47 protein-coding genes, 3 pseudogenes and 1 riboswitch (2 of these 51 only partly in view) are annotated in these 57,671 nt (G+C 62.6%); of the genes and pseudogenes, 28 read left to right on the forward strand and 22 right to left on the reverse strand.

Features of this window, described 5'->3' with window-relative positions:
- Positions 1-438: the 5' portion of a serine O-acetyltransferase gene (locus NCS28_RS30505; protein ID WP_250517518.1), read on the reverse strand. The gene continues 126 nt to the left of window position 1, outside the view; 438 of the gene's 564 nt are visible here — the first part of the coding sequence; the start codon lies at positions 436-438; its stop codon lies off the left edge, out of view.
- Between the two features lie 1,131 nt (positions 439-1,569).
- Here NCS28_RS30505 and NCS28_RS30510 point away from each other — a divergent pair.
- The gene (locus tag NCS28_RS30510) at positions 1,570-2,787 is read left to right on the forward strand and encodes a hypothetical protein (RefSeq protein WP_250517519.1); all 1,218 of its coding nucleotides are present in this window, start codon (positions 1,570-1,572) and stop codon (positions 2,785-2,787) included.
- Positions 2,788-2,863: 76 nt separating this feature from the next.
- Here NCS28_RS30510 and NCS28_RS30515 read toward each other — a convergent pair whose 3' ends face one another.
- From NCS28_RS30515 to NCS28_RS30525, 3 genes are all read right to left on the reverse strand, one after another.
- Positions 2,864-4,039, reverse strand: a complete 1,176-nt coding sequence (locus tag NCS28_RS30515; RefSeq protein ID WP_250517520.1) for a GDSL-type esterase/lipase family protein — start codon at positions 4,037-4,039, stop codon at positions 2,864-2,866.
- A 274-nt stretch (positions 4,040-4,313) separates the two neighbouring features.
- Positions 4,314-6,680 (reverse strand): penicillin-binding protein 1A, encoded by a 2,367-nt coding sequence (locus NCS28_RS30520; RefSeq protein WP_502801257.1) that lies wholly within the window; start codon positions 6,678-6,680, stop codon positions 4,314-4,316.
- Between the two features lie 74 nt (positions 6,681-6,754).
- Positions 6,755-7,279: an Lrp/AsnC family transcriptional regulator gene (locus NCS28_RS30525; protein WP_250517521.1), complete on the reverse strand. Its 525-nt coding sequence runs from the start codon at positions 7,277-7,279 to the stop codon at positions 6,755-6,757.
- 145 nt (positions 7,280-7,424) lie between these two features.
- Between NCS28_RS30525 and NCS28_RS30530 the strand changes: the two genes are divergently transcribed.
- Positions 7,425-8,441: a 1-aminocyclopropane-1-carboxylate deaminase gene (locus tag NCS28_RS30530; RefSeq protein ID WP_250517522.1), complete on the forward strand. Its 1,017-nt coding sequence runs from the start codon at positions 7,425-7,427 to the stop codon at positions 8,439-8,441.
- Here the strand turns inward: NCS28_RS30530 and NCS28_RS30535 are convergent.
- The 3 genes from NCS28_RS30535 to ppnP form a co-directional block, all read right to left on the reverse strand.
- Positions 8,438-9,316, reverse strand: a complete 879-nt coding sequence (locus NCS28_RS30535) for a nucleotidyl transferase AbiEii/AbiGii toxin family protein (protein WP_250517523.1) — start codon at positions 9,314-9,316, stop codon at positions 8,438-8,440. The genes NCS28_RS30530 and NCS28_RS30535 overlap by 4 nt on opposite strands.
- Positions 9,294-10,310 (reverse strand): type IV toxin-antitoxin system AbiEi family antitoxin, encoded by a 1,017-nt coding sequence (locus tag NCS28_RS30540; RefSeq protein WP_250517524.1) that lies wholly within the window; start codon positions 10,308-10,310, stop codon positions 9,294-9,296. Before NCS28_RS30540 ends, NCS28_RS30535 begins: the two co-directional genes overlap by 23 nt.
- A gap of 75 nt (positions 10,311-10,385) precedes the next feature.
- The gene (gene ppnP, locus NCS28_RS30545) at positions 10,386-10,706 is read right to left on the reverse strand and encodes a pyrimidine/purine nucleoside phosphorylase (protein ID WP_250517525.1); all 321 of its coding nucleotides are present in this window, start codon (positions 10,704-10,706) and stop codon (positions 10,386-10,388) included.
- Positions 10,707-11,049: 343 nt separating this feature from the next.
- Between ppnP and NCS28_RS30550 the strand changes: the two genes are divergently transcribed.
- Positions 11,050-13,185 carry a type VI secretion system Vgr family protein gene (locus NCS28_RS30550; protein WP_250517526.1) on the forward strand — a complete coding sequence of 712 codons (2,136 nt, stop codon included), beginning with the start codon at positions 11,050-11,052 and terminating at the stop codon, positions 13,183-13,185.
- Positions 13,182-15,041, forward strand: coding sequence for a type VI secretion system baseplate subunit TssF (gene tssF, locus NCS28_RS30555; protein ID WP_250517527.1), 1,860 nt, complete (start codon positions 13,182-13,184; stop codon positions 15,039-15,041). Before NCS28_RS30550 ends, tssF begins: the two co-directional genes overlap by 4 nt.
- An 88-nt stretch (positions 15,042-15,129) precedes the next feature.
- On the opposite strand, the pseudogene NCS28_RS30560 reads toward tssF, so the two are convergent.
- Positions 15,130-15,927 (reverse strand): annotated as a pseudogene (locus NCS28_RS30560) (class II aldolase/adducin family protein).
- 812 nt (positions 15,928-16,739) lie between these two features.
- On the opposite strand from NCS28_RS30560, the gene NCS28_RS30565 reads away from it, so the two are divergent.
- A complete protein-coding gene (locus NCS28_RS30565) occupies positions 16,740-17,471 on the forward strand; it encodes a Crp/Fnr family transcriptional regulator (RefSeq protein WP_250517528.1) in 732 nt (243 codons plus the stop codon).
- A 40-nt stretch (positions 17,472-17,511) separates the two neighbouring features.
- Here the strand turns inward: NCS28_RS30565 and NCS28_RS30570 are convergent, their stop codons facing one another.
- The 6 genes from NCS28_RS30570 to NCS28_RS30595 all read right to left on the reverse strand — a co-directional run bounded on the left by NCS28_RS30570 (position 17,512) and on the right by NCS28_RS30595 (position 24,122).
- The gene (locus NCS28_RS30570; RefSeq protein WP_250517529.1) at positions 17,512-18,339 is read right to left on the reverse strand and encodes an ABC transporter permease; all 828 of its coding nucleotides are present in this window, start codon (positions 18,337-18,339) and stop codon (positions 17,512-17,514) included.
- A 14-nt stretch (positions 18,340-18,353) separates the two neighbouring features.
- Positions 18,354-19,607, reverse strand: a complete 1,254-nt coding sequence (locus NCS28_RS30575; protein WP_250517530.1) for an ABC transporter permease — start codon at positions 19,605-19,607, stop codon at positions 18,354-18,356.
- 25 nt (positions 19,608-19,632) lie between these two features.
- The gene (locus NCS28_RS30580) at positions 19,633-20,679 is read right to left on the reverse strand and encodes an ABC transporter substrate-binding protein (RefSeq protein WP_250517531.1); all 1,047 of its coding nucleotides are present in this window, start codon (positions 20,677-20,679) and stop codon (positions 19,633-19,635) included.
- Between the two features lies 1 nt (position 20,680).
- Complete coding sequence (locus tag NCS28_RS30585; protein WP_250517532.1) at positions 20,681-21,862, reverse strand: ABC transporter ATP-binding protein; 1,182 nt, start codon at positions 21,860-21,862, stop codon at positions 20,681-20,683.
- 19 nt (positions 21,863-21,881) lie between these two features.
- Positions 21,882-23,021, reverse strand: a complete 1,140-nt coding sequence (locus tag NCS28_RS30590) for an aromatic ring-hydroxylating oxygenase subunit alpha (protein WP_250517533.1) — start codon at positions 23,019-23,021, stop codon at positions 21,882-21,884.
- Positions 23,022-23,195: 174 nt separating this feature from the next.
- Positions 23,196-24,122, reverse strand: a complete 927-nt coding sequence (locus tag NCS28_RS30595; RefSeq protein ID WP_250517534.1) for a LysR family transcriptional regulator — start codon at positions 24,120-24,122, stop codon at positions 23,196-23,198.
- A 175-nt stretch (positions 24,123-24,297) separates the two neighbouring features.
- On the opposite strand from NCS28_RS30595, the gene NCS28_RS30600 reads away from it, so the two are divergent.
- The 5 genes from NCS28_RS30600 (at position 24,298) to NCS28_RS30620 (ending at position 29,469) form a co-directional block, all read left to right on the forward strand.
- On the forward strand, positions 24,298-25,647 hold the full coding sequence (locus tag NCS28_RS30600; protein ID WP_250517535.1) for a flavin-containing monooxygenase: 1,350 nt from the start codon (positions 24,298-24,300) through the stop codon (positions 25,645-25,647).
- A 32-nt stretch (positions 25,648-25,679) separates the two neighbouring features.
- The gene (locus NCS28_RS30605; RefSeq protein ID WP_250517536.1) at positions 25,680-26,117 is read left to right on the forward strand and encodes a RidA family protein; all 438 of its coding nucleotides are present in this window, start codon (positions 25,680-25,682) and stop codon (positions 26,115-26,117) included.
- Positions 26,118-26,136: 19 nt separating this feature from the next.
- Complete coding sequence (locus NCS28_RS30610) at positions 26,137-26,814, forward strand: DUF1028 domain-containing protein (RefSeq protein WP_250517537.1); 678 nt, start codon at positions 26,137-26,139, stop codon at positions 26,812-26,814.
- A complete protein-coding gene (gene argE, locus NCS28_RS30615; RefSeq protein ID WP_250517538.1) occupies positions 26,807-27,970 on the forward strand; it encodes an acetylornithine deacetylase in 1,164 nt (387 codons plus the stop codon). Before NCS28_RS30610 ends, argE begins: the two co-directional genes overlap by 8 nt.
- 77 nt (positions 27,971-28,047) lie before the next feature.
- On the forward strand, positions 28,048-29,469 hold the full coding sequence (locus NCS28_RS30620; RefSeq protein WP_250517539.1) for a purine-cytosine permease family protein: 1,422 nt from the start codon (positions 28,048-28,050) through the stop codon (positions 29,467-29,469).
- A 71-nt stretch (positions 29,470-29,540) separates the two neighbouring features.
- On the opposite strand, the gene NCS28_RS30625 is transcribed toward NCS28_RS30620, so the two are convergent.
- Positions 29,541-30,941 carry an MFS transporter gene (locus NCS28_RS30625; RefSeq protein WP_250517540.1) on the reverse strand — a complete coding sequence of 467 codons (1,401 nt, stop codon included), beginning with the start codon at positions 30,939-30,941 and terminating at the stop codon, positions 29,541-29,543.
- 330 nt (positions 30,942-31,271) lie between these two features.
- Between NCS28_RS30625 and NCS28_RS30630 the strand changes: the two genes are divergently transcribed.
- The 8 genes from NCS28_RS30630 to NCS28_RS30665 all read left to right on the forward strand — a co-directional run bounded on the left by NCS28_RS30630 (position 31,272) and on the right by NCS28_RS30665 (position 38,596).
- Positions 31,272-32,291, forward strand: coding sequence for an alcohol dehydrogenase (locus NCS28_RS30630; RefSeq protein WP_250517541.1), 1,020 nt, complete (start codon positions 31,272-31,274; stop codon positions 32,289-32,291).
- A gap of 193 nt (positions 32,292-32,484) precedes the next feature.
- Positions 32,485-33,264: a rhomboid family intramembrane serine protease gene (locus NCS28_RS30635; protein WP_284506391.1), complete on the forward strand. Its 780-nt coding sequence runs from the start codon at positions 32,485-32,487 to the stop codon at positions 33,262-33,264.
- A 110-nt stretch (positions 33,265-33,374) separates the two neighbouring features.
- On the forward strand, positions 33,375-34,433 hold the full coding sequence (locus NCS28_RS30640; protein WP_250517543.1) for a toxic anion resistance protein: 1,059 nt from the start codon (positions 33,375-33,377) through the stop codon (positions 34,431-34,433).
- Positions 34,434-34,453: 20 nt separating this feature from the next.
- Positions 34,454-35,236 (forward strand): VWA domain-containing protein, encoded by a 783-nt coding sequence (locus NCS28_RS30645; RefSeq protein WP_061119568.1) that lies wholly within the window; start codon positions 34,454-34,456, stop codon positions 35,234-35,236.
- Between the two features lie 51 nt (positions 35,237-35,287).
- Positions 35,288-36,298, forward strand: coding sequence for a DUF475 domain-containing protein (locus NCS28_RS30650; RefSeq protein ID WP_250517544.1), 1,011 nt, complete (start codon positions 35,288-35,290; stop codon positions 36,296-36,298).
- Positions 36,299-36,374: 76 nt separating this feature from the next.
- The gene (locus tag NCS28_RS30655) at positions 36,375-37,040 is read left to right on the forward strand and encodes a TerD family protein (protein WP_061121829.1); all 666 of its coding nucleotides are present in this window, start codon (positions 36,375-36,377) and stop codon (positions 37,038-37,040) included.
- Positions 37,041-37,301: 261 nt separating this feature from the next.
- Complete coding sequence (locus NCS28_RS30660; protein ID WP_250517545.1) at positions 37,302-37,973, forward strand: hypothetical protein; 672 nt, start codon at positions 37,302-37,304, stop codon at positions 37,971-37,973.
- Complete coding sequence (locus NCS28_RS30665; protein ID WP_250517546.1) at positions 37,970-38,596, forward strand: HAD family hydrolase; 627 nt, start codon at positions 37,970-37,972, stop codon at positions 38,594-38,596. Before NCS28_RS30660 ends, NCS28_RS30665 begins: the two co-directional genes overlap by 4 nt.
- A gap of 34 nt (positions 38,597-38,630) precedes the next feature.
- Here NCS28_RS30665 and NCS28_RS30670 read toward each other — a convergent pair whose 3' ends face one another.
- The 4 genes from NCS28_RS30670 to glyA all read right to left on the reverse strand — a co-directional run bounded on the left by NCS28_RS30670 (position 38,631) and on the right by glyA (position 42,508).
- On the reverse strand, positions 38,631-39,236 hold the full coding sequence (locus NCS28_RS30670; protein ID WP_250517547.1) for a dimethylsulfoniopropionate lyase: 606 nt from the start codon (positions 39,234-39,236) through the stop codon (positions 38,631-38,633).
- Between the two features lie 82 nt (positions 39,237-39,318).
- Positions 39,319-40,422, reverse strand: coding sequence for an FAD-binding oxidoreductase (locus tag NCS28_RS30675; RefSeq protein WP_250517548.1), 1,104 nt, complete (start codon positions 40,420-40,422; stop codon positions 39,319-39,321).
- 107 nt (positions 40,423-40,529) lie between these two features.
- On the reverse strand, positions 40,530-41,078 hold the full coding sequence (locus NCS28_RS30680; protein ID WP_250517549.1) for a GNAT family N-acetyltransferase: 549 nt from the start codon (positions 41,076-41,078) through the stop codon (positions 40,530-40,532).
- Between the two features lie 182 nt (positions 41,079-41,260).
- Positions 41,261-42,508 (reverse strand): serine hydroxymethyltransferase, encoded by a 1,248-nt coding sequence (glyA, locus tag NCS28_RS30685; protein ID WP_250517550.1) that lies wholly within the window; start codon positions 42,506-42,508, stop codon positions 41,261-41,263.
- A gap of 264 nt (positions 42,509-42,772) precedes the next feature.
- Positions 42,773-42,880, forward strand: a riboswitch (guanidine-I (ykkC/yxkD leader).
- 58 nt (positions 42,881-42,938) lie between these two features.
- Here glyA and NCS28_RS30690 point away from each other — a divergent pair.
- From NCS28_RS30690 to atzF, 7 genes are all read left to right on the forward strand, one after another.
- The gene (locus NCS28_RS30690) at positions 42,939-44,003 is read left to right on the forward strand and encodes a putative urea ABC transporter substrate-binding protein (protein WP_250517551.1); all 1,065 of its coding nucleotides are present in this window, start codon (positions 42,939-42,941) and stop codon (positions 44,001-44,003) included.
- Between the two features lie 30 nt (positions 44,004-44,033).
- Positions 44,034-44,858 carry an ABC transporter permease gene (locus tag NCS28_RS30695; protein WP_250517552.1) on the forward strand — a complete coding sequence of 275 codons (825 nt, stop codon included), beginning with the start codon at positions 44,034-44,036 and terminating at the stop codon, positions 44,856-44,858.
- A complete protein-coding gene (locus NCS28_RS30700; protein ID WP_250517553.1) occupies positions 44,855-45,628 on the forward strand; it encodes an ABC transporter ATP-binding protein in 774 nt (257 codons plus the stop codon). Before NCS28_RS30695 ends, NCS28_RS30700 begins: the two co-directional genes overlap by 4 nt.
- 17 nt (positions 45,629-45,645) lie before the next feature.
- The gene (locus NCS28_RS30705) at positions 45,646-46,353 is read left to right on the forward strand and encodes an urea amidolyase associated protein UAAP1 (RefSeq protein ID WP_250517554.1); all 708 of its coding nucleotides are present in this window, start codon (positions 45,646-45,648) and stop codon (positions 46,351-46,353) included.
- A gap of 13 nt (positions 46,354-46,366) precedes the next feature.
- Positions 46,367-47,011 (forward strand): urea amidolyase associated protein UAAP2, encoded by a 645-nt coding sequence (locus NCS28_RS30710; protein ID WP_250517555.1) that lies wholly within the window; start codon positions 46,367-46,369, stop codon positions 47,009-47,011.
- 170 nt (positions 47,012-47,181) lie between these two features.
- Positions 47,182-50,736, forward strand: a complete 3,555-nt coding sequence (gene uca / locus NCS28_RS30715; RefSeq protein ID WP_250517556.1) for an urea carboxylase — start codon at positions 47,182-47,184, stop codon at positions 50,734-50,736.
- A 31-nt stretch (positions 50,737-50,767) separates the two neighbouring features.
- Complete coding sequence (gene atzF / locus NCS28_RS30720; RefSeq protein ID WP_250517557.1) at positions 50,768-52,567, forward strand: allophanate hydrolase; 1,800 nt, start codon at positions 50,768-50,770, stop codon at positions 52,565-52,567.
- A 4-nt stretch (positions 52,568-52,571) separates the two neighbouring features.
- Here the strand turns inward: atzF and NCS28_RS30725 are convergent, their stop codons facing one another.
- Entirely contained in the window at positions 52,572-53,762 is a 1,191-nt protein-coding gene (locus NCS28_RS30725; RefSeq protein WP_250517558.1) for an MFS transporter, read from the reverse strand.
- 20 nt (positions 53,763-53,782) lie between these two features.
- Positions 53,783-54,892, reverse strand: coding sequence for an alkene reductase (locus NCS28_RS30730; RefSeq protein WP_250517559.1), 1,110 nt, complete (start codon positions 54,890-54,892; stop codon positions 53,783-53,785).
- A gap of 269 nt (positions 54,893-55,161) precedes the next feature.
- On the opposite strand from NCS28_RS30730, the gene NCS28_RS30735 reads away from it, so the two are divergent.
- Positions 55,162-56,280: a Gfo/Idh/MocA family protein gene (locus NCS28_RS30735; protein WP_250517560.1), complete on the forward strand. Its 1,119-nt coding sequence runs from the start codon at positions 55,162-55,164 to the stop codon at positions 56,278-56,280.
- Positions 56,281-56,294: 14 nt separating this feature from the next.
- Positions 56,295-57,248, forward strand: a complete 954-nt coding sequence (locus NCS28_RS30740) for a LysR family transcriptional regulator (protein WP_250517561.1) — start codon at positions 56,295-56,297, stop codon at positions 57,246-57,248.
- Here the strand turns inward: NCS28_RS30740 and NCS28_RS30745 are convergent.
- A pseudogene (locus NCS28_RS30745) lies at positions 57,221-57,589 on the reverse strand (GNAT family N-acetyltransferase); the annotation flags it as partial. The gene NCS28_RS30740 and the pseudogene NCS28_RS30745 sit on opposite strands and share 28 nt — an antisense overlap.
- On the opposite strand from NCS28_RS30745, the pseudogene NCS28_RS30750 reads away from it, so the two are divergent.
- A pseudogene (locus NCS28_RS30750) lies at positions 57,588-57,671 on the forward strand (helix-turn-helix domain-containing protein) (its annotated part continues 489 nt past the right edge of the window); the annotation flags it as partial. The pseudogenes NCS28_RS30745 and NCS28_RS30750 overlap by 2 nt on opposite strands.

Below are 57,671 nucleotides of genomic sequence, written 5' to 3' on the forward strand. Positions count from 1 at the left end.
GACGCTGCCTGCGCCGATCGTGACGTTATCGCCGATGGTCACGTCTTCGACGATGCAGACGTTCGGCCCGATATACACGTTGTTGCCGATCGTCGCGGCCTTGCCGTGGTTCGAACCGATCGTCACGCCCTGCGAGACGTTGCAGTTCGCGCCGATGACCGTGGTCGGATTCACCACGAGCGAGCCGACGTGACTGATATAGAAGCCCGGGCCGATCTTCGTGCGCGGGCTGATCACGAACCCGAACTTGCGCTGCTTCAGGCGGACGACATGGTTGAGCACGAGCTGCACCGGCCGCGACGACGCCGCGCTCGCGAGCCGCAGCCAGAACATGTAGTTGAACCCTTCGTTGAGCACCAGCTGCTCGAGGAGGAGCATGAAGCTGTACTCGCCGCAATAGCGGTAAAGGTCGCTCTTGATCAGATCGAAGGTTTTCATTGCCGCGTTTCTTTTTGTTGGCGTGGACACTTGCAGGACTTCGGCCCGGCGGTCCGGCTTCGTCACGAAGCACGGCGAACGGCACCGCGCTAAGACTAATGATTTCGTCTGGCGCAATCGGTGCGAAATGGAACATATGCCCGGTCGGCGAGCGTGAAAAGCTTTCCGGCGTCGCGCATTTTGTCTGCTGAATAAACGATTTTCTTTAATCAGATTATTAGCGATTTCTCTTGAGCCCAGACGGAGAAGGGACGTCGGGCGTTTCAGGCCGTCCGCGTATAAACCCGATAAGGGTATTCCCCGTAGGGTCTTTCGTCTTTCATTAGAAAAAAAGTTTGCGGGCTGCATTTACAAAATCTAAATGTTCAGTCGAAAAGCGCGAAAGGTCACTTTCATTTTGTAATTTTTGCTTGTACCGCGATATGCGCTTGGTAATTCAGAATCGCGCATTGAGCATTATCGGCAAAATGATCGGTCAATAAAGCGAAATAATCTGCGGATTAGTATTCATTTCGGCATACGAAAGGCGCTCCGTCAGGCCTTGCGGGGCCTTCGCGAAGGGTGCGTCGCGGACGCGTCGAGTGAACGTTCGTATTCTTAACACCGATTGTTCAGATGAATGTTAATCGTCGTATCGAATGCGGTTTAAAGTGGTGTTATTCGTCTACCGTATTAACAATTAAAAAGCCTTAGATTAATTCACTCTTCAAAGAATGAAACAGAAAATGTCCCGCATTAAAGCGCTGAAAAAGCAAAATAAAAAGTTACAAGCGTACATTCTGTAACAAGTCGCGGGTAGAAATGCCCCGTGACAATCTGTAGTATTAATAAAAGACGGTAATTACTTCCGTCAGATTTCAGTGCTTGGCTGGTGCGTCCGCGGGTCGGCCAAGCATGGGGTGAATGGGTTTTCCGGAATATCTGGTTCCTCAATCCCGAAGTCGCTCTGTTTTTCGCCGAGATGCCTTTCGGAGTCGCCATGTGCGGCTGTCGAGCGCTGAGCGGCGCAATCGTTTGCGCCTGCTTTATTCGCGTTGGTCATCTCACCGCCCATAAAGAAACGTTGCGTGCGGCCGATGTCGCAGGAACGGGATCGCCCGTCGATAACGCACGACCAAATTGGAAAGAACAATGCTTCCGAACACCACTCAGGCAGACACCCAGGCAGACAACACCGTCGTCGACACCCGTATTGCAACCCGTCGCAAGCTGCTGACCTCGCTCATCGCGGGCAGCGGCGCGTTCGTCCTCGCCGCATGCGGCGGCGGCGGCGATGGCGGCGCGGCCGATTCCGTCGCGGATCGCTGGAGAAGGAAGAACAACGGTGGCGCCTCCTCGGCGACGCCCGCGAGCTCGGCTTCGTCCTCGACGCCCGCCAGCGCGGCGGCTCCCGCCAGCGCGGCCACGCCGGCCAGCTCGACTTCGGCCGCGGCCGACAACACCGCCGGCACCATTGCCGCTTCGTCGTTCGGCGTGAAGGCCGACGGCAAGACCAACGACCGCGCCGCGCTGCAGGCCGCTATCGACGGTTCCGTCGGTCAGATCCTGCTGATCTCCGGCCAGGTCCGCATCGACACGACCGGTCTCAAGCTGCGCACGAACAGCCACATCCGCTTTGCGTCGGGCGCTTCGATCAAGCTGCTGCCGCACAACGCCGACATCTACCAGATGATGCTCATCGAAGACGTGAGCAACGTCATCGTCGAAAACGCGTATCTCGACGGCAGCAAGGAACTGAACTCGGCTTCGGGCGGCGAGCACGGCATGGGCTTCTCGATCCTCGGCGGCCAGAACGTGCACCTCATCGCGCCGACCACGATCAACACGTGGGGTGACGGCATCTACATCAACGATAGCCAGTCGAAGAAGAACACGCCGACGTACAACCTCACCGTCGACAACCACAAGGCGGACGGTTGCCGCCGCCAGGGCGTGTCGATCATCTCGGGCGACACGATCACGTTCAACAGCCCGATTTGGCAGAACATCAACGGCACGGCGCCGGCGTGCGGTCTCGATTTCGAACCGAACGACAACTCGGCCGTGTTCAAGAGCATCACGATCAACAGCCCGACGACGGCGAACTGCAAGGGCGGCGGCATCAACGTGTGGTTCGGCTCGCTGCCGGGTCCGATCAGCAAGACGGTCACCATCGCGATCAACAACCACGTCGACACGACGAGCCCGGGCGGTTCGTTCGCGGTGCAGGGTCTGTCGCTCGACGGCTACATCGTCAACGGCCAGATCAGCAGCTCGAATCCGAAGTGGAAGTACCCGCTGATCGTCGAGCAGTGGGACAACTCGGGTCCGCGCATCAACGTCACGAACCCGACGATCGTCAAGTCGTAATCGGCGACGAACGCAAAACGCCATGCGGAAGAGCATTTCCGCATGGCGTTTTTTGCGTTTTTGCCGCGCTTGCCGCTTACTTGAACCAGCCGGGATTCACCGAATTGGCGATGGCCTGCAGCCCCGCCTGATTCGGATGCAGATGATCGCCGCTGTCGTACGCGCCGAGCATGACGGGCGGATTGGCGGGATCGCCGAGCGCGGCGGCCTGATCGAGCACGGCGTCGCATCCGCTGTCGGCGGTGGCGACGAACGCGTTCACCGCCGCACGCGTCGCCTCGATGTCCGGCGTCCACGACGACACGCCTTCGAACGGCGTGAGCGTCGAGCAGATCACGCCGACGCCCGCCGCGTGCGCGCTCTGCGCCAGTTGGCTGAACGCGCCGTTCAGACGGGCCGCCGTCGGCGGCGCGCCACCGATGAGGTTGTTGACCGCGTCGTCGGAAATGATCACCCACTTCACGTTGTACTGGTCGAGCACGTCGCGCTGAAAGCGTGAAAGACCCGCCTCGCCCGAATCGTTCGTAAAGAAGTCGTTGCCGGAAATGCCCTGGTTCAGCACGCCGACCGTCATGCCGGCTTGCTGCAGGCGCGCGGCCAGCAGGTTGGGCCAGCGGCCGTTGGTGTTCGGCTGCGACGCGATGCCGTCGGTGATCGACGCGCCGAACGCGACCACGGCGCCTGTCGCGCTGGCGTTCTGCACGACGACGTCGGTGAGAAAGTAATAGGACTGCGCGCCCAGTGCGTTGACCACGCCGCCCTTGAAGTCCGGGTCGGCGCTGACATCGCCGGGCGCGACATATACGTCTTGCAGCCCTTCCGCATGACCGGTCGTTTCGCTGGGCGTTTGCTGCGGCAGATACGCACTGACGACGATGTCCGTGAGCGCCGGCACCTGGAACGCGAGCGGATCGCTCATCATCACGCGGCCCGGCGGGATCGTGACGAAGGGCTGACCCTCGAAGGTGACGGCCTTGTCGGTGCCGGGCACGGTGCGCTGCCCGCTCGCCCGGAGCGCGACGCGCACGTTGCCGATCACGAGCGGATCGCTCCCGTACAGGTTCGAAAACTGCACGCCGACAGCCGTCCCGCCGATGCTCGTGTGCACGATCTGCCGGATCGTCTGATTATTGAAGCCGCCGCTTCCGGTGATCATCGGCGCGGTGCTCCATGTGCCGGTCCACGGCAAGGTGGCGCTGATGCTCTGGGCAAAACTGGACGATGCAAGCGGGAGGGCGAGCGCACTGGCCACGAGGGCGCGCCTGACGCGAGGAAATTGCTTGTTCAACTTGTTCTCCGAAACCAGCCGTGCATGGAAGTGGACGTGTCGTATGACGTGGGGACGTCCGCGGAACGGAAAACCCGGAAAAAATCCGGTCTTCGTTCCGATTGGCTGGCGCGTGTGGCCACAGCGCGCCATTGTGCGCGGCGAAATCTCCGGTGGACTTGTTTCGCCTGGATGCATCGAAGCACCATTTGCGCGCACGCTGTGTGCGCGGGCGCGCATAGCGGCGCGGTCACTCTCGCTATGGCTGCGCGACGGAGGCAGCGTCGGGCGATGACGCCGCCGCCGGATCGCTCGTGCTATCGCCCGGCGACGGCAGAATCGGTGGCATTGTCGTAAACACGGGCGGTTGCGGCGGCTCTTCCGTCACTTCGGCCACCGGCTCGGAAGCGGCGCGCTTCGCGCGCACGGGAGGCTGCGACGCCGTCTGCGCGGTCTTCGGCTTACCCGGCTTCGGCGATGCCGAGAACGTTTCGTCGAACCAGGTCCGCACGCGCGTGGCGATCGTTTGCCACCAGCCCGGCGTTTCCTGCGTGTCGAAGCGCGCGCGTGCGTCGATCAGATGCGAGCGCAGCGAGCGCTGCATGAAGTCGCCGACGATCGGCAGTGCGCTATGCGCGCCTTGTCCCCAGTAGTCGCTGCGCAGCGTGACGCGGCTGTCGTTAAAGCCGACCCACGCGCCCGCCACGAGTTGCGGATGCATCAGGATGAACCAGCCGTCCGCGTTGTCCTGCGTCGTGCCGGTCTTGCCCGCCACGTCCGCGCGGATGCCGAAGCGCGTGCGGATCGCCGTGCCCGTGCCGCGGTTGATCACGTCGCGCATCACGTCGACGAGCTTGCGCGTCGCATCGACGGACAGCGCGCGCTCGGGCGTGCTCTCGAACTGCGCGAGCACGTCGCCGTCCTTGTTTTCGATGCGCGTGACGAGCAGCGGCTCTATATAGCTACCGTCGTTCGCGATGGTGCCGTACGCCGACACCATCTCCTTCAACGTGACCGGGCTCGTGCCGAGTGCGAGCGACGGCACCACGTCGAGATGACTGTCGCGCACGCCCATGTCGCGCGCGAGCCGCGCGACGCGTCCGGGCCCGACCTGTTCCATCAGCTGCGCGGTGATGCGGTTCTTCGAATACGCGATGCCGTCGCGCAGGCTCACCGGGCGGCCCGACGGCGGCGAGTCGTCGGTCGGGCGCCAGGTTTCGGCGCCGCGCACCGGAATCTCCACGGCCTGATCGATGAACGTGTCGGTCGGCTTTGCGCCGCGCTCGAACGCCGCGCCGTAGACGAAGGGCTTGAACGTCGAGCCGGGTTGGCGGTGCGCCTGCGCGACGTGATCGAACGGATCCTGCGTGAAATCGCGGCTGCCGACCCACGCCCTGATCTGGCCGTTGCGCGGATCGAGCGCCAGAAACGCGGCCTGCACGCGCGTCTTGTCCTCGCACAGCGCCTGCATGAACGCGCGGTCCGAGCCGAGTTTCTTGATGGCATCGGCATCGTTCGTGCCGCTCATGCGCAGCGCGCGATACTGATCCGTCTCGCGGATGAACGCATGCGCCAGATCCGCGTTCGTGTTCGCGCAGCCTCCGCGGCCACCCCAGGCCGCGTTCGCGATCGACTGCAACTGATTGCCCTGCAGCGCGAGCGCGTTCGTCGCCATCGTCTGCAGACGTGAGTCGATGGTCGTGCGCACGACGAGGCCATCGGAATAGATGTTGTAGTCGTTGTCGTCGGCCCAGCCGATCAGCCACTTGCGCAACTGCTGCGCGAAGTGCGGCGCGCGGCCCGGCTCTTCCGTCTGCCGCTCGAAGTCGATGCGCAACGGGCGCTTTCTGAGCGCGTCGAGCTTCGCGGCCGGCAGATGGCCGAACTTCACCATCTGCCCGAGCACGATGTTGCGCCGGTCGAGCGCGCGCTCCGGATTGATCACCGGGTTGTAATAGCTGTTGCCCTTCAACATGCCGATGAGCGTTGCGCTCTCGAGCACGTCGAGCTGGCCCGCGGATTTATCGAAATAAGTGCGCGCGGCCATTTCGATGCCGTAGGCGTTGTAGAGAAACGGCACCGTGTTCAGATAGGTTTCGAGGATCTCGTCTTTCGAATAGAGCGCTTCGATCTTGAACGCGGTGATCGCTTCCTTCAGCTTGCGCGTGAGCGTCTGCGAGCGGCCGATTTCCTCGGGGTACAGATTGCGCGCGAGCTGTTGCGTAAGCGTCGAGCCGCCCTGTCGGTCGCCCGAGAAAGTATGCAGCGCCGCGCCGGCGGTGCGCCTGAAATCGATCCCGTGATGCTGATAGAAGCGCCGGTCTTCCGTCGCGATGAGCGCGTCGATCACTTGCGGCGAGATTTGCTTGAGGCTCACCCATTCGCGATGCGTCGGCTTGAATTCGGCGATGAGCTTGCCGTCGGCGGAATAGACCTGCGCGGGCTGATCGACCTTCGCCTTGCGGATATCGCGGATGCCCGGCGTGAACGGAATCAGCACGAGCACGTAGAGCAGGAAGAGGGCAGGCAGCAGAAGCAGCGTGCGGGGCCGCAGATGCGGACGCAGCCGCGACGCGAGGCGAGCCAGAATCGCCTTGGCCAAGGCTTTGAAATCAGACGCGGTCACAACGAAGCGGGATGTCCAGACATGGAAAACCCTGAATCGTAGCGTAATTTTTCAGCAGGTCTTTCGCAAATTTGTCATCGGGGTGACGGCGCGCGCTCGCCGATCGGAAACGCCGTCGTTGAAAGAATTTCGCGCAGCACGACGAACGTGCGGATCTGGCGCACGCCGGGAAGATAGAGCAGCTTCTCGGCGTGAAGCCGGTTGAAGCTCTCGCTGTCGCGCGTGCGGATCAGCATGAAGAAATCGAACTCGCCCGTCACGACATGGCACTCCATGCAGCCGGGCACTTTCTGCGCGGCCTTTTCGAAATCGGCGAAGGAGTCCGGCGTCGAGCGGTCGAGGATTACGCCGATCAGCACGAGCATGCCGGCGTCGAGCGCTTTCGGGTCGAGCAGGGCGACGGTCGCGCGGATCAGTCCCGCTTCGCGCAGCCGCTCGACGCGCCGCAAACATGCTGGTGGGCTCAGATTGACCTTCTCCGCGAGCGCGACGTTGGAGATCGACGCATCGCGCTGCAATTGACGCAGGATCGCGCGATCGACGCGATCGGTCTGGACGCCCGCCTGTTGCGGGTTCGGATTCGATGAGGTTTTTTTCATTGCTTCGTGTCGGTTTTCAGGAAAATAAAAGTTCGTAGCTACGCGGATACCTCAGAAAACGTTAGGTCGAAAGCATTTTTTTCGCAACCCGGCCCGTCCCGACACTCTCTACGATGGTTGTTCCACCCTCACGAGGATGCCGACCATGAACCTGCAACGTTTTCCCCGTTATCCGCTGACTTTCGGACCGACGCCCATCCAGCCGCTCAAGCGCCTTTCCGCGCATCTCGGCGGCAAGGTCGAGCTGTATGCCAAGCGCGAGGACTGCAACAGCGGCCTCGCGTTCGGCGGCAACAAGACGCGCAAGCTCGAATATCTGATCCCCGAAGCGATCGCCGAAGGGTGCGACACGCTCGTGTCGATCGGCGGCGTGCAGTCGAACCAGACGCGTCAGGTCGCGGCGGTCGCGGCGCATCTCGGCATGAAATGCGTGCTCGTGCAGGAGAACTGGGTCAATTACTCCGATGCCGTCTATGACCGCGTCGGCAATATCCAGATGTCGCGGATGATGGGCGCGGACGTGCGCCTCGTCGCGGACGGCTTCGATATCGGCATCCGCAAAAGCTGGCAGGACGCGATGGACAGCGTGCGCGCTGCGGGCGGCAAGCCGTTTCCGGTGCCGGCGGGTTGCTCGGAGCATCCGCTCGGCGGGCTCGGCTTCGTCGGCTTTGCGGAGGAAGTGCGCGCGCAGGAAGCCGAACTCGGCTTCAGCTTCGATTACATCGTCGTGTGCTCGGTGACGGGCAGCACGCAGGCGGGCATGGTCGTCGGCTTCGCGGCGGACGGGCGCGCGCGACGCGTGATCGGCATCGATGCATCGGCGAAACCGCAGCAGACGCACGATCAGATTGTGCGCATCGCGAAGCACACGGCGGCGCTCGTCGATCTCGGCCAGGACATCGCGCGCGAGGACGTGATTCTCGACACGCGCTTCGGCGGTCCCGAATACGGCCTGCCGAACGAAGGCACGCTGGAGGCGATCAGGCTTTGCGCGCGGCTCGAAGGCGTGCTGACCGATCCCGTCTACGAAGGCAAGTCGATGGACGGCATGATCCAGATGGTGCACAACGGCGAATTCCCCGAAGGCTCGAAGGTGCTGTACGCGCATCTCGGCGGCGTGCCCGCGCTCAACGCTTACAGCTATCTGTTTCGCAATGGCTAACTTCTGAACGCGTCGCGGAACGCGTAGAACAGCGCGGCGGTCCGCTCCGACGTTTCGGCTTCGAAGACCGGCATGCGCGAGCCGAGCATGTGCGTGAGAATCGGCGGCGCGGGATCGTCCGTGCGCAGGATCGCGAGCATCTGCGCGCGGAGATCGACATCATGTGCGATGGCCGCGGTGTCGCGCCCGAGCAGCGCCGCGCCCGCGATATCCGGATCGTGGCCGTGGCGTTCGACGAGATCGAAGGCGTCGGAATAAAGTCGGTCGAGATTGCCCGCTTGCGCGTAATGCGCCATCAGAAAGAGCAGGTCGATCGCGTCCTTGCGATCCGCCGCGTGCCGGTCCTGCCACGCGACGACCTTGAGCATCGCCTGCGCGGGCAGCGACGCGACTGGCACGACGAGATCCCGTTCGATGCGCACTTCGATGGCCGCATCGAGCGCCTGCCGAAAACCCGCGACGTTCATCCGCACCGAGCCGTCCGGCGGCCACGCGATCTCGCCGTGCGCGTCCTGCACGCCGCCGAACGGCACGATGTCGAGCCATGTGCGCTCGCCGGTTTGCGGCGCGGTGTAATTCAGCCGATGCGCCGAGCCCTTCGGCGCCGTGAAATTGCCCGATGCGAGCAGCGCGCGTCGCAATGCGTCGTGGCCGGTCCAGCTTCGAATCGAAATGCCGATGTCGATGTCGGCGGTTGCGCGCGTCGCCTCGATGTCGTGGACGTGCGTGAGCAGGATGTCGCGCGCGCTCGCGCCGCCGACGAACCACGCGATGCCGGTGGCATCCGATGCGGCGACGACTTCGCGCAGCATCGTCGACATGACGCCGGCGATCGGGCGATGCGACAGCAATTCAAGCGGCGAGATAGCGTTCACGCAGCATCCTGGCGGTTTCGAGATTGCGCGGATCGCCGCTCGCAACGAGATCGGCATAGACGATCAGCGGCGCGACGACGTTCGGCGGCAGCCCCTCGATGGGCGCGAGCGCGACGGGCGCGCGCAGGAATTCGACGTTTCCGGCGGGATCGGGCCGCAGTCGCGCCTGCATGATCCACTTGCGCGGCACGGTATCGGCGCAATAGGCGGTGACCGTCGCCGGTTTCAGGTATTCGGTGAGTATCGCCGCGGCGGGCTCGCCGCCGAATTGGCATTGACCTGGCAGATCGGGCGCGTCGCGCCACCAGTCGTTCGACTCCGCGCGATAACGCCCGATGACGAGCGACTCGCGCAATTGCCGCGGATACAGCGTAACCCATTCGTCGATGAGCCGTTCCTTGTCGGCGAATTGCAGACCGCGGCCATCGGGCCGTTCGAACACGTCGCGATGATCGATGAGCGCGCGCACGGCGTTCTGCACCGTGCCGTGACTGACGCCCGCGTTCTGCGCGATGTCGCGATAACCGCGCTCCAGTAGCGAAGGCGTGATGAGGAGCGCCAGCGCGACGCGCAGTGTCGACTTGGTCCAGGTTCTGGAACGATCCGCCTTGCCTCGCGCCACGCGCGGACGGCCCGAAACGATCACGACGCTATTGCCTTCGATGAGGCTTGCGTTGCCGGCGAGATCGAGCGCATCGACGCCGGTTTCGCGGCACGCGCGGATCATGTCCGGCGAGAGATACGGGGTGACGAGCGTGGGGTTTGCGCCGCTGTCGTGCGTGATCGATGCGCTGAACGCGGATAGCGCGCTGAAGCGGTCGATGTTTTCCCGCACGACGACGGGACGTTTGAAACGCGCGCCGCCGATGCGGAATTCGATGGCGGCGTCGTATTTGCCGCGCGCGGGCGGCTTGACGCGGCGCGCGCCGAGGCCGGTCGCGTCGCTGAAGGCGGCTGCGGCGGCTTCGACGAGTTGCTCGGCGTGCGGGGGCATGAGGGCGGCTCGGTGTCCAGTTTTATGGAGTGTACACGAAACGTGGACATCGCTGAAAATTGGACACCGATTCGATTAGAGGTAACTGCAGACGTAGTCGAGCGTGTCGATCACGTCGATGTCGAAGCGGCTCTTGCCCGGCACCGAGAACGATTCGCCTGCGACGTACGTCTTCCATTCGTCGCTGCCGTCGAGGCGGATCCGGCATTGGCCGGCTTGCACTTCCATGAGCTCGGGCGCGTCCGTGCCGAAGTTGAGCGTACCGGGGAGGATCACGCCGAGCGTTTTTTTCGTGCCGTCGGCGAAGAGAACGGTGTGCGATACGCACTTGCCGTCGAAGTAGACGTTGGCGCGTGTGATGACGGAAACGTGGTCGAATTGGGTGGTGGCGGGCATGACGATGGTCCTCGGGTTGGCGGGATGGGTGGTCTGCCATCATACAAAAAACGGGCGATGCGGTCGGCGGCGCATCGGTCGCTCCGAACGAGACCGCTGTCTCGCTTCATGGGACTAATCCCATTTGTCGCCATTGATCGGACGATTCGATTGACGGTTTTCCGTTGCAACCCTAAATTCCACGGCGAAGCTTGAACGAGCGATAAGACACCGTTTCGTTCGCAAGATAGGGGTGCATATGAACGCTGTCACAAAAAATCTAACCGATGCACTGAGCCATCCGAGCGCGCGCCTCACCCAGCATTTGAGGATTTGGATCGGCACGCTCGATCTCGGCCTTGACGTGCTCAAGTTCAAGGTCAAGGCGGGCTTGTGCGACGACTACACGGTAGAGGTGACCGTGACCTCGCCGCAGCTCGATATCGACGGCAAGCTGTGCGTTGGACGGCGCGCAGGTCTGCAGATCGACGAGCGGGTGGCCGTGCCGTCGGTGAACTACGTCGAGCATGTCGATCATGAGGCCGCGGCCTTCAACGGCATCGTCACACGCTTCAAACGCATCAGCGCGAACCGCGAGGAGGCGACCTATAAGCTGCGCATCGAGCCCAGGTTTGCCGCGCTTTGCAAGCGCGTGCATGGTTCAGGCGTGTACAAGGACGTCACCTTTCAGGAGATGGTGACGCAACTGCTGGTGGATCGGAAGAACTTCGATGCTTTCGACATCGAGTTCCACCTGGAAAGCGTGCAGGAGAAGATGGAGCAGGTCGTGATGTACGAGGAGTCCGTCTGGGACTTCATAGCGCGTCACGCGAAACGCAAGGGCATCGGCTGGTTCTATAAACAGGGCCGCGGCAAGGATGGTCAACTCGATATCCTCGTGTTTATCGATAACCCCCGTGCCTACGTCCGCTCGATCGACGTGCCCCTGCTCTCCAACTCGAGTATGAACGGCAACTGGCACGAGGCGGCGCTGTCTGTCAGCGAGACGCGCGCACTGGTGCCGGCCACGATCGAGTTGTGGGAGCGCAATTACCGCACGCCGGAGGCTCCGCTGCGAGTCACGGCCAGCGTCTCCGATGAGGCGAACGACCAATCGGTGTTCGGTCGGATCAACCGCAGCGCGGAACTTCATCTGACGTCGCAGCAAGGTGATGCGCTGGCACAGACACGGCGCGACGAACAGATCGCAAAACAGATCAAGGTCTCGGGCACGACCAACGCGAAAGGCGTGGCGCCGGGCGTAGTGGTCAAGCTGACGAATACGAAGCTGACGAATGCGCCATACGGATTCGTCGTCGAGTCGATGACGATGAAGGGCAGCCGCACGAAGCCGGCGTTCGTTCGCTTCAAGGCGATGCCCGCGCATCTGGCGTACCGTCCCGCGTTCGACTACGAGCGCGATTGGCGGTTCTTGAAGGGACCGGTCGTCGGCGTGGTGACGACATTCGATTCGTCGCCATACGGATGTATGGACGAGCACGGGCGCTATCCGGTGCTGCCGAAGTTTCTGCAGGGCACGGCCAATGACGATAAACAGTTGCTGAAGTTGCGTCTGCTGCGTCCTTCCTCGTCGTATCAGGGAGGGTTTCACTCGCCCTTGCTACCGTCGACGGAGGTTCTGCTGGGGGCGGCGCATGCGGATGTGGATCGCATGCACATCATCGGCGCGCTGCACGACTATTCTCATCCGGATGTGGTGCACGGCGCGGAAGCGATGTTCAGCTACGCGATCTGGCGCTCGCCGTTGCGCGGCGCGGAGACCGTGTTCAATGATCTGCAGGGCAAGGAAAGCGCGCGCATTGCGACGGTGTACGGGCAGTCGGCATTCAACCAGGGGTATCTGCTCAACAGTAAGAAGCTCCCAAGAGGCGAAGGGTTCGAAACGACGACCCAGGCGTGGGGCACGGTGCGCGCGGCGAAAGGACTGTTCTTTACGGCGGATGCGGCGGCCGGCGCCGACACGCCGCACCTCGAGATGCCCACAGCCGTTGCGCAACTGAGGGCCGCGTTGCAGCGTGTCACGGAACTGGCAACGGCGACAACGCAAGCCAAGGGCGATCCAGCGGACAAGGCCACGCAGGCGACGCTGCTGGACGGGCTGAACCAGTTGCGCGACGCCGGGTTGCTGGCGAGCGCCCCGGGCGGCATGGCATTCACCACGCCGAAATCAGTCCAGCACTCGGCGGGCGAGAACGTGATGCGCATGGCGTTCGCCGCCAATGGCGATTGGGCATGGCTGCGCTTGCTCGGCACGGCGCAGGTCAAGCCGCTGGACAGCACCACTTATGCGCTGACCTTCAATCAAGGCAACGGCGTTACGCTGCACTATGACCTCAAGGCGCAGGTGGGCGCGGGACCGCTCGATCTTCTCAAACTGCGCGGCTTCAAGATGCCGCAGCGCATCTTCATGATCGGCAAGGGCGGCGCGCTTGCCGGACTCGCGTCCCTGCCGCCGTTGCCACCGGGGATGCAACCATGACCGCGCCGTGGAAGCAATCTGCGCCCGAACACGAGAACCCGTTCCTCAAATACTTCGACGCTGAGATGCGTTATCTGCAAGCGGTGTCGGGCGAGTTCGCCAAAGCGCAGCCCGACGCCGCTCGCCGCATGGGAATGCGCTATGGCGAGCTGGGCGACAGCGTGCGTGCGACCTTCGAGGGCTTCGCGCTGCTCATGGCGCGTCTGCGCATGAAGCTCGATGACGGCAACCCGGAGTTCACCGAGGCGCTGATCGACAACCTTTACGAACATGCGGCGCGGGCGATTCCGTCGATGTCGATCATCGAATGTACGCCGCTCGGCCGTGGAGCTGCGACGGCGGCGCAGATTCCCGCACGGGCCGTAGTGCGCTCGACGCCCGTCGGTCCGGATCAGGTGCAGTGTCTTTATCGTACGACGCAGGCCGTTCAGTTGCTGCCGCTCTCGGTGGAGGATGCGGTCGTTGCGGTGCGCGACGGCGGGCGCACGGTCATCCGCCTCACGTTCCGACTCTGGCTGGGCGAGCAGCGCGAGGCCGCGGACCTCTCGCGCATTCGGCTGTATCTGTATGGTGACCGGCCCGCCTCGGCCGCATTGTATGCCGCGTTGACACGTCAGGTCGCGTCGATCGGTCTGCGTCTGCCCTCGCTGCGCAATGGCGAGTTGCTGCTCCTGGATGGCGTATGCTTCGAAGCGGCGGGTTTCGGGCCGTCGGCGAGGCTGTGGCCGGTAACCGAACCCGAGCGTGACCGCAGTCTCGATCGCGAACAGACGCTGCTGGAGTATTTCGTGTTTCCGCAGAAATTTCACTTCGTCGATCTGTGCGGCTTCGACGCCTCGGTGTTGCCGGCGGGCGAGTCGCAAATGACCTTCGAGATCGAACTGGATGAAGCCGTGCCCGGCAATTATCCGATTAGTCGCGAGAGCTTTCGCCTGTTCTGCACGCCCGTGATCAATCTCTTTGAAGTGGATGCGTTGCCCTTGCGGCCCACGGATTGGCATGACCGTGAGCACCGCGTTCTCGTGCAGCCGGGCGTGGACGGTCACATCGAGCCGTACGACGTGCTTGCGGTCACGGCGGCCGATCGGGAAGATAGCGCGCGCCATGCCTATCGGGCGTTCACGAGCTTCCGGCACCGCGGCTGGATGCTGCGTTACGAGAATCCGGAACGGTACTTTCGCAGTTCGAAGCGCTTCGGCGTGACCGGACGCGAGCTCTGGCTGACGCTTTCGGGACAGTTATGGGAACGCTTCCAGGCGGAAGCGCAACACGATGAAAACCGTCCGCAACCGGACCGCTATCTGACCGTGCGCGCGCTCGCGAACAACAGCCGCTTGCCGCGCATGGCGCTTGCCGAGGCGACGATCACCCAGACGGTGTCGGGCTTCACCGGGATCGCGTCGGTGCGCAACCTCACCGCTCCGACCCTGCCGCTGTATCCGCCGCGCCATCACCCTGAATACGACTGGCGCGTGCTGGGGCACTTCGCGGCGGGTTGCTCGAACGAATTGAACATGATCGGGATGGCGGGCGCGCCGGTCTTGCGCGAAGCACTGGAACTCTACGACTGGTCACATGACGACGGCATCGAGCGACGCATCAAAGCGATTCGAGACGTACAGCTGGCCGAACATCGGACGACGGGGAAGCGGCATATGCAGTTCGAGATCCGCGTTCATGTCCGGCTCGACGCGACCGCCTTCGACGGGCCGGGCGACGCGACGCTCTTCGGCGATGTGCTCGCCCGCTTCGTGGGGCGCTATGCGAGCTTCCACCATGCGATGCGGCTGGTGGTGGACATCGACGGGAGGGAGACGCTGTATCCGCTCATGGAATTCGAGGGCGCGGCTTTTTGATGACGCGGCTTATCCATCCCTCCGCTTTGGCGGTCGCCACCTAACGAAGCCTCGGCCGAAGGCAAGGCGCCGCGACAAACCCGCCCGCTCAATCAAACATATCCGGCTGCCTCGCAACCAAGTCATTCCATATCGTCTGAAAATGCAGCCAGCCGACGTAGTCACTTCCACATGCTCCCGCCTATACCGCGCCCGATCCTCGGCCACAAGCTTCGGCGTAACCCCGGTCGCCTCCACCATCAACTGCTGGCAACACCGCTCAAGCGCAATAAACCAGAACGCCGCCGGATCGATACTATGACGGCTCGCGGCAAGCAGCCCATGATTCTGATGAATCGCGGCCTTTACGCCCTGAAACGCGTTCGCGACCTTGTTCACGCCCTTCACCTCGACGGCCGCCTTGCCTGCTTCATCGCCGATCACGACATGGTTTTCAAAGAACGTCCTGAGACATCGGTATGAGCAGCTTGCCGAGCGCCGCGAACCCGGTGCCGTAGACGGTATGCGCATGGCACATCGCGACGACGTCCTGATGCTGCTCATGCACGGCGGCATGCAGCACGAAGCCCGCGCGATTGAGCGCGTAATTGCCTTCGACGACATTGCCCTGGTGATCGGCGCAGATCCGGTTCGAGACCTTCACTTGCGCGAAGTGAACGGCCATCGGGTTGGTCCAGTAGAGCGACGGATTCTCCGGATCGCGCACGGTGAGGTGGCCCGCGAAACCGTAATCGAAGTCCTGTAACGCGCACGCACGGCACGCTGCGACAAGACGCTCCTTCAAATACCGTCGATGTTCGGCGTGGCTCGAAAACGTCGGCGGCTCGGGAAAGATGAGGCCTTCCTGTTCCGCTTGATAGATCGACACGCGGCCTTCGAGGTCGATTGCCGTTTCGCTTTTCGTGGAGTCTCCATGACGTCGCTCATCGTTACGCTCAAGCGGATCTAAGTGTGTCGCCCATGGCGCCGCGACCGATGCCTGCGCACGAACGAAGCCTGTTCAACGAGGCATGAACCACATTCATGTTCGATTCTTTTAAGCGCCTCCCGAGTCGCGAATCGGCTTAGGTATAAGCAATGCAACGTTTTTCGCGGCGGCTCTAAACTGCCTCGAATCACGCGTGCATCGAGTCGAGGATGTGGACCAATCGCGCGGAGGCCCGCCATATAAGGCTCGACGCGATCGCAGTAACGGACCTTCAAAAGCAGCACCGGCAGCCGTTAACCATCTTTGCAACATTTTGCGAGCGCGGCGCGTTTCCGCTGCGATAAGGCTTCGAGGCCTCCATTCAGCAGCCTTTTGCCGATGTACGCCCCGCCCGATGCCCCTTGCGACAAGACATTCGCCAGAGGAAAACGTTTGGCATCGCCCGGGCATCGTGCGCGATCTGTATGAAGGTCGCCTTTCACGATTGAATCAATTTTGTTCGTACTTGAGCGCACGCTGTGCCCCGCTGCGTGCGGCCCCGCGCAAACCCCAACTGGTATAAGGATTGGCGTGCGCTGGCACACCTCTCGCTAATGTATGACCACGCACGAAGGTCACCGCGATCCTTCAACAACAGATAAGAGCGGTGGATTCGTGCTACGGGGCTGGTCGCAACAGGGTTCGATGTACGCCGATAGATGCATACACGAATCCTGTTGCGAGCCAGAAGAAATCAAAAGCGCGACGCGCACACGCACGAGACTAAAAAAATGTTGACTCTTCAATCAGACCTGCACGGCAATCATCTGTTGGGTGCGCTTCCGGCACAAGAATGGCAAGCCATCGCCCCTCATCTCGAACTCGTCCAGTTGCGCACGGAGCAGTTGTTGTGCGATTCCGGCCAACGCATTCATCACGTTTATTTTCCGACCACGGCGATCATTTCGCTGTTGCATACGATGGAAGACGGCGGCTCCGTTGAAGTCGCGGCGGTCGGTCGTGAAGGGATGTCGGGCGTTCCGGTGCTGACGGGCGGCGACACCATGCCGACGCGCGTCCAGGTGCAATGCGCTGGGTTCGCATATCGCATGAGCGCGGGCGCGTTGCGCGAGCACTTCGGTCGCTCGGACTTCTTGCGTCGCGTGATGTTGCTGTACATGCAAGCCCTGCTCACGCAAGTTGCGCAGACGGCTGCGTGCAACCGTCATCACTCGCTGTCGAAGCAACTGTGCCGTTGGTTGCTGATTCAGACGGACCGCACGCCGTCGGATCAATTGCGCGTCACGCAGCAGATGATCGCCGATATGCTGGGCGTGCGCCGCGAAGGTGTGACGGAAGCTGCGGGCAAGCTGCATGATGCGGGGCTGATTCATCATAGCCGTGGGTGCATCAAGATTCTGGATCGTGCTGGGCTCGAAGAGCGTGCGTGTGAGTGTTACGGCATCGTCAAGCGGGAGTTTGATCGGATGTTGCCGCGGCGGCAGGTTGAAGCGACGGTTTGAGAGTTGGTTTTTGCCGGATAACCGGGATCCGGCAAAAAAACTAAACGAGACCGCGGCTCGCTTCCGCCGCCCGCCCCCGCAACCAATTGATGCTGGCAAAAAGCAACACGGCAAAGACAATCAGCATGGTCGCAACCGCAAGAATCGAAGGATCGATCGAATCGCGAATACCGCTCCACATCTGCCGTGGCACGGTGCGCTGATCCGGCCCGCCGATAAACAGAATCACGATCACTTCATCGAACGAAGTCGCGAAGGCGAACACGCTGCCCGTGGCCACAGCGGGCGTGATGAGCGGCAAGGTCACACGACGGAACGCCGTCCACGGCGTCGCGCCGAGGCCGTATGCCGCGCGCAAGAGGCTCTGGTCGAACGACAACAACGAGGCCGTCACCGTGATCACGACAAACGGCGTGCCAAGCGCCGCGTGCGCGAAGATCACGCCAGGATACGAGTTCACGAGCCCGAGCGGCGCGAAGATCAAATAGAAGCCCGCCGCAACGACGACGATAGGTACGATCATCGGCGAGATGATGATCGGCATGATTACCGAGCGCAGCGGAAATTGCGAACGCGAAAGACCGAGTGCGGCAAGCGTGCCAAGACACGTGGCGATCAACGTCGATGCCGCCCCGATGCCGATGCTGTTCAACAACGAGCGCTGCCAGTCGGAACTCGTCAGCGCCTGCTCGTACCAGCGCAGCGAAAAGCCCTGCAACGGATACGAGAAATACGATCCCGAATTGAACGAGAGCGGGATGATCGCGAGAATCGGCGCGACGAGAAAGAACAGCACGATCGCGGTATGCACGCGCACCCAGCGCGATGCGATGCGTTCGGTCAGCACCTTGTTGCGTGGCTCTGTCATGGCAGCAGGACTCCTCAACCGAAGCGCAACCGGTCGATGCCGACGATGCGGTTGAACAGGAAGTAAAAGATCGCCGTGAAGATTACGAGATACGCCGATAGCGCGCCCGCAAGTCCCCAGTTGAGTTGCGTGTTCGTTTGCAGCGCAATGAGTTGACTGATCATTTCATCGCCTGCGCCGCCGAGCAAAGCGGGCGTGATGTAGTAACCGAGCGCGAGCACGAAGACGAGAAAGCAGCCTGCGCCGACGCCCGGCAGCGTCTGCGGAATATAGACGCGCACGAACGCGACGAACGGATGCGCGCCGAGCGATTGCGCCGCTCGCACGTACACGGGCGATACGCCTTTCATCACCGAATAGATCGCGAGAATCATGTACGGCAGAAGCACGTGCGTCATGCCGATCAACACGCCCGCGCGATTGAAGATGAGCGGCACCGGATGCGTCGCGAGGCCGAGTCCCATCAACAGACCGTTGATGACGCCGCCCGGTTGCAGCAGTACGTACCAGGCCGTCGTGCGCACGAGCAGCGACGTCCAGAACGGCACGATCACGAAGAGCATCAGGCGGTTGCTGCTTTGCGCCGGCAAATTGGCGAGCAGCCACGCGACCGGATAACCCAGCACGAGGCACAGCAGCGTGACCGACGCGCTGATCGATATCGTGCGCAGGAACGCCTGCCGATACACCGACGAGTTATCCGGCACGAATGCGACATTGCCTTGCGGCGTCACTTGCGCATCGACCGCGGCGAGCAGATAGTCGGGCGTCGGCGATGTGGCCGCGCGCTTCAGAAGACGCCATATTTCAGGCGAATTCCAGCGTTCGTCCATCTCGATCAACGCGGGCTTCCACGCAGGCGGCGTGTCGTCGCGAACGCTGCGCGCGGTGCGCATCAAGAGGCTGCGAAACTCGGGCTGCGCGAAGTTGAGCCTGCGCGCGACGGTGCCGAGCTGCCCGCTCTGCTGCGCCTCCTTGAGTCCGGCCGCGAGCAGCGCGAACGTATGTTCATCGGGCACGCCGCGCCCATCCCATGCATCGAGCGCGCGCGTGAGCGCGGGCATGCTGCCCGGCACTTCCTTGTTCTCGACACTGCGCGCGAGCAGGAGCGCGATCGGTGCGATGAACGTCGACAGCAGAAACACGATCAACGGCAATGCAAGCAACAACGCCTGCACCGATGCGCGGCGGCGCGCTCTTTGATACGAGGCACGGCCATCGGCTCTCGTCGGGGAACCGGTGGCGGGCGCGTGGATCGATGCAGGCATGAAGTCCTCGGGTCGTCGAACGGCGTTACTGCGTCAGCCACACCTGAAAGCGCTTGTTGATCTGGTCGGCGTTATCGGCCCAGAAATTCGCGTTGATCTGCACGGCGCGCTTGAAGTTATCCGGCGCGGTCGGCATGTCGGCGAGACGCTGCTTGTCGACGAGCGCAACCGCGTCCTTGCGCGGCGGCGCATACGCGATGTACTTCGACAGATCCGCCGATGCCTTCGGCTGCGCTTGCGACACGATGAACTTCGCGGCCGTATCCGCGTGCTTCGCGCCCGTCGGAATCGCCCACCATTCGAAGTCGTAGACCTGCGCATCCCACACCGCCTTGAAAGGCTTGTTGTCCTTCTTCGCGGCATCGTCTATGCGGCCGTTATAGGCCTGCACCATCACGACAGCGCCGTCGGCGAGCAACTGCGGCGCCTGTGCGCCCGACTCCCACCACACGATGTTCTTCTTGATCGTGTCGAGCTTCTTGAAGGCGCGATCGACGCCGGCGGGCGTGCCGAGCACCTTGTACACATCCTTCGGATCGACGCCGTCGGCGATCAACGCCCATTCCATCGACACTTTCGGCGACTTGCGCAAGCCGCGCTTGCCGGGATACTTCTGCAAGTCGAAGAAGTCGTTGACGGTGCTCGGCGCGGTCTTCAGCTTGCTTGCGTCGTAAGCATAGACGGTGGACCAGACCATGCTCGCGACCGCGCAATCGCTGATCGAGCCGGGAATGAAATCGCTCGTCTTGCCGAGCGACTTCTTGTCGAACTTCTGCAGCAATCCTTCATCGCATGCGGTGATCGCGTCGTTGGTTTCGAGATCGATCAGATCCCACGTCGTGTTCTTCGCTTGCTCCATCGCGGAGAGCTTGGCGAGGCCGCCGTCGTACGATTCGGTCGAGAAGTTCACGCCCGTCGCCTGCGTGAACGGTTCGAACCAGGCCTTCTTCGCAGCGGCTTCGTATGCGCCGCCGAAAGTCACGACGGAGAGCGTTTCCGCCGCGTGTGTCGGGATCGTTGCAAACGCAAATACTGCGAGTGCGGCGCATTGTGCTTTGATGTGAGTGCGCATGTCAGTTGGCTCCTGCGGGTGCGGTCGAGATGAGGGAAGGTGAGGGCGGTGTGGTTGGGGCAATCGCGGGGGCGCTCTTTAGCGCCATCATCGCGAGAATCTTGCAGTCGTCGTGACGCCATGCAATTTCGATCGTGCTGCCGGCTGCGGGCAATGCATGACGCTGCGTGTTGGGCACTTTCACGACGATGGAATCGCGCGAGCCCAGCTTCAGATGCACGCGATGATGATCGCCGCAATACACGAGTTCCTCGACGCAGGCGCGCACGACGTTGCTGTGCTCGTCGGCTTGTGCGCCTTCCGCGCCCGCGATATGCGCGCGTTCGGGACGCAGCGCGAGCATCGCTTCGTCGCCGGCGCGCAGGCCGTGTTCGCAGCGTCCGCGAATGATGCTGCCATCCGATAACGCGAGCATCGCCCATTCGTCGTTCACGCTGGTGACGTGCCCCGTGAGCCCGTTGTTCTCGCCGACGAAGTTCGCGACGAATGCGTTCTGCGCGTTCTCGTAGAGCTCGCTTGGCGTGGCGGCCTGCTGGATGCGGCCATCGGAAAAGACGGCGACGCGGTCGGACATCGTCAATGCTTCGGCCTGATCGTGCGTCACGTAGACGATCGTCAGCGAGAGCTCGCGATGCAGCCGCATGATTTCGTATTGCATCGTTTCGCGCAGGCGCTTATCCAGTGCGCCGAGCGGCTCGTCCATCAGCACGACGCTCGGCTCGAACACGAGCGCGCGCGCGAGCGCGACGCGCTGCTGCTGGCCGCCGGAAAGCTGCGAGGGACGCCGGTTCGCGAGATGCGGAAGCTCGATCATCTCCAGTGCGCGCTTGACGCGCACCTTCTGCTCGGCGCGGCTCATACGACGCACGGAAAGCGGAAACGCGACGTTCTCCGCAATCGTCAGATGCGGAAAAAGCGCGTAGTTCTGAAACACCATGCCGATGTCGCGTTGATGCGGCGGCTTGTCGTCCAGACGCCTGCCATCGAGGCGAATCTCGCCTTGTGTCGGCGTTTCGAAGCCCGCGAGCATCATGAGCGTGGTCGTCTTGCCTGAGCCCGACGGTCCGAGCAGCGAAAGAAACTCTCCCTTGCGCACGTCGAGGTTCAGGTCCTCCACGACATAGTGCGCGCCGTCATACGATTTGCTCACGCCCGAGAAGGAGATGAAGGAAGGGTCTGACATCGTGATCGCGTCCTGTCTTTCAATGCTGTGCGAGCTTCGCCGCGATATAGCGCGCGAAGTCGTAGTTGGGCCGTTCGAGATGGCTCAGATTGCCGGGCTTCGCGAGCGGCGCATGCACGCCGCGAAACACCGCTTCCACGCCGCGCCTGTCTTCCGCGTTCACTTCGTCCAGCAGCTTCTTCAACGTCGTCATATGCGCGTTCGCTTCCGGATCGGCGATGAATTCAGGCGCGAGCCCGCCGCCGAAGCGTATATGCACTTGCCCGACGCCGCGCGGTTGCAGCACGAGATACCAGAAATAGCCGGGCGTGAGCGTGACGAGATGCGTCGGGTAGATCGCGAGCAGCGCGGTCGTCTTGCGCCAGTGACCCGATAAGCGCGTGTTGTCCGGATGCGCATTGCCGATCGGCAAGCTCGCTTCCTTCGTGATCCAGTGATAGTTGAACGCGGGGTAGCCTGGCGGGCACTCCATCTCTTCGAGCCTCGAATGCGGCCCTACGGTTGCGCGATGCAGCATCGGCAAGTGATAGCTTTCCATGAAATTTTCCGCGAGGATTTTCCAGTTGGTATCCCACACGTGCTCTTCATAGAAAGTTTCGATGTAGTCGGTCATGCCGTATGCGCCGATGAGTTCGCTCAATTCAGCGAGTTGCTTTTGAACGGGCGGCGCACTTTCATTGAGCGTCACATAGATCCAGCCTTGCCATTCCTCGCAGTGCACGGCGGGCAATCTATAGCTTTCCTTGCAGAACCCTTCTTGCCGTTCCATGAGGGGCGCGCCCTTCAATTCGCCGTCGAGTCCATAGCTCCACGCGTGATACGGACACACGATACGGCGCTTGTTGCCGCGTCCTTCGAGCAGCACCGACATGCGATGCAGGCACACATTGGACATTGCCTTGAGCTGCATCTGCTCGTCGCGCACTACGACTACCGGTTGCTCGCCGAGCTGCGCCGTCAGATAGTCGCCGGGCTCTTTCAACGCGCTTGCGCGGCCGACGCATTGCCATTCGCGCGCGAAGATCTCGCGCTCTTCGAGAGCCAAAAACTCGGGCGAAGTATAGACACCGGGCGGCATGGCGCGCGCATCGCTGAATGATCGTTCGCAATTCGACCGCATTTCGTCGATGAGCGTTTGCACCGCGATGGTCCTTGTCATGAGGCTCTCCATGTTCCTCCCCGGGGAAGCGTGGCAGCGCGAGGTTTCAAGGCGTTGCGCACGACATGGACATCAATCTATCAAGCCAAATTGCCAGCCAAAATATTGTTTTCGGATACAAAGCAAAGCTTTTACCTATGCAGCGCGCATAACTTCTTTATTCGACGGCGCGCATCATGTATCGATATGCAATCGCCGGATATAAGTCTCGCAAAACGACGAGAAGCGATGCACGACCTGTCTCGGGCGCATCGTGCGCGATTGCGCGATGCCCAGCGTCGTCGCGTTGACGTTGTCCTTGAAGCGCTTAATCACGAAGTCTTCGCCGTCCACCGTGCGATTCGATTTGAGCGGAAAATTGAGGATGCTATAGCCGAGACCGTTCGCCACCATGCCGCGCACGACTTCCGGCTGCGATGAACGAAACGCGGGCACGGGGCGGCTGCCGACCGCATCGAAGAGCGCGGCGAAATACTCGCGGCTGTGCGGCAGATCCAGCATCACGTAAGGCTCGGGCAGCAAGTCGGCGAGCGATACCTTGCGCGCCCGTGCAAGCCGATGCGTCTTCGGCAGGATCACATACGGCGGCAAGGAAATGAGCGGCGTGAAAGCGATATCTTCCGTGAGATCGAGACTATAGGTGAGCGCGATATCGAGCGAGCCGTCATGCAGCCCGCGCAACAAGCCGTCCTGGTGCGCCTCGACCGTGCGAAACGAAATGCCCGCGTGCCCGGCCGTGAAGCGGCTGATGAGACCCGGCATCAGCGGCGGCGCGAGCGACACGAGGCAGCCGAGCGCGATGGAGCCGGTCATGCCGCCATCCATTTCCTTCGCGGCCATTTGCAGTTCTTCCGCGATCTTCAGCAGATTGCGCGCTTGCCCGAGCAAATCGCGGCCCGCCTGCGTAAGCGACAGACCGCTCGCGTGACGCCGGATGAATAGTTGCACGCCGAACGATTCCTCGAGATCGGCGAGCGCGGTCGATATCGACGGCTGCGAAATATGCAGTCTTTTAGCGGCGGCAGTGAACGACAACGCTTCCGCCGTCACGACGAAATAACGTAGTTGCCGCAGCGAATAGCGCAAGGGATGAACTTCCATCGACGACGCTCCATGGATCATGCTTCGATGGGCCGCATTGTGAAGCGCTCAAAAATCATTGCATAGCCAAATCCGATGCTATGCATTTTTTAAATATATTTTTCAGATTTGGGCGGGGCGCGTAGATTTTCTCGAAGACATCACGGATACAACGGCCTTTCGGAAGGACATAGCCATGACAGTGGAAAGGAAATCAATCGACACGCTCGTGGTCGGCGCGGGACAGGCCGGCGTCGCGATGAGCGAACATCTGAGCAGGCTCGGCGTGCCGCATCTCGTGCTTGAACGCGATCGTATCGCCGAGCGCTGGCGCACGGGCCGATGGGATTCGCTCGTCGCCAATGGCCCCGCGTGGCACGATCGTTTCCCTAATCTCGAGTTCGCGAACTTCGATCCCAACGCTTTCGCATCGAAGGAACAGGTCGCGGATTACTTCGTCGAATACGCGAAGAAGTTCGATGCGCCCATTCGCACCGGCGTCGAAGTGAAGAAGGTCGTGCGCAATGCGGGGCGGCCGGGTTTTACTGTCGACACGTCTGAAGGAACGATCGATGCGAATCGCATCGTCGTGGCGACGGGTCCGTTCCAGCGTCCCGTGATTCCGCCGATCGCGCCGAAGAGCGCCTCGCTCACGCAGATTCATTCCGCCGACTATCGCAATCCGCAGCAATTGCCCGAAGGCGGCGTGCTGGTCGTGGGCGCGGGATCGTCGGGCGTGCAGATCGCCGACGAATTGCAGCGCGCGGGCCGCCGCGTGTACCTGTCGGTCGGCGCGCACGACCGTCCGCCGCGCGGCTATCGCGGACGCGACTTCTGCTGGTGGCTCGGCGTGCTCGGCGAATGGGACGCGGAAGTGATGAAGCCCGGCCGCGAGCATGTGACGATCGCGGTGAGCGGCGCGCGCGGCGGCCATACGGTGGATTTCAGGCGTCTCGCGCATCAGGGCATCACGCTCGTCGGTCTGACGAAATCATTCGACGATACCCGCGTCACGTTCGAAGCCGATCTCGCGGATAACATTCGCCGTGGCGATGAAAACTATCTTTCATTGCTCGATGCCGCCGATAACTACGCGCAACGCAACGGCCTCGATCTTCCCGAAGAGCCCGAAGCCCGCATCATTCCCGAAGATCCGGAATGCATGACGCATCCGCTGCTCGAGCTCGATATGGCGAAGGAAGGCGTGACGTCGATCATTTGGGCGACGGGTTATGCCGTCGATTTCACCTGGCTGCAAGTCGATGCATTCGACGACAAAGGCAAGCCCAAACATCAGCGCGGCGTCGCGAAAGAACCGGGCATCTATTTCCTCGGCTTGCCGTGGTTGTCGCGCCGAGGCTCGGCGTTCATCTGGGGCGTGTGGCACGACGCGAAACATATCGCCGATCACATCGTCACGCAGCGCAAATACCTCGCGTATTACGACGCGCCGAAACATCACGAAGAAGACAAGCGCGTCGAAAGCGTCGAGCCCGCATCCGATGAATCGCGCGTCCACAAGGTCAGCGAGATGGGCGTCAACTGATTTCAAACATATCCCGTATCAAGGTGCATTCGATGAGCCAACCCACGCATACCCGTATCCGCATGTTCAACACCAAGGATACGTATCCGAATCAGTCGCTCGATAACGATCTTTGCCAGGCCGTGCGTGCGGGCAATACCGTCTATGTGCGCGGTCAGATCGGCACGGATTTCGACGGCAATCTCGTCGGTCTTGGCGACCCGCGCGCGCAGGCCGAGCAGGCGATGAAAAACGTGAAGCAGTTGCTCGAAGAAGCGGGCAGCGATCTTTCGCACATCGTCAAGACGACGACTTATCTCACCGATGTGCGCTATCGCGAGCCGGTGTATCGCGAAGTCGGCAAGTGGCTGAAAGGCGTGTTTCCGATTTCGACGGGCCTTACCGTCGTGGCGCTCGGTCAGCCCGAATGGCTGATGGAGATCGACGTGATCGCCGTCATTCCCGATGGATGGACGCCGGCGCAAGTCTGAGCGACGCAAAGGAGGGCACATGACTTTTTCTATCGTCGGACGAGGTGAAGAGACGGGGCAGCTCGGCATCGCGATCAGTTCGTCGAGCATTGCGGTGGGCGCGCGTTGTCCCTGGGTGCGCGCGGGCGTCGGTGTTGTCGCGACGCAGAACGTCACGCTGCCCGCGCTCGGTTCGCAGATTCTCGACCACATGGAAAGCGCGAAGCTCGATCCCACCGCGGCGCTCGACCGCGCGCTGGCTGCGAACGAATGGAGCGAGTATCGGCAGGTGACCGTGATCGATGCGCAAGGCCGCACCGCGTTCTTCAGCGGCAAGCAGGCGCTCGGCACGTATCACGCGGTCGCGGGCAGGCAATGCGTCGCGGCGGGCAACATGCTCGCGGGCATTCACGTGATCGAAGCGATGATTCCCGCGTTCGAGAATGCATCCGGCCATCTCGCGGACCGCCTTCTCACAGCGATGCACGCGGCGATTGCAGCGGGCGGCGAAGCTGGCCCCGTGCATTCGGCGGCGCTGAAGATCGCGGGCGAGCAAAGTTGGCCGCTCGTCGATCTGCGCGTCGACTGGGCGGAAGACGATCCCATCGGCAAGCTCGATGTACTCTGGCAAGCGTACCGGCCGCAGATGCAGGACTACGTGACCCGCGCATTGAATCCGACCGCCGCGCCGAGCTATGGAGTGCCGGGCGATGAGTGAAGCGACGAGCCGGGATCTGCTCGAACGGCTGATTGGCTTCGCGACCGTCAGCCGCGATTCGAATCTCGAGTTGATCGAATTCATTCGCGATTACCTCGCGCAGCATGATGTCGAAAGCGAGCTGTTCTATAACGCGGAGCGCACGAAGGCCAATTTGTTCGCGACGATCGGACCGCGCGATCGCGGCGGCATCGTGCTGTCGGGTCATACGGACGTCGTGCCTGTCGACGGTCAGCCGTGGACCGTAGATGCATTCCGTCTCACCGAAAAAGATGGCCGGCTGTATGGCCGCGGCGCGGCGGATATGAAGGGCTTTATCGCATCGGTGCTCGCCGCGGTGCCGACGTTCACGAAGCGCGCCTTGAGGTTGCCCGTGCATCTCGCCTTCTCCTACGACGAGGAAGTCGGATGCCTCGGCGTGCGGCCGATGCTCGCGCAACTGGAGCAACGCGCGCAAAAGCCCGTGCTGTGTCTGATCGGCGAGCCGACGTCGTTGAAGCCGGTGCTCGGGCACAAGGGCAAGCTCGCGATGCGTTGTCAGGTGAAGGGCGCGCCGTGTCACTCAGCGTATGCACCGTATGGCGTCAATGCGATTCAGTATGCGGCGCGCCTGATCAATCGGCTGGAAGAGATCGGCGAGAAGCTCGCGCAACCCGAGCATCACGACGCGCGTTTCGATCCGCCGTATTCCACCGTGCAGACGGGCACGATCAAGGGCGGCCGCGCGCTCAACATCGTGCCGGCGGAATGCGAGTTCGACTTCGAAGTGCGTGCGCTGCCGGGCTTCGACGCGAACACGGTCGCCGACGATCTGCACACATACGCGCAAGCCGAACTGCTGCCGAAGATGCGCGCCGTGAAGTCCGACACCGACATCCGCCTCGAAGCGCTTTCCGCGTATCCCGGACTCGCGACGCGGCCCGACAGCGAGGCGGCGCGTCTGCTCACGCTGCTGAGTGGTTCTTCGGAATTCGGCACGGTGGCGTTCGGCACGGAAGGTGGGCTCTTCGACCAAGCGGGCATTCCGACGGTCGTATGCGGTCCCGGCAGCATGGATCAGGGACACAAGCCCGACGAGTTCGTGACCGTCGAACAACTCCGCGATTGCGACGCGATGCTGATACGGCTCGCGGACCATCTCTCGACCACAGCCTGACAACTCAAGCGCTCGAAGCGATCCCGACGCCATGCGCGTCAGGACATCGCTTTGCCGCGCGCAACAAGGAGACGACTTTGACTACCGCGCAACGCAACGCTTCTCCGTTGATCGAGAAGCACACCATCGGCTACGTGCCGCCCGAGGATCGTCACGGCAAAGTGCGCGATCTCTTCACGCTATGGTTCGGCGGAAACATCGCGCCCTTGCCGATCGTGACCGGCGCGCTGGGCGTGCAGATCTTCCATCTGAACCTGTTGTGGGGCATCGTCGCGATCGTCGTCGGTCAGGCGGTCGGCGGCGTGCTGATGGCGCTGCACTCCGCACAAGGGCCGCAAATGGGAATCCCGCAGATGATCCAGAGCCGCGCGCAGTTCGGCTCGTGGGGCGCGCTGCTCGTGACCGTCATAGCAGGCGTGATGTACGTGGGCTTCTTCGCGTCGAATATCGTGCTGGCGGGCAAATCGCTGCATGGCATCGAATCGTCGGTGTCGGTGCCCGTGGGCATCGTCGTCGGTGCGCTGGGATCGGGATTGATCGGCATCATCGGATACCGGTTCATTCATATCCTGAACCGCATCGGGACATGGGTGCTCGGCATCGGCATCTGCGTCGGCTTCGGGTATATCCTCACGCATGTTTCGACGGACGATTTCCTCACGCGCGGCGGCTTCGACTTCGCTGGCTGGCTCGCGACGGTCTCGCTCTCGGCGCTATGGCAGATCGCATTTGCGCCCTACGTTTCCGACTATTCGCGCTATTTGCCGGCGAACGTGCGCGTTGCATCGACGTTCTGGGCGACGTATCTCGGCTGCACGATTGGCTCGACGCTCGCGTTCGTGTTCGGCGCGGTCGCGGTGCTGGCGGTGCCGCCCGGCGCCGATGCGATGGACGCCGTGAAGCTCGCCACCGGACCGCTCGGCTTGCCGATGCTCGTGCTGTTCCTGCTGAGCGTGATCAGCCATAACGCGCTGAATCTCTACGGCGCGGTGCTTGCGTCGATCACGTCGCTGCAAACCTTCGCGTATCGCTGGATTCCGACGGCGAAGGCGCGCGCGGTGTTGTCGGTCGTGATTCTGGTTGCGTGCTGTTACTTTGCGATCGGCGCGTCGACGAACTTCGTCGCGAATCTCGTCGATCTCGTTCTCGCGCTGCTCGTCGTGCTGGTACCGTGGACCGCGATCAATCTCATCGACTTCTATGTGATCCACAAGGGCAAGTACGACATCCAGTCGATCTTTCAGGCGGACGGCGGCGTCTATGGGCGCTTCAATCCGCAGGCGTTGATCGCCTATGCAATCGGCATCGCCGTGCAGATTCCGTTCATGAATACGCCGATGTACGCAGGCCCCGTGCCGAAGTATCTCGATGGCGCGGATCTGTCGTGGGTCGTCGGCTTGCTCCTGACGTCGCCGGTTTATTACTGGCTTGCGTCGCGGGACACGGTTTATCGGCGCAGGCAGAACGATGCGCAAGTTGCGTCGAGTGCCGCGCGGTAACGAATGAACGTCTGTCGGGCGGGACTTATTCTTGCCCGGCAAAAGTGTCGTACTTCGCGGAATCGTGCCCCTCACGCCTGCGCTTGCGACGATCGCAAATGAATGCCGAGCGCGCGGCGTGCGCTCAACGCGAGCAGCGCACATGACAGCGCGTTGAAGAGAAAGAGCCCGCTCGGCCCGACGATCGTCATCAACGCCGACGCCAGCGCCGGGCCTGTCATGCCGCCGAACGAGAACAACACGAGCAGCAGCGCCGATATGGCCACGCGATGATGCGCCTCCGTGCGATCCTGCACATGCGACACGATCAGCCCGTACTGCGTGAACGTGACGGCGACATAGACGAGCGTCGCGACCCAGGTGATGACGCGCACGTCGAAGCAGAAGAGCACAAGACTCAACGCGCCTGATATCGACGCGGTGATATAGACGAGACGCCGCCGGTCGACCTTGTCGGAGAGGCGGCCCATCGGCCATTGCGGCACGAGCGCGCCGATCAGCGCGACGCCCATGAAGGTCGCGAGCTCGCTCGTCGAGAAGCCCGCGCGTTCGAGATAGACGGGCATCATCGCGTAGAAGCTGCTGTAGATGAAGCCCGCGAGAATGCAGCCGGGCACCGCGAGCGGCGCCGACGCCATCATCTCGCGCACGCTCTCGCGCCAGGTGCGCGCGGGCACGCGATGCAGCCGCTCGTCGGCGACCTTCACGGGCCAGCCTTCCAGCAAGGTCACGGGCATCACGGCGGCGGCGAAGAGCGCGGCGGCGATCGAGAACTGCTGGCCGCCCGAACCCGCGCCCACGTTCAACAGAAATTGCCCCGTGCCGACCGCGAGATAGTTGATGGCCGCATACGAGCCGAAGACCTGGCCGCGCTTTTCGTTTTCGACCGTGCCGTTGAGCCAGCTTTCGATCGACGTATAAAGGCCCATGAACGCGAAGCCGGTCAAGAGACGCACCGCGCCGAGCGTCCACGGCGACTGCGCGGCCCCGAACGCGAGCGCGAGAATGGAAGCCGCCGCCGAGAACGCGACGAACGTCCGATGCTGCCCGATCCGGTCGATGAGCCTGCGATTGAACACGGCCCCGAGGATGAAGCCCGCGTAGTAGCACGACTGGATCAGGCCGATCACGATGGTCGGATAACCGGATTGCAGGATGCGCAGCGGGATCAGCGTCTGAAAGAGCCCGTTGCCGACGATGAGCAGCGCGTAACCGCACAAGAGCCCGGCGAGCGCCCGGTAGCTGCTGCCCGCGGCGCCGTGGACGGGCGGCGGCGCATCGGGCGGCGCCGCCGCGGCGGGCGGCGTCTGCCTGCCGAAGAGCTTGGCTTCGCTCAGCGGCCCGGTGCGCACGGCGGCGGCCGCTTCGTGCTCCGCGCCGGTGTCGCTCGGAGTCTCGTAGGAATCGCTGGCGGCCTGGTTCGTGGGATCGATTGCCTGATCGTTCGCAACTGCGTCGTCGTTCTTGGACATGACACCCTTGATGATCATTCTCGTGATTCCGGTTTCACGATGCGACGCCTGAATGCGGCGTCACCGCGGCCGGTCCACTTCCGCTTCGACTGGCGGGCCCGAACGACGATGGTAACCGGCGCGAGCGCTGTCCGATGTTCCATTTTGTTTCCGAGTGCTTCCGGTCGATGACCGAACGGGCCGCCGATGCATCGCCCTGAGACCTGTCACAATCGCAATCTCCGACGTTCCTCGACGATGCGGTCGGAATTGCGTTTTGCCGGGCCGTGTCATCCGACTGCGGCGTGCGAACTGCGCCGCGCGTGTTTCTCCCATGACAAGGAGCAAGCGATGCCAACGATGCAGGCAGTGCAGGTAGCGAAAGCGAACGGTCCGCTGGAAGTCGTCGAGCGCGACGTGCCGGAGCCGCCCGAAGGACACGTGTTGATCAAGGTGCAGGCGTGCGGGATTTGCCACAGCGATTCGCTCACCGTCGAGGGCCTGTGGCCCGGTCTTCAGTTTCCGCGCGTGCCGGGCCATGAGATCGCGGGCGTGATCGAGAAGCTCGGCGCGGGCGTCGAGGGATGGGAGAACGGACAGCGTGTCGGCGTGGGTTGGCACGGTGGGCATTGCGGACATTGCGAGCATTGCCGTCACGGCGACTTCGTGCTTTGCCAGCGCGCGCTGGTGCCGGGCATCAGCTACGACGGCGGCTACGCGGATTACATGGTCGCGCCGCAGGAAGCGCTCGCGCGCATGCCCGACGATCTCTCCGATGTCGATGCCGCGCCGCTCCTATGCGCGGGCATCACCACGTTCAATGCGCTGCGCAACAGCGGCGCGCGCGCGGGCGACGTGGTCGCGATTCTCGGCATCGGCGGGCTCGGGCACTTGGGCGTACAGTTCGCGCGAAAGATGGGCTTCGTCACGGCGGCCATTGCGCGAGGCAAGGACAAAGAGCCGCTCGCGAAGCAGCTCGGCGCGCATCACTACATCGACAGCGAATCGCAGAACGTCGCCGACGCGTTAAAGGCGCTCGGCGGCGCGCGCGTCATTCTCGCGACGGCGACAAGCGGTAAGGCGATGAACGCGGCCATCGGCGGTCTGGGGCTCAACGGCAAGCTGATTATGGTCGGAATATCGGAGGAACCGGTCGAGGTGCCGATCACACAGTTCATCATGGGCCGCAATTCGGTGCAGGGCTGGCCGTCCGGCACGGCGGCGGATTCGCAGGAAACGCTCGCGTTCAGTGCGCTGTCGGGCGTGAAGCCGATGATCGAGGAATTTCCGTTGTCGCGTGCGGCGGAAGCGTATGCAAGGATGATGAGCGGGAAGGCGCGGTTCAGGGTGGTGTTGACGCCGGGGAGGTGAGGGGGCGAAGGCCGTTCGGCGCGTGCGGCCGGACGGCTGAATAATTAGCGGAATCGTAATAAATGCTCGAACACTAGCGCCAAGGGGCCGTTCTTTCGAACATCGCGTGGATAATCCGGAACCTTGCAAGTTCCCTTACGCTTCGCACGTTCGATACGACTCCTTGGGCAACATGAAGAATTCAATAAGCAGGATGTGGCTCACCTGCCTGTTCGCTGTAATTAACGCTGTCGTATTTGTTTCGCTATGGGCGCGCGCGGGTTTCACGGCGCCTTCATCGGCTCTCTTGCTGGATTGGGGCGGAAACCTAGCTCCGTTCACATTGACTGGAGAATCGTGGCGTCTGTTGACGAGCGCGTTTCTGCATGTCGGCTGGATCCATTTGCTCCTCAATCTCTACATGCTGATCGTGCTCGGAACCTTAATCGAGCGCGCGATCGGATCGTTGCGCTACGGGGTCGTATATCTTCTGTCCGCGCTGGGAGGAAGTCTCGTGAGCAGCTCGTGGTACGGCTTTCATGAAAGCCAGACCATGCAGTTCGCGATGGGCATGTTCATTCCGACGACCGCGATTCATCCTGTCGTGAGCGTAGGGGCGTCGGGCGCAGTGATGGGACTCGCCGGCGCGGCGGCCGCCTTGCATTTCCACGCATCACTGCGTAACGAGGGCACGGCTCCCGTTCAAATCAAGCCGGTTGCGATTCTTCAGGTGATCGTTCTGAATCTGCTCTCCGGATTTCAAATCTCCGGAATCGATCAGGCAGCGCACATCGGCGGTTTGTGCACGGGCTTTCTGATTGGACTCATGCTGCAATGGCTCGCTTGCGGCCCGAAGTCGGTGCGGCTCGGTGCACCCGTCATCGGCGTAGTGTTTGCCGCATTGATTTTCTATTTCGCACAACACGCGGGAACGCAAGACTTGTTCGAGTGGAAAAGGGCGATGATGGAGCAGAACGCAACGCAAACGGAATAGCGCAATCCGAGCAGTTCCGATCTCTTCGACGAGTTAAAAATTCGTAATGCAGATGAAGTCAGAGCAAGTGGGATAAGAAATCGAGCTACCAAAATAAAGAAGCGAGAACGATGAAACCTTTATTCGCCGACAATCAGGAAGCACGGCCGACCTTCTCTGCCGACAGCGGCCGCGACCTTCGAAGGACTTCACCGTCCGAAGCGAAATTGCTGACTCAGGACGAGATCGACGATCTGGGCGTCAAGGCCGGAGAGCGCGTGGCAGGGCTTTCCCAGCGCATCTTGTCGGAGGTGCGCGCATCCGATATCGACCAGTTTGGCGAAAGGCTCAACGAGCTGATCGTGACGGCAAAGGACCTCGATCCCGCCGCTCTCCAGAAGCGCGGCATTCTGAGTCGAGTCACGTCGATGTTCAAGGCATCCAAGGAACGGCTGCTGGCGCAATTCGATTCGGTGGAAAAGCGCATCGGCACGCTGATCATCGAGTTGGAGAGCAATGCGAATCGGCAGAAGCGCGACATCGCCGAACTCGAACAAATGTATGCGGATAACTATGAAACGTTCCGGCAGTTCGAGCACGCTAAGAAGCTCGGTGAAGATTCGCTCGAAGCTTATCGCGCGGCGCTTGCGCTACCGCAATCCAGCGACGATGCATTCGGCGCGCAACGCACTATGGATCTGCGTCGCTGCGCCAGCGCGCTCGAACAGAAAATCGACGATCTGTCTCGCGCCATGCTGATGTCCGAGCAACTCGCACCACAGATTCGCCTCGAGCAAGATCACAAGCGCACGCTCATTTCGAAGTTCGGCACGGCGAAGACCGTCCTGATTCCCGCGTGGACCAACGCGTTTTCTCTTTACATCAAGCAACTAAGCACGAAGAAAGCAGCCGATCTCGCCAATGCGACCTTCGATGCCGCCGACGCCGCGCTGCGCGCACAAGCCGATCAGTTGCACGCCAATGCAGGCGCGGTGGCGGCGCTCGGACAGCGGCCCGTCATTGCAACGGACACGTTCGCCTACACGCAGCAAAAGCTCTTCGATGCATTGGACGAAATCGCGAAGATCGTCGAAGACGGACAGCGCCAGCGCAAGGCGGACGAGCCGCGACTCAGACAACTCGAACGCGATCTCGTCGCCAAATTCAGCGATCACCGGCATTTGAAATAAATAACATCGGTAACCACGCAATGAGCACCATCAACCTTCATAAACCCGCTCTCGCGAGCCGGGCCGATAACGTTTCTATCGTGCTGAGCAAGCGCCGGCTGCCGCGTCCGCCTGTCGTGCGCGTCGCCGCCGCGCTCGACATTTCAGGCTCGGCCGAACAGCTATACAAATCCGGCGTCATTCAGGAGACCCACGATCGCATGCTCGGCATTGCGATGAAATTCGATGACAACGGGGAAATCGATACCTGGACTTTTACGGAAGGTTTCGATCGGCTTCCGACTGCCACACCTGAAAACTACGGCAGCTACATCACGGAATACGTGATGCGCAATGACGGTATTCGCAAATGGGGCGCCACGCAGTACGCACCGGTCATGGCGGATATCGTCAACTTCTTCTTCGCGCCCGAAGAACAGCGCGCAGCGCCGAAGGAGAAGCGCGGCTTCCTCAGCCGGCTGTTCGGCACGCCTGCCCCGGACCCCGCGCCGTTACCCGCGGAGCCAGCGAACAACATGCCCGCGTGGGTGCTTTTCGTGACCGACGGACAGAATCCCGAGCAGGATCGCGGACATGCGGAGAAGCTCCTGCGCGATTCGCAGAAGTTCCCGATTTACTGGTCTCTCATCGGCGTCGGCGATCCGCGTGAATTCGGTTTTCTTCGCCATGTCGCGAAGGATTTGCCCAATGTAGGGTTTTTGCATCTCGAATCGCTCGATATCTCCGATCAGGAGATTTACGAGCAACTGATTACAGAAGAATTTTGCGATTGGGTTCGCGGCAAGCAGGTCGAGAAAACATAAGCGGGCGCTCGTCACCGAGCGCTCTGAATCGAAATTCGGTCATATCAAACAATGAAACCTTTTAAACTTCCGCTCGCGTTGACTTTCATCGCGATGGCGGCGGCATTCGCGCTGGGCGGCGTGAAGGATGTCGTCCTCGTCGCGGTACTCTGTATTCTGGAAATATCGCTGTCGTTGGATAATGCCGTGGCCAACGCGGCCGTCTTGCGCCACTGGTCCGATAAATGGCGCGACCGCTTCATGACATGGGGCCTTCCCGTCGCGATCTTCGGAATGCGCCTCGTCTTTCCGCTGCTGATCGTTGCTATCGCAGGGCACATCGGGTTCTTCGAAGCTGGAAAGATGGCGCTCGAAGCACCTCGGCAGTATGCGCAAATCCTGACTTCCGCACATCACGAAGTGTCGGCGTTCGGCGGCGCGTTCCTGTTGATGGTTTTCTTCAAGTTCATGCTCGATCGCGACAAGGATGAGCACTGGATCAGCATCGTCGAGCGTCCGCTTGCGCGTCTTGGCCGGCTGACGGCGATCGAAGTGGCGCTGACGCTCGCGGTGATTGCTATCGTCTCCACTCGGTTGCCGGACATCGAACGCGCTTCGTTTCTCGTGGCGGGCCTGGGCGGCGTGATCGCCTTTGTCCTATCGCACGGCATCGGGGATTTCGTCGGCGGTGACGAGGCAGGCAATCGCGTGGTGCGCGAAAGCGTCGCGGGCTTCCTGTATCTGGAGATGCTCGATTCGTCGTTCAGCTTCGACGGTGTCATCGGTGCATTCGCGCTGACCAACAACGTATTTCTCATTGCTATCGGACTCGGCGTCGGTGCTTCGTATATTCGCCAGATGACGCTGATACTTCTCAAGAAAGGCACGCTCGCTCAATACCGTTTCCTGGAGCATGGCGCATTCTGGGCTATCGGCGCGCTAGCGGTCATCATGCTGAGCGTGAACGTGGACGTTCCCGAAGTCATCACCGGTTTGATCGGCGCATTCACCATCGGCGCGGCGGTTATCAGTTCGATAGTCGTTCAGCGGCGTGAAGCTGTCGCGGGCGATCGCGCGTCCTGATCGCGCAAATCCGCGTGCCGGGCATGCGGCTAACAATGCAATCCAATCAATTCAACGAGAGCAGTCAGTCATGTCAATGATCAATCTTTCCAAGGGCGGCCGAATCAATTTGTCCAAGGAAGCGCCCAGCGCAAGCAAGTTCAGAATCGGTCTTGGCTGGGATGCGAACGCGACCGATACGGGCAATGATTTCGATCTGGACGTTTCGGTATTTCTTTGCAAATACGATAGCCAGAACAGTCCAAAGCTGATCTCGCAGAAGCACTTCATTTTCTATAACACCGAAATTCGCACGCTCGACCGCGAAACAACTTTCTACCAACCGGGCGACGACTGGCCGCGCAAAGGCATGTCGGCATCGGAATGTCTCGGCGTCGTTCATAGCGGAGATAACCAGACCGGCAGCGGCAACGGCGACGACGAAGTGATTTTTGTCGATACGAAGAAACTCGATGCCGCCATCGATGAGATCTCGGTTGTCGTCACCATCGATCGGGCCGAGGAGCGCAAGCAGAATTTCGGTCAGGTGCGCAACAGCTACATTGAGATATCGGAAGAGGAAACAGGACGAGTGCTCGCGCGCTATCCGCTCGAAGAAGATTTTTCGATGGAAACGGCCGTTCAAGTGGGCAGCTTCTATCGCCGCGATGGACAGTTCATGTTCAAGGCGGTCGGAATGGGCTATAACCGCGGCCTCGGCGATTTCGTGATCGCTTATGGCGGACACGTCGATCGCGCCTGAATAGCGGGACTCGACTTGGCGCATCGGTTTAGCATGCGCCATCGTCGGAATGTGAGAAGTCGAATGCCGTCTGATCAGCCTGAACCGAAGCCGCTTGCGTTTTCGAAACCCCAACGAGATGTTCGCGAGTTGCAGCCGCGCGCGTCGGAAGAGCGCGCGGTCACGCCACTCGATTTCGGCAGCAACGCCGTGTCGGTCGATCCGTTATTCGACTCGCGCGAAGCAAGGCGGCGCGTATCGAACGCGGAGCCGGGAAAGAGTGTGTTCGGCGATCACGGGCATCCGCTTCTGAACCGGAGCTTCGAACTGGCTCGACAGCAGTTTCCGGAGCTATATCCCAAGCATGGGCCGCGTATCGAGCGCGGCATTCGTCAATTGCTTCCGCTGCGGCTCGAGACCATTTCCATGTTTGCGGATGCAGCCTTGAGAACGTGCGGTGAATCCGTCGATATCTTCATGCGCGTGACACGCGATTTCGCCGACCTCGACGCTGCCGGCCTCATGCGGCAAATGCTCGATAGCGCCACGCGCAAGCCGGGTATCCTCGATCGGTTGACAGAACACTATCTGAAACCGCAGCGACCGGAAATGGACTATCGCGAATCATTGAGCACGTTGAAGGTTTCATTGCAATCGTTCATGCCCCGCGTGCGCGTTTTGCGAGAAGAAGTCGACCAGGCGCGGGAAAGCCTTGCAAGCGGACTTGCCGCATTGAGTGCGGTTTGCGATATCGATCACGGGGGCAATGCCACAGCCGCTCTCGCGCTGGGCGAACGCCGCAGCGCGGTACGGCAGGCGTTCCAGCAACTCGAATTGCTTTCGCTCCAGGCCAATGCTTTCGAAGCGGACCTCGTCGGCCTTTTGTCCAGAGCCGATCAACTGGCGAACATCACGCTTCCGGCAGCGCTGGCGGCAAGGCGCCAACGCTCATGAAGCCATCCTCGAACATCGTCGCCGCCTTCGATTTCGACGGAACCATTACCACGAGCGACAGCCTCAAGGCATTCGTGTTGCACACGGTTGGCCCCGCGCGCTTTGCGGCAGCGGGCTTGCGGGCGGCGCCTCGGCTGCTTGGCATGGCCGCGCGACTTTGCGATCGCGGCGTCGCGAAGGCTGCGTTTCTTCGTCATGCGTTGCGAGGGATGTCTCCCGCTGAACTGGAGCGCGCCTCGCAAGACTTCTGCGCCACACGCCTCGCTCGAATGGTCCGGCCGGAAATGGTGGAACGAATCCGGCAGCATCAGGCATTGAGCCATGAGGTCGTGCTCGTGAGTGCGTCGCCTTCGCTGTACCTTCGAATCTGGGCGCAATCGGTCGGTATCGGCGTGGTGCTATCGACTGAACTGGATATCGATCGTCAAGGATTCACGGGCCGGTTTATCGGACGGAATTGTTGGGGGCCGGAGAAAGTTCGGCGGCTCGAAGCATGGTGGAACGGTAGTCGGCCACGCATGCTCTTTGCCTATGGCGACAGCCGGGGCGACAGGGAAATGGCCGCTGCTGCCGACGTTGCATGGGTCAGAGGGAATGGCGAGCTGCCTGCGCTCGATCGCTGAGTGACCTGAAACGCAATGCGATCCGTCAGCCTGGCTAGTCCCCCTTTCTCGTCAGCAACGACCAGATGGCGAAGAAGGGCACGGAACCGGATCGCATCGCGTGCGGATTATTGCGAAGGTTATGAATGCCGCCTCCGATACCCGGGTCGATCCATGCACCGCCGTCCTGCCGGAATTCGCCGGGCGTGAAGAGCACATAGGCTTCCTCGGGCGGATGGCTGTGATCGGGATAGCGCGTGTGCGGCAACATCAGCGAGAAGCCCAGTTGCACGTCATAGCGGCTTTCCGCGCCACCGGGTCCGCAGATCATGCCGTGCACGTGCGCATCGATGTAGTTGTCGCCGCCGTTCACGCCCGATGAGCGGCGCGACCATCCGAGATCGGGTTCGAGCGCTTTGATCGCGCGCGCGGCGGCGCCGAAGCCGGTGTCGTCGTCGATGAAGGGCGCGAGCGCGGCGTCGAGCCACTCGCACGCAGGATAGCGCGTGTGGTGCCGCGCGCCGTCGTCGGATGGCGTTTGCAGCCGTTCGAAGACGCGTGCGGCGACTTCGCGTCCGGCATGCGGCAGTTTGTCCGACTGAAAGAGCTTCTCCGCGATGGCGATGAAAGCGGCCACGTTCTCCGGACGACGACGGTTCATAAGAGCCTCCCTGACCACCAGGCGCTTCGATTCTCCATCACAAGCAGTCGGTTTCAAAGCTGCGCATCGAATGCCTGTCTCCTCACAATTCCAGCACGAGGTCCGAGGTCGGGCGGCTGCAACACAACAGGCGAAATCCCTTCTGGACTTCTCTGTCGCGGATGCCGCCGTTGTGTTTCATATCGACGGTGCCTTCCAGCACGCGCGTTTTGCACGTTCCGCACACGCCTTGACCGCACGACGACGCCATAGCGACGCCCGCCTTCTTCGCCGCCGATAACACGGTCTGCGACGCGTTCATCGTGAACGACTTCGACGAGCGCGAGAGCTTGACAGTGAAGATGCCTTCAGCGGCGGGTGCTCGAGCAGGCTCGCCCGCGCCGATATCGAAGCTCTCCTCGTGGTAGCGCGCCGGCTCATGGCCGCCTTCGCGAAGCAGCGCGCGCACCGCGCTCATGTATCCGGCCGGGCCGCACGTGAAGACTTCGCGTTCCAGATAGTCCGGCGTCCATTGCGAAAGCAACTGAAGATTGAGGCGGCCTGTCGGACCATGCCAGTCAGCTTCATCGCCGATGCCCTCGCACACGAAGAATATGCGCAGGCGAGGCGATAGCTTCGCGAGCCGCGTCAGTTCCTCGCGAAACACGATATCGCCAGGCGTGCGCGCGCTATGAATAAAGACGATGTCTCGATCCAGACCGAGATCGATGCTCGCACGCGTCATCGACATCAGCGGCGTGACGCCGGATCCCGCGGACAGATACAGCGATTTCGCCGCGGGCGCGGCGGTCGGCGTGAACGCGCCTGAAGGTCCATACGCGCGCAAGCCGACGCCGGGTTTCATGGTGTCGTGCAGCCAGTTCGACACGGTCCCGCCCGGAACGCGCTTGACCGTGATCGACAGCAGAAACGGACGCGTCGGCGCGGACGAAATCGTGTAGCAGCGCTCGACCGATCGTCCCTGCACGTTCGCCGTTATCGTCATGAACTGACCCGGCTCGAATCGCACGGGCAGTCCGTCTTCCGTGCGGAATTCGAAGCTTCTCACATCATGCGTTTCATCGATGACGCGGCAACACGTCAGCGTCTGCTGTTGGCCGCTCGGCCAGAGCCGGCCGCCGTGTTCCCAAGTGGCGGCATCGGCGAAATCGAGTGGAGAAACGAAAATGCTGTCGACGGAGTTCATGGCGCTCACAAGTGCGTTTGCAATGAGCGCAGTATTGAAGCGCGCGAATTCACCGTCAACGCGCTTTATTTTCCGGCTTCCATTACTTCAAATTATGCGTGGCCCGCTCAACCATCCACGGGTTCTGCAGGCGTCTCCAGATTGAGCTGATAGAACGCCGCGTCCAGCCAGCGGCCGAACTTGAATCCGGCCTCTCTGACCGTGCCCGAGTGCGTGAAGCCCAGCCGCGTATGCAGGCGGATGCTGCCTTCGTTCGTCGCGTCCACGCAACCGACGAGCACATGCACCTGCGCCTCCTTCGCGCGACGAATCAGCTCGCGCAGCAGACGCTCGCCGAGCCCGAGTCCGCGGCAATCGCGATGCACATAGACGCTGTGCTCCACGGTGTACTTGAACGCGGGAAACGCGCGGAACGTGCCCCAGCTGGCGAAGCCCATCAGCTTGCCCGATGCATCGACTGCGCCCACGACCGGAAAGCCGCCCGCGCGTTTCGCCGCGAACCATGTCGTCATGGCCTCGACGGGGCGTGGCACGTAATCGTACAGCGCGGTCGAATTGACGATGGCTTCGTTCAGGATGTCGAGAATGGCGAGCGCGTGATCGGCTTCGTTGCAGTCGATCAGACGCACATCGTTGCGTGGGTCGGTGATGTTCATTCGGGGTTTCGGCGCGTGTAGCCGGATTCGCTATTGCGCCACTTGAGTTGCTAGTGGCGCCGTGTGAGGGGTTCTGCGGGCGTTTCGTCGGGAGTCGATTCTCGCATAGTGGATGCAGTTTCCAGTAGGCTAGATATCTCTGTCAAGGTCTCGGCAAAAGCCCAAATCGCGCCCGCCAAACCTCACCCATAAACAGGGAACCGCTTCGTCAACCCGGCAACCTGCTCGCGCACGCGTTCAAGATTCCCCGCATCTTCCGGGCTTTCCAACACATCGGCGATAAGATTCCCAACGATCTCCGCTTCCTTCGTTCCAAACCCGCGCGTTGTCATCGCCGGCGACCCGAGACGAATACCGCTCGTGACAAACGGCTTTTCCGGATCGTTCGGAATCGCGTTCTTGTTGACCGTGATATGCGCCGCACCGAGCGCGGCTTCGGCAGCCTTGCCGGTAATCTTCTTCGCGCGCAGATCGACGAGCATCACGTGGCTTTCGGTATGACCCGACACGATGCGCAAGCCGCGCTTCACGAGCGTTTCGGCCAGCACACGCGCATTGTCGACGACGCGCTGCTGATACTCCTTGAACTCCGGCGACAGCGCTTCCTTGAACGCAACAGCCTTCGCGGCGATCACATGCATCAACGGTCCGCCCTGAATGCCCGGGAAAATCGCCGAGTTGATCTGCTTCTCGAACTCGGCCTTCATCAGGATCACGCCGCCGCGCGGGCCGCGCAGGCTCTTGTGCGTGGTCGTGGTGACGAAGTCGGCATGCGGCACCGGATTCGGATACACACCCGCCGCGATCAGACCGGCATAGTGCGCCATGTCGACCATCAGATATGCGCCGACGCTCTTCGCGATCTTCGACAGCCGCTCGAAGTCGATCTTCAACGCAAACGCCGACGCACCCGCGACGATCAGCTTCGGCTTGTGCTCGTTGGCGAGTTGCTCGGCCGCATCGTAATCGATGTCCTCGGCTTCGTTCAGCCCGTAGCTCACGACGTTGAACCACTTGCCCGACATGTTGACCGGCGAGCCGTGCGTGAGATGGCCGCCGTGCGCGAGGCTCAGGCCCATGATCGTGTCGCCCGGCTTGAGCATCGCGAAGAACACGCCCTGATTGGCCTGCGAGCCGGAGTTCGGCTGCACGTTCGCGGCCTCCGCGCCGAAGAGCTGCTTCACGCGATCGATCGCAAGCTGCTCGACCACGTCGACATATTCGCAACCGCCGTAATAGCGCTTGCCCGGATAGCCTTCCGCGTATTTGTTCGTGAGCTGCGAGCCTTGCGCGGCCATCACGGCCGGGCTCGTGTAATTCTCCGACGCGATCAGCTCGATGTGATCTTCCTGACGTCGGTTTTCATCGGTGATCGCCGCCCAGAGTTCCGGATCGACGTTTTCAACGGTGCTGGTTGCGCGCTTGAACATGATGGTTACCCATGTGAGAAGAGAACGGGTTGCTGCGGGAACTCCGACTGTCCCGTATTCCATCGAAAGCCGGCGCGCGCGGATAGAAGAATTCCGACATTACGCTGGAATGCGGGCACCCGTTTGGTGCGAGCGTGCGTAGACGCGTCGCGCGGCGCGCTTCGTATCTGTGCACGAATCCATATTCAACGCGCCGAAGCCGCGTAATTACAGCGTTGGCACGCTTATCGCATTGAGCATGTCAGGAGTGGCAGTCACAATCTGGCAATGGATGACTAGGGTTCCGGTCCGCATCGAGTTCGATGCGCGATGCTGGTCCGAGAGTTGTCGACCTCGAACGAGGTTACACGGCGGGACAAAAGCCCGGGAGAGAACGCGATGCGTCGCGCCGCTCCTGCCGTCGATAACCGTTCAATGCGAGGTCAACCTCATGCGCGTCCGCTTTCTCGCCGCTGCCGCCGTCGCTCTCTCCGTCTGTTTCTCCACGCCTTCGTTCGCTCAAGCCCGCAAGGACTTCAAGGTCTGCTGGACTATCTACGCCGGCTGGATGCCGTGGGGCTACGCGAAGACGCAGGGCATCATGTCCAAATGGGCGAAGAAGTACGGCATCAACGTCGATGTCGTGCAGCTCAACGACTACATCGAATCGATCAATCAATACACCGCCGGCAAGTTCGACGGCTGCGCGATGACCAACATGGACGCGCTCACCATTCCGGCGACAGGCGGCGTGGACAGCACGGCGTTGATCGTCAGCGATTACTCGAACGGCAACGACGGCGTGCTCATCAAGGGCACGGGCAAGAAGGTCGCCGATCTCAAAGGCCAGCCGGTCAATCTCGTCGAGCTGTCGGTGTCGCATTACTTGCTCGCGCGCGCGCTCGAATCGGCGGGCATGAGCGAGCGCGACATCAAGACCGTGAACACGTCCGACGCCGATATCTCCGGCGCATTCGCAACCGCCGACGTGCACAACGCGGTCACATGGAACCCGATGCTCGCCGATCTGAAGGCGAAGCCCAACGTCACCGAAGTGTTCGATTCGAGCCGCATTCCCGGCGAAATCATGGACATGATGGTCGTCAACACGAAGACGCTGCACGACAATCCCGCGCTCGGCAAGGCGCTTACCGGCGCATGGTTCGAGATCATGCAGACGATCCACGCATCGTCGCCGGAAAGCGAGGCCGCGCTCACGTCGATGGCCAAGGCATCGGGCACGGACCTCGCCGGCTACAAGTCGCAGCTCTCGACCACCGCGCTGTTCTACACGCCGCAACAGGCGCTCGACTTCGCGACGAGCCCGAACATGCCGAAGATCATGACGCGCGTCGCGCAGTTCTCGTTCGATCACGGTCTGCTCGGCAAGGGCGCGCCGAACGCGGGCGCGGTCGGCATGGCGTTCGAGAACAACGTGGTCGTGGGCAGCAAGAGCAATCTCAAACTGCGCTTCGATCCGACCTACGTGCGCATGGCCGCGCAAGGCAAGCTGTGAGCGGCGCGGCGTTCTGAAGAGGAGAGGCCCATGCGGCTCATCAACCGACATCCCGGCCGCACCGGCAGTCTGATGCTGTTGCTGCTGCCGTTCATCGTGCTCGTCGCGGTGTATTTCACCGGCTCGTCGATTCGTCTGCAGGCGAACCCCGACGACAAGCTGTTGCCGTCGGCCACGCAGATGAAGGCCGCGCTCAACGAGTACGCGTTCACGGAGGACAAGCGCACGGGCGAGCATCTGATGCTGAGCGACACGGTATCGAGCATGAAGCGGCTTTGCATCGGGCTCGTCGCGAGTGCGGCGATCGCGCTCGTGTTCGGTATCGTGACGGGCAGCATTCCGCTCGCGGGCGCGACGCTTTCGCCGTTCATCACGGTAATATCGATGATCCCGCCGCTCGCCGTGCTGCCGATCCTTTTCATCGTGTTCGGCCTCGATGAACTGTCGAAAGTCGTGCTGATCGTGATCGGCATCACGCCGATGATGATTCGCGATCTGCAACAGCGCACGCGCGATATCCCCGAGGAATTGTGGATCAAGGCGCAGACGCTGGGCGCGTCGAGCTGGACGCTGATCTTGCGCGTGATCGTGCCGCAACTGCTGCCGCGTCTCTTGATCGCGCTGCGGCTCGCGTTGTGTTCCGCGTGGCTCTTTCTGATCGCGGCGGAAGCGATTGCATCGACGGATGGTCTCGGCTATCGCATCTTCCTCGTGCGCCGCTATCTCGCGATGGACGTGATCCTGCCTTATGTCGCGTGGATCACGCTGCTCGCATGGCTCATCGACGAAGCGTTGCGCCGTCTCACGCAATGGGCGTTCCCCTGGTATCAGGAAGGTCGCGGAGGCCGCGCATGATCGAGATCCGCAACCTGTGGAAGCAATACGACGATCAGGTGGTGCTGGAGCGGCTCAATCTGCGCATCGCGGAAGGCGAGTTCTGCTCGATGGTCGGCGCATCGGGCTGCGGCAAGTCCACGTTTCTGCGCCTTCTGCTCGGCCAGGAACGCCCCACGCGCGGCGAGATATTGCTCGACGGCGAGCCGTTGCCGCCCGAACCCGATCCGCATCGCGGCGTCGTGTATCAGCGCTATTCGGTGTTTCCGCATCTCACCGTGTTGCGCAACGTGATGCTCGGGCTCGAACTGCCGCACGCGCGTGTCACGGGACGTTTGTTCGGCGCACGCCGCCGCCTCGCACGCGATGAAGCCGTCGCGATGCTCGCGCGCGTCGGCCTCGCCGATTCGCTCGACAAGTATCCGCATCAACTCTCCGGTGGCATGCAGCAACGTCTCGCGCTCGCGCAGGCGCTCGTGATGAAGCCGCGCGTGCTCCTGCTCGACGAACCCTTCGGCGCGCTCGATCCGGGCATCCGCCGCGACATGCACGAACTGCTGACGGGTCTTTGGCGTGAAGCGAAGCTGACCGTCTTCATGGTCACGCACGACCTGAAGGAAGGCTTCACGCTCGGCAGCCGCGTGCTGGTGTTCGACAAGGTGCGCATCGACCCGCAAGCGCCGCAGGCATACGGCGCGCGCATCACTTACGACATTCCGCTCGAACGCAACGGCGTGCGCAACGCGCAACCGGCGATGGAAGTCCCGTCGCTGCTCGCCGTGCCCGCATGATCGAAAGGACATAACACATGAACGACATCCTGCTCGAAGAAACGATTCCCGGTGGCGGCCATGCGTCGCTGATCGTGAAGCGCGGCCAGTTGCTGCGCATCACCGATGTGCGCGGCGGCGCGAACGTCGCGATGCTGCTCTTCAATGCCGCAGAAAAGAGCGAGCGTCTGAATCTGCCCGATACGCTCAAATGCCAGCACACCGCGAAGCTGACGAAAGGCCATTGCCTCTATTCCGACATGGGGCGCGTGCTTGCCGCGATCGTCGCGGATACGTGCGGATGGCACGACAGCCTGGCCGGTGTATCGAATGCGGCGGAAGTATTCGAGAAGTACGGCGAAGGCCGCTATCAGGAATTGCGTAACGCGTTCTATCGCAACGGCACGGATAACCTGCTCGTCGAACTCGGTAAATGGGGCCTCGGCATTGCGGATCTGCTGATGACGCTGAATCTTTTCAGCCGCGTCGACGTGACCGATGCAGGCGCGTTGAACTTCGTGCAGGGCAATTCGCAGGCGGGCGACTACATCGAACTGTATGCGCCGATGAACACGCTCGTCGTGCTGACGGCGATCCAGCATCCGCTCGATCCGAATCCCGAATACGCGCCGAAGCCGGTGAAGCTTGCGTTGAGCAGTGCCCCGCAACAAGTCGCTGAACTATGCCGTACGTCGTGCGATGAAAACGTGCGCGGCTTTATCAACACCGAACGATTCTTTCTCTGAGCGAGAGACGCGCATGACGACATCCAATCTCACGGCCAGCACGCTCGATCCCGCCGACGCGATCTTTCGCGAGACCTTGCCCGCGGGCGAACCTTGGATCAAGGAACTAAAGGCGGGGCAGACGCTGCGCATTCGCGACGTCGAAGGCAATCAGGCGATCGACACGCTCTTCTACAGCGCAGCCGATCCGCGCGAACGTTACGACGCGCAACGCACATTACGCCGTCAACAAAGCCTCTATCTGACGACGGGCACCGTGCTCTATTCGAATCTCGGCAATCCGATGCTGACGATCATCGCGGATACGTGCGGGCGGCACGACACGCTCGGCGGCGCGTGCGCGCAGGAAAGCAACACGGTGCGCTACGCCCTTGAGAAGCGCTATATGCATAGTTGCAGAGATAACTATCTGCGAGCCTGCGCGCACGACGGAAGGCTCTCGAAGCGCGACATCGCTGCGAACATCAACTTCTTCATGAACGTGCCGGTGACAGCGGAAGGCGGCCTCACGTTCGAGGATGGCATTTCGGGCGCGGGCAAGTACGTCGAACTGCGCGCCGAGATGGACGTGATCGTGCTGATCTCGAACTGCCCGCAATTGAACAATCCGTGCAACGCGTACAACCCGACTCCGGCGGAGCTGACGATATGGAACTGAGCACCTTGCACCGCTGGCTTTACACGATGATGAAAGCGCGCGCCGAGCGTCTGCTGCCGGTCGATCACCGCACGAAACATTAAAAGCATCAAGCGCCGACCTGCCGGGGACGACCCCGGCATGCATGCTCACGTGGCGGGACGGCCCGCCCACGCATTGAACGTCCACTCATGTTCGACAAAGTCCTCATCGCGAATCGCGGCGCGATTGCATGCCGCATTCTGCGCACGTTGCGCGCGCTGAACGTCGCTGGTGTCGCCGTCTATAGCGAAGCGGATCGCGCGAGCCGCCACGTCAGTCTCGCCGATACCGCTCACAGCCTCGGCGACGGCGCCGCGAACATCACCTATCTCGACATCGCGAAGATTCTCGCTATCGCGCGCGCAGAAGGTGTGCAGGCGATTCATCCGGGCTACGGCTTTCTGTCGGAGAACGCGTCGTTTGCAGAAGCGTGCGAAGCGGCCGGCGTCGCGTTCATCGGGCCGACGCCCGCGCAATTGCGCGCCTTCGGCCTCAAGCACACCGCGCGCGCCATCGCCGCCGAACAAGGCGTCCCGATGCTCGAAGGCACGGGCCTGCTCGACGGCATCGACGCCGCGCTCGAAGCGGCGCAGCGCATCGGCTATCCGGTGATGCTGAAGAGCACGGCGGGTGGCGGCGGCATCGGCATGCGCGTGTGCCGTTGCGCCGACGAGCTCGCCGCGCAGTTCGATATCGTCAAGCGTCTCGGTCAGAACAATTTCAGCGATGCGGGCGTGTTCCTGGAGAAGTACATCGAGCGCGCGCGGCATCTCGAAGTGCAGGTGTTCGGCGATGGCAAAGGCGATGCCATCGCGCTCGGCGTGCGCGACTGCTCCGTGCAGCGTCGCAACCAGAAAGTGCTCGAAGAAACGCCCGCGCCGAATCTCCCCGAAGGCATGGCCGACGCGCTCTGCGACGCCGCTATCCGGCTTGCGCGGGCGGTGTCGTATCGATCGGCGGGCACGGTCGAATTCGTCTATGACAGCGATGCGTCGCGCTTCTACTTCCTCGAAGTGAACACGCGCTTGCAAGTGGAACATGGCGTGACGGAGCAGGTGTGGGGCGTGGATCTGGTGCGCTGGATGATCGAGCTCGCGGCAGGCACATTGCCCGCGCTTGACACGCTTGCGCGCGATCTCGAACCGCGCGGCCACGCGATCCAGGCGCGTCTCTATGCAGAAGATCCGGGCCGCGATTTCAAGCCCTGTCCGGGACTGCTCACCGACGTGTCGTTTCCATTATCCGATGGGCGCGCGTTGCGCATCGACACATGGATCGAAGCAGGCTGCGACGTGCCGCCGTGGTTCGATCCGATGCTCGCGAAGTTGATCGCATGGCAACCGACGCGCGACGAAGCGCGCCATGCGCTCGATGCCGCGCTCGACGCGACGCGCATTTACGGCGTCGAAACGAATCGCGGCTATCTGCGGCAGATTCTCGCGGATACGCCGTTCGCAAGCGGTCATCCGTGGACGCGCTGTCTCGAAGGCTTGCGCTACCGCGCATCGACATTCGAAGTGCTGAGCGGCGGCACGCAAACGACCGTGCAGGACTATCCGGGAAGGCAAGGTTATTGGGCGGTGGGCGTGCCGCCTTCAGGTCCGATGGACGATCGCGCGCTGCGGCTCGGCAATCGTCTGCTCGACAATGACGACGATGCCGCCGCGCTCGAAATCACGATGAGCGGTCCGACGCTGCGCTTCAACACGGATGCCGTCATAGCGGTGACGGGCGCGACGTTGCCCGTCATGCTCGACGACATCGCGCAGCCGATGAACACGACGTTCCTCGTCGCGGCCGGCTCCACGCTCGCGCTCGGCACGATCCGCGGCGCGGGCGCGCGTGCGTATCTGTGCGTGCGCGGCGGGCTGGATGTCGCGCGCTATCTCGGCAGCCGCAGCACGTTCACGCTCGGCCAGTTCGGCGGGCATGGCGGGCGCGCATTGCGTGCGGGCGACGTGCTGCATCTCCACACGTCGACGAATCGCGAAGCCGGCGCGACGTTGTCCGATTCACTCACGCATCGCTTCGACGATGTGCGCGTGCTGCGCGTGATCTATGGTCCGCATGGCGCGCCGGAATACTTCGCTGCGTCCTATATCGAACGCTTCTTCGATACCGACTGGGAAGTCCATTTCAATTCGAGCCGCACGGGTGTGCGTCTCATCGGTCCGAAGCCCGAATGGGCGCGTGCCGATGGCGGCGAGGCGGGACTGCATCCGTCGAATATTCACGACAATCCGTACGCTGTCGGCGCGATCGATTTCACCGGCGACATGCCCGTGATTCTCGGTCCCGATGGCCCGAGTCTCGGCGGCTTCGTGTGTCCGGTCACGGTGATCGAGGCGGACCTGTGGCAGATCGGTCAACTCAAGGCGGGCGACAAGGTGCGCTTCGTTCCAGTCGATATCGCGACCGCGCGCACGGACCCTGCACGGCAGATGCCATTGCAATCGCCGATCGTTCTGGACACCGGCGAAGGCGATGAACGGCTCGTCGCGCGTCTCTCCGGCGACACGCATCTGCTGCTCGAAATCGGCCCGCCCGAACTCGACCTCGTGCTGCGCTTTCGCGGCCATGCGTTGATGCAATCGCTCGAAGCATCGCAGTTGCCGGGCGTCGTCGATCTGACGCCGGGCATCCGCTCGCTGCAAGTCCACTATCAGCCGGAACGATTGCCGCTCGACATGCTGCTCGAACACGTCGCGTCGGCATGGCGAAGCGTGCTGCTGCAAAAGGACCTGCGTGTGCCGTCGCGCGTCGTGCATCTGCCGCTGTCGTGGGACGATCCCGCGTGCCAGCTTGCCATCGACAAATACATGACGACGGTGCGCAAGGACGCGCCGTGGTGCCCGAGCAATTTGGAGTTCATCCGCCGCATCAACGGGCTGGATTCGATCGACGACGTGAAGCGCGTCGTGTTCGATGCGAGCTATCTCGTGATGGGCTTAGGCGATGTCTATCTCGGCGCGCCGGTCGCGACGCCGCTCGATCCGCGTCATCGGCTCGTGACGACGAAGTACAACCCGGCGCGCACGTGGACGGCGGAGAACTCGGTCGGCATCGGCGGCGCGTATCTGTGCGTGTACGGCATGGAAGGGCCGGGCGGCTATCAGTTCGTCGGACGCACGTTGCAGATGTGGAACCGCTATCGTGAAGTCGCGGATTTCGCGGGACGTCCGTATCTGTTGCGCTTCTTCGATCAGATCCGCTTCTACGAAGTCTCTTCCGACGAACTGCTGCGCATACGCGAGACATTTCCGCTCGGACGCTATCCGTTGAAGATCGAGGAGACAGAGCTGTCTCTCGCGGATTATCAGGCGTTCCTCGATCGCGAAGCAGAAGGCATCGCGCGGTTTCGCGCGCATCAGCAAACGGCGTTTCAGGCAGAGCGGCAACGCTGGCACGAAGCGGGCAGCGACGAAACCGCCGTCGATGCGCCCGTCGCCACCGATGCCGACATCGCGCCGCTTGCAGATGGCCACGTCGCCGTCGATAGCGAAATCGCGGGCAATCTGTGGCAAGTGCGCGTCGAGGCCGGCGCGAAAGTCGAAGCGGGCGACGTGCTCGTCGTCATCGAATCGATGAAGATGGAGATTTCCGTGATCGCGCCGTGCGCGGGGATCGTCGGCGAGATACATGTCGCGCCGGGTTCGTCCGTTCGCGCGGGGCAGCGCGTCGCCGTGATCGAACAGCGCGCGTGACGCACTTCATATCAACAAGGAATCATCGGACATGGATTCATTCGACTTGCGTCTTCCCGCCTTGCGCGCGGCATATAGCGAGGGCCGCGCGGAGCCGCGCGCGTTGATCGGCGCGTTGCGCGCGCGCGCGGCCGCGTTGAACGCCGACTATCGGCTCTTCATTCATCTGCTGGACGATGACGAAATCGAGCCGTATCTCGCGGCGCTCGACGCACGCGATATCGATTCGCTGCCGCTTTACGGCGTTCCGTTCGCGATCAAGGACAACATCGATCTCGCGAACGTGCCGACGACGGCCGCGTGCCCCGCGTTCGAGTACATGCCGGAGCGATCGGCGACGCTCGTCGTGCGGCTGATCGAGCTCGGCGCGGTGCCCATCGGCAAAACCAATCTGGACCAGTTCGCGACCGGCCTGAACGGCACGCGCTCGCCCTACGGCAGGTGCCGCAACAGCGTGCTTGCGGACTATCCGTCGGGCGGATCTAGCGCGGGGTCGTCGCTGGCCGTCGCGCTGGGCGTCGCGAGCTTTTCGCTCGGCACCGATACCGCCGGCTCGGGCCGCGTGCCCGCCGCGCTGAACAATCTCGTCGGCACGAAGGGGACGAAGGGCTTGCTGTCGACGGCGGGCGTCGTGCCCGCGTGCCGCACGCTCGATTGCGTGACGTACTTCACCGCGACCGCGAGCGAGGCGAGCACGCTGCTCGCCCTCACGGCAGCCTACGATCCCGCCGACGCATACAGCCGCGTGAATCCGCAATGGAACGATGCGGCGGCGTTCGGCAAGGTCGCGCGCTTTCGTTTCGGCGTGCCGCGTCAGCTCGAATTCGCCGGTTGCGATGAAAGTCCCGCGCTTTTCGCGAATGCATGCTCGGCGCTCGAAGCGCTCGGCGGCGAGGCGGTCGAGATCGACTTCGCGCCTTTCCTCGAAGCCGCGCGTCTGCTCTACGAAGGGCCGTGGGTCGCGGAGCGCTATAACGTCGCAGGCGCGTTGATGGAGTCGCAACCCGATGCGGTGTTGCCCGTGATCCGCGACGTGCTCGCGAAAGCACCGGGCGCGACCGCCGTCGATGCGTTTCGCGCGCAGTACAAGCTTCAGGCATTGAAGCAGCGTTGCGACGCCGTGCTCGCGGATCTCGATTGCGTGCTGACGCCGTCGATTCCGCGTGCGGTCACGCTCGCCGAACTGGAGCGCGATCCGATCGGCGCAAATTCGCTGCTCGGGCACTACACGAACTTCATGAACCTGCTCGATTACGCCGCCGTCACGACGCCTGCGGGTTTCATGCGCAACGGCTTGCCGTGGGGCGTGACGCTGTTCGGCCGCGCCTTCACCGATCAATATCTGCTGGGCGTCGCCGATGCGTTGCATCGCAAGCTCGCCGTGCCGCTCGTCGGCGGCGCACGGCAGGGCAACGACGCGCCCGCGCGCGCCGCGCGTGACGACAGGATGAAGCTCGTCGTGTGCGGCGCGCATCTCGCGGGCTTGCCGCTGAACGGGCAACTGACCGCACGCGGCGCGCGCCTCGTCGAAGCGACATCGAGCGCGCCGCGCTACCGCCTGTACGCACTTTCGGGCGGTCCGGTTCAGCGGCCCGGCATGGTGCGCGACGAAGCGAACGGCGCGGCGATCGCGGTCGAAGTGTGGGCCTTGCCGAGCGCGGAAGTCGGCTCGTTTCTCGCGGGCATTCCCGCGCCGCTCGCGCTCGGCAAGGTCGAACTCGCGGACGGCCGCTGGGAAACCGGATTCGTGTGCGAGGCGCATGCGCTCGAAGGCGCCGTCGATATCACGCAATACGGCGGCTGGCGCGCGTGGCTCGACCGCGCGCAGTGAATGTTCATCGGCGGAGGACGGATGCGAGCGGATGCCGCGTCGTCGCGAACGATGCGAGCACCGCGAGGCCCAGCGCCGAGAGCAACACGCCGAGATGCATCGCGCCGGTCGCGCCCGCTTGATCGACCGCGATGCCGCCCGCGAGCGAACCCCCCGCGATCGCCGTCTGCACCGCGCTGACGAAGAGCGCCGATGCGGCTTCCGGCTGCTTCGGCGATGTCAGCTGCATCCACACGCTCAGGCACAGCGGAATCGCGCCATACGCGACGCCCCACGCGAGCACGCCCGCCACCACCGCGCCCGCAACGTGCGCGAAGGCCGGCAGCGCGAGCAGCGACGCGGTGACGAGCGCGGTCGTCGCGGCGAGCGAGAGGCGCGGATGCGACTTCACGAACGCCGACGCGACGAAGTTCGACAGGAAGCCGACGATCCCGAAGCCGAGCAGCAGCGCGGTAACCCAGGCCGCGCCGAGCACGGCGTCGACTTCGAGAAACGGCGCGATGTACGTGTAGGCGCAGAAGTGCGCGCCGAACAGCAACGCGACGAGCAGCAGGCTGCGTAGCACGGTCGTGCGCGCGAGCATGCGTCCGAAATCGCCGATGCGTGCGGCGGCGCGCGGCGGCAGTTCGGGCAGCAGCACCGCCTGAAGGAGCAGCGCGGCGAGCGCGAGCGCGGCCGTCGCGAAGAACGACACGCGCCACGACCACAACCCCGCGATGAACGTCCCGAGCGGCACGCCGATGACCGTCGCGAGCGTGATGCCCATGAAGATGGTCGCGCTCGCGCGGGCGCTTTCCTCTTGCGCGACGATCTGTCCCGAGACGCCGAGCGCGACGGTCCAGAATCCGCCGAGGCTGATGCCGAGCAAGGCGCGCCCGGCGAGCATCGTCGTGAAGTCGGCGGCGAGCGCCGAGATGCCGTTCGACGCGACGAGCGCGATCGACAGCAGAAGCAGGATCAGCCGCCGATTCAGCCGCCCCGCGACGAGCAGCAGCACAGGCGCCGAGATCGCGGCGATGATGCCCGGCGTCGTAGTCATCAGGCCCGCTGTGCCGGGCGTGACGCCGAGGTCCGACGCGATCGCCGGCAGCACGCCGACGGGCATGTATTCGGTCGTCACGAAAGCGAACGAGCCGAGCGCGATGGAAAGCACCGCGAGCCGGCGCCTGCGGGCGCTTGTTGAAGACGTAGTCATGTCGGCAAACTCCGGCGATTTCACACAGCGACGGCCTGCTCGTCGCGAAACGGATAATCGGTGTAGCCCGCTTCCGTCCCGCCGAAGAAGGTCGCGCGGTCGTACGGATTGAGCGGCAAGTGCTTGCGCAGGCGCTCCGGCAAATCCGGATTCGCGATGAAATGCCGGCCGAACGCGACCAGATCGGCGTCGCCGGACTGGACGATCGCTTCGGCGCTGGCGCCGTCGAAGCCGCCCGCCACGATGATCGGACCATGGAAACGCGCGCGCAGCGTCTTCGCCGCGACCGGCGTCTGATCTCGCGATTCGTCCTCGACATTGCCCGAGATACGCGGCTCGATCAGATGCAGATACGCAATGCCGAGCGTGTTTAGTTCCGTCGCGACGTAGGCGAAGAGCGTCTGCGGATCGCTGTCGGACATATCGCCCCACGAGCCGCTCGGACCGAGGCGCACGGCGACCTTGTCCGCGCCCCAGACATCGATCACGGCGCGCGTCGTATCGAGCAGCAGGCGCGCGCGGTTCGCGATCGCGCCGCCGTATTCGTCGGTGCGGCGGTTGCTGCCGTCTTGCAGAAACTGGTCGAAGAGATAGCCGTTGGCCGCATGCAGTTCGACGCCGTCGAAGCCCGCCGCGACGCCGCGCGCCGCCGCCGCCCGAAAACTCTCGACGATGCCCGCGATCTCCGCCGTTTCGAGCGCACGATTCGGCGTGTTCGGCACCCATCCCGCCTCGGTGTACGCGACGCCGCCGTGCGGCACCTCCGACGGCCCGACGGGACGGCCGCCGCCGGGCTGCAACTGTGCGTTCGACTGCCGCCCCGCGTGGTAAAGCTGAAGAAAGATGCGGCCGCCTTTGGCGTGCACGGCATCGGTGACGGCTTTCCATCCGGCGATCTGGCTGTCGTCGTAGAGGCCGGGCGCGCCGAGATAGCCGTTGCCCTCCGGCGCGGCGATGGTCGCTTCGCCGATCAGGAGCGCGCCGGGCGACGTGCGCTGCGCGTAATACTCGGCCATCAGCGGGCCGGGACGCGCGCCCGATTCGGCGCGCATGCGGGTGAGCGGGGCGAGCACGACGCGATGGCCGAATTCATAGGCGCCGACTGCGACGTGCGAAAAAAGTTTGGACATTTCGTTTCTCCACTATTCCAGGTAGCTGTTGCGTGACGCCGATGACCGGCGACGCTTGACCCGGACTGTAGACGCGACAAGTCCCGAGAAAAACCGCCCGCGAGTTCAGTCACCCCGGACGCGCATGTCCGCAATCGCGCCTCGCCCAGCCGCGGCGGCAAAGCGGCCATTGTTTGGGTGAGCAGAACAGTCATGTCGTCCTTGCGGCATTTATCCGGTCGACCGCCGTTCCGATAATCCACGCCACCTTTTCGGAGATTGGAAACATCATGGAAACATCACACATCGCCCCGCTGCGCGTGGGCGTGATCGGCGTCGGCAACTGGGCGCGGCACGGCCATCTGCGGGTGCTCGAACTGCTGCCGCAATACACGCTGCAAGCCGTGTACAGCCATCGGCGCGAGGCCGCGGAAGAGGCGGCGCGCGAGTATCGGTTCGGGCGCGTGGCGGCATCGATCGATGAACTCGTCGACAGCGCCGACATCGATCTCGTGATCGTGCTCAACACGGCGCCCCAGCATGCGGAGACGGTGAAGCGCGCGATCGCCGCGGGCAAGGATGTCTACTGCGAATGGCCGTTGGCGACCACGCTCGCGCAATCGCAGGAACTGCTTGCGCTGGCCGAAGCGCGCGGCGTGCGGCATGTCGTCGGCTTGCAGCGCCGGCTCGCGCCGCATAACCGTTATGTGCGCGATCTGATCGCGCAAGGTTATGTCGGCGAATTGCGTTCGGTGCGCATGCACGTGAGCGTGAATTACTTTCAGGCGATGCGCTCGCGCGCGCTCGAATGGACGGTGCCGCCCGAGAACTTTTCGTCGATCGTTTCGATTTACGGCGGCCATTTTCTCGACATGCTGCTCCACGCGACGGGCTGGCCTAAGTCGATCGCCGCACTCACGCCGAATCAGTTTCCGGTCGTCACGATCAGGGAAAGCGGCGTGTCGATGCAAACCACCGCGCCCGATCAGCTCGTGCTCGCGGGCGCGCTCGGCGGCAACGCGGTTTTGTCGGTGCATATCGAGGGCGGCAAGCGCAACGGGTCGGGCGTGCAGATCGACATCACGGGAACGGAAGGCGATTTGCGCATCACGAACACGTCCGCGTTCGGCGATGTCGGCGACGATTACCGCATCGTCGGCGCGCATGGCGACAAGGCGCCGCTCGAGCCGCTCGATGTGCCGCGGCGTTATCATCGGTTGCCGGAATCGGGCCTGCCTTCCGCCGTGCTGGAACTGGCCGAGCTTTACCGGGCCTACGCGGAAGACATAGCGCACGGCACGCATACCGCGCCCACTTTTGCCGACGCCGTGCGCATGCACGCACTGATCGATCGCGCACAGGCATCGTATGCGTCGCGTCGATTCATGGCGATCGAATCGGCGGAATGACGGAGAGTCTTGCGATGAACGAGTCATCGAGCGCAGGCGCGACGAGCACCGCCGCCGCGCGCGCGCCCGGCGCGCTGGATCACATGAGCGGCATGGTCGTCTTCACGCGCGCGGCGGAAACGCTGAGCTTCGCGGAAGCCGGGCGGCAACTCGGGCTCTCGGCGTCGGCGATCGGCAAGGCGGTCGCGCGGCTGGAAACGCGCGTTGGCGTGCGGCTCTTTCATCGCAGCACGCGCAGCGTGCGCCTTACGCCCGAGGGCGAGCTGTTTCTCGGGCGATGCCAGCGCATCCTCGGCGAGATCGAAGAGGCCGAGTCCGAGCTGGCGATATCGCGCGCAAAGCCGATGGGCCGTCTGCGCGTGAGCATTCCGCTCGTCGGCACGCTGCTGATGCCGGTGCTTTCGGCGTTCATGCGCACGTATCCCGAGGTGCAGCTCGATATCGATTTCAGCGACCGTCTCGTCGATGTCATCGAGGATGGTTTCGATGTCGTTCTGCGCACCGGCGACGCGGTCGATTCCCAACTCACGATGCGCACGCTCGGGCATTACACGCATCTGATCGTCGGCTCGCCGGGCTATCTCGAAGCGCGCGGCGTGCCCGCGACGCCGGAAGCGCTCGGCGCGCATGCGTGTCTGCAGCATCGCTTCTCGCGCACCGGGCGTCTCAGGCGCTGGACGTTCGTACGCGATGGCGCGCCCTTCGAGGTCGAGCTTCCGTCGACGGCCATCGCGAGTGCGGTCGAGCCGCTCATCGCGCTGGCGGAGCAAGGACTTGGTCTCACCAGCGTTCCCGATTACGCCGTGCGCGCGCAACTCGCCGATGGCTCGCTCGTCGCCGTGCTGCGCGATTTCACGGCGGACCGCATTCCGTTTCGCGCGCTCTGGCCGTCAGGGCGCATGACGCCGCCGAAGGTGCGCGTGTTCGTCGACTTCCTGCATCAACACTTGTTTCCGGGCGCGGCATGACTGATCTGCGTGAGCGCGAACGCGTGGCGCAATTCGAAGCCGAGCCGTTCATACAGGCCGATGGCGCTCTCGTTGTGACTGAAAACATGCAGAAACGGCGTAGCGCCGCGTAGCCCGATTTCCCTGCGCAGGATATTCATCAGCCGGCCGGCGAGACCGCGTCCGCGACAGCGCTCGTCGACGCACACCGCGCTGATCTCGATATGAGCGTCGATGGCCATGCGTTCGCCCGCCATTGCAATGAGTTCCCCGTGCTCCCGAATCCCGATGTAGCGGCCCATCTCGCGCGTGCGCCTGCCGAACGGGCCCGGTCTGGTGCGTTGCACGAGCGCGAGCATGTCGACGAGCTGGTGGCTCGCGCCGTTGTTTCGACAGCGCTATCCCGGCGTGCGCCTCGACAGCACGCGCATGGTGGTGCCGTCG

Origin of the sequence: Caballeronia sp. INDeC2 (assembly GCF_023631325.1) — a bacterium.
Lineage (GTDB): Bacteria > Pseudomonadota > Gammaproteobacteria > Burkholderiales > Burkholderiaceae > Caballeronia.

Excerpts from the sequence above, each read along its gene's own strand:
- NCS28_RS30510 (WP_250517519.1), top strand. The coding sequence starts at position 1,570 with ATGCTTCCGAACACCACTCAGGCAGACACCCAGGCAGACAACACCGTC.
- NCS28_RS30525 (WP_250517521.1), bottom strand. The coding sequence starts at position 7,279 with ATGAAAAAAACCTCATCGAATCCGAACCCGCAACAGGCGGGCGTCCAG.
- NCS28_RS30530 (WP_250517522.1), top strand. The coding sequence starts at position 7,425 with ATGAACCTGCAACGTTTTCCCCGTTATCCGCTGACTTTCGGACCGACG.
- NCS28_RS30540 (WP_250517524.1), bottom strand. The coding sequence starts at position 10,310 with ATGCCCCCGCACGCCGAGCAACTCGTCGAAGCCGCCGCAGCCGCCTTC.
- ppnP (WP_250517525.1), bottom strand. The coding sequence starts at position 10,706 with ATGCCCGCCACCACCCAATTCGACCACGTTTCCGTCATCACACGCGCC.
- tssF (WP_250517527.1), top strand. The coding sequence starts at position 13,182 with ATGACCGCGCCGTGGAAGCAATCTGCGCCCGAACACGAGAACCCGTTC.
- NCS28_RS30565 (WP_250517528.1), top strand. The coding sequence starts at position 16,740 with ATGTTGACTCTTCAATCAGACCTGCACGGCAATCATCTGTTGGGTGCG.
- NCS28_RS30570 (WP_250517529.1), bottom strand. The coding sequence starts at position 18,339 with ATGACAGAGCCACGCAACAAGGTGCTGACCGAACGCATCGCATCGCGC.
- NCS28_RS30575 (WP_250517530.1), bottom strand. The coding sequence starts at position 19,607 with ATGCCTGCATCGATCCACGCGCCCGCCACCGGTTCCCCGACGAGAGCC.
- NCS28_RS30580 (WP_250517531.1), bottom strand. The coding sequence starts at position 20,679 with ATGCGCACTCACATCAAAGCACAATGCGCCGCACTCGCAGTATTTGCG.
- NCS28_RS30585 (WP_250517532.1), bottom strand. The coding sequence starts at position 21,862 with ATGTCAGACCCTTCCTTCATCTCCTTCTCGGGCGTGAGCAAATCGTAT.
- NCS28_RS30590 (WP_250517533.1), bottom strand. The coding sequence starts at position 23,021 with ATGACAAGGACCATCGCGGTGCAAACGCTCATCGACGAAATGCGGTCG.
- NCS28_RS30595 (WP_250517534.1), bottom strand. The coding sequence starts at position 24,122 with ATGGAAGTTCATCCCTTGCGCTATTCGCTGCGGCAACTACGTTATTTC.
- NCS28_RS30600 (WP_250517535.1), top strand. The coding sequence starts at position 24,298 with ATGACAGTGGAAAGGAAATCAATCGACACGCTCGTGGTCGGCGCGGGA.
- NCS28_RS30605 (WP_250517536.1), top strand. The coding sequence starts at position 25,680 with ATGAGCCAACCCACGCATACCCGTATCCGCATGTTCAACACCAAGGAT.
- NCS28_RS30610 (WP_250517537.1), top strand. The coding sequence starts at position 26,137 with ATGACTTTTTCTATCGTCGGACGAGGTGAAGAGACGGGGCAGCTCGGC.
- argE (WP_250517538.1), top strand. The coding sequence starts at position 26,807 with ATGAGTGAAGCGACGAGCCGGGATCTGCTCGAACGGCTGATTGGCTTC.
- NCS28_RS30625 (WP_250517540.1), bottom strand. The coding sequence starts at position 30,941 with ATGTCCAAGAACGACGACGCAGTTGCGAACGATCAGGCAATCGATCCC.
- NCS28_RS30630 (WP_250517541.1), top strand. The coding sequence starts at position 31,272 with ATGCCAACGATGCAGGCAGTGCAGGTAGCGAAAGCGAACGGTCCGCTG.
- NCS28_RS30635 (WP_284506391.1), top strand. The coding sequence starts at position 32,485 with ATGTGGCTCACCTGCCTGTTCGCTGTAATTAACGCTGTCGTATTTGTT.
- NCS28_RS30640 (WP_250517543.1), top strand. The coding sequence starts at position 33,375 with ATGAAACCTTTATTCGCCGACAATCAGGAAGCACGGCCGACCTTCTCT.
- NCS28_RS30645 (WP_061119568.1), top strand. The coding sequence starts at position 34,454 with ATGAGCACCATCAACCTTCATAAACCCGCTCTCGCGAGCCGGGCCGAT.
- NCS28_RS30650 (WP_250517544.1), top strand. The coding sequence starts at position 35,288 with ATGAAACCTTTTAAACTTCCGCTCGCGTTGACTTTCATCGCGATGGCG.
- NCS28_RS30655 (WP_061121829.1), top strand. The coding sequence starts at position 36,375 with ATGATCAATCTTTCCAAGGGCGGCCGAATCAATTTGTCCAAGGAAGCG.
- NCS28_RS30665 (WP_250517546.1), top strand. The coding sequence starts at position 37,970 with ATGAAGCCATCCTCGAACATCGTCGCCGCCTTCGATTTCGACGGAACC.
- NCS28_RS30670 (WP_250517547.1), bottom strand. The coding sequence starts at position 39,236 with ATGAACCGTCGTCGTCCGGAGAACGTGGCCGCTTTCATCGCCATCGCG.
- NCS28_RS30675 (WP_250517548.1), bottom strand. The coding sequence starts at position 40,422 with ATGAACTCCGTCGACAGCATTTTCGTTTCTCCACTCGATTTCGCCGAT.
- NCS28_RS30680 (WP_250517549.1), bottom strand. The coding sequence starts at position 41,078 with ATGAACATCACCGACCCACGCAACGATGTGCGTCTGATCGACTGCAAC.
- glyA (WP_250517550.1), bottom strand. The coding sequence starts at position 42,508 with ATGTTCAAGCGCGCAACCAGCACCGTTGAAAACGTCGATCCGGAACTC.
- NCS28_RS30690 (WP_250517551.1), top strand. The coding sequence starts at position 42,939 with ATGCGCGTCCGCTTTCTCGCCGCTGCCGCCGTCGCTCTCTCCGTCTGT.
- NCS28_RS30695 (WP_250517552.1), top strand. The coding sequence starts at position 44,034 with ATGCGGCTCATCAACCGACATCCCGGCCGCACCGGCAGTCTGATGCTG.
- NCS28_RS30700 (WP_250517553.1), top strand. The coding sequence starts at position 44,855 with ATGATCGAGATCCGCAACCTGTGGAAGCAATACGACGATCAGGTGGTG.
- NCS28_RS30705 (WP_250517554.1), top strand. The coding sequence starts at position 45,646 with ATGAACGACATCCTGCTCGAAGAAACGATTCCCGGTGGCGGCCATGCG.
- NCS28_RS30710 (WP_250517555.1), top strand. The coding sequence starts at position 46,367 with ATGACGACATCCAATCTCACGGCCAGCACGCTCGATCCCGCCGACGCG.
- uca (WP_250517556.1), top strand. The coding sequence starts at position 47,182 with ATGTTCGACAAAGTCCTCATCGCGAATCGCGGCGCGATTGCATGCCGC.
- atzF (WP_250517557.1), top strand. The coding sequence starts at position 50,768 with ATGGATTCATTCGACTTGCGTCTTCCCGCCTTGCGCGCGGCATATAGC.
- NCS28_RS30725 (WP_250517558.1), bottom strand. The coding sequence starts at position 53,762 with ATGACTACGTCTTCAACAAGCGCCCGCAGGCGCCGGCTCGCGGTGCTT.
- NCS28_RS30730 (WP_250517559.1), bottom strand. The coding sequence starts at position 54,892 with ATGTCCAAACTTTTTTCGCACGTCGCAGTCGGCGCCTATGAATTCGGC.
- NCS28_RS30735 (WP_250517560.1), top strand. The coding sequence starts at position 55,162 with ATGGAAACATCACACATCGCCCCGCTGCGCGTGGGCGTGATCGGCGTC.
- NCS28_RS30740 (WP_250517561.1), top strand. The coding sequence starts at position 56,295 with ATGAACGAGTCATCGAGCGCAGGCGCGACGAGCACCGCCGCCGCGCGC.